A 57,031-nucleotide genomic window follows, 5' to 3' on the forward strand; every position below is an offset into this window, starting at 1 on the left:
TGGCCTTCGTAGGCAACGAGGCTGCGGTTAATTACCCGCTGATCCTCGGTGGTATTTCCATCATCGCCTCAATCATCGGCACCTTCTTCGTCAAACTGGGCGCCAATCAGAAGATCATGCCCGCACTCTACAAGGGGCTGATCGCCTCCGGCGTCCTGGCATGCATCGCTTTCTACTTCGTTACAGTACAGATGTTCCCCCAGGGACTGACCAATGCCGCCGGTGAAACCTTCACCTCGACCAACCTCTTCATCTCCGCTATCGTCGGCCTCGTCGTCACCGGCGCAATATTCTGGATTACCGAATACTACACCGCCACCGAGTACGCCCCGGTCAAGCATATCGCCCAGGCTTCCACCACCGGCCATGCCACCAACATCATTGCCGGTCTCGGCGTCTCCATGAAAGCCACCGCCATGCCGGTCATCGTCATCGCCGCCGGCATCATCGTCGCCTATAAATGCGCCGGCGTCTACGGCATCGCCATTGCCGCCGTTTCCATGCTCTCCCTGACCGGCATCGTCGTTGCCATGGATGCCTATGGCCCCATCACCGACAACGCCGGCGGCATCGCCGAAATGGCTGAACTCGACGATTCGGTCCGTGCCGTCACCGATCCCCTTGACGCAGTGGGCAACACCACCAAGGCCGTTACCAAGGGCTACGCCATCGGCTCCGCCGGTCTGGCTGCCGTCATTCTCTTCACCTCCTACGTGGACGAACTGAAGCTTGCCGGCCAGAACATCGAGTTCTCCCTCTCCGACCCCTACATCATCGTCGGCCTCTTCCTGGGGGGTATGCTCCCCTACTACTTCGCCGCACTCTGCATGGAGGCAGTCGGCAAGGCGGGCGGCTCCGTCGTTGAGGAAGTTCGTCGCCAGTTCAGGGAAATCAAGGGGATTATGGAAGGCACCGGTAAGCCTGACTACGCTTCCTGCGTCGATATCGTCACTAGGACTGCGTTGAAAGAGATGGTCATCCCCGGCATCATTCCCATCGCCGCACCGATCGTCATCGGTTTCGCCCTCGGGCCGAAAGCCCTTGGCGGGGTCATCGTCGGCACCATCGTCACCGGCATCTTCGTCGCCATCTCCATGACCACCGGCGGCGGCGCCTGGGACAACGCCAAGAAATACATCGAGGACGGCTACCATGGCGGCAAGGGTGGCGACGCCCACAAGGCTGCCGTTACCGGTGATACCGTCGGCGACCCGTACAAGGACACTGCCGGCCCGGCAGTCAACCCTATGATCAAGATCATCAATATCGTTTCCCTCCTGATCGTACCGCTGTTGACCAGGATATAATTCGAAAAGCGCACAGTTGGAAGAAAGAAAAAGCGGCTCCGGAAATTTCCGGGCCGCTTTTTTTTATGGTTCTACAGACACTCCGGGGGAGGCAGTCGGGGCGTCGGGAGTAAGCGACGAGCCACAGCGGCGAGCGGACACCCGCCGCATGTGGACGGAGGAGGGGTCGCTCTTTTTAAGCGTCGTGCGGCATTACATGGGCGGCACCGCAAGGTCCGCAGCTGTGGCGACAGAGCGAACGGACGACGTCGCGACTGCCTTTCTTTTCCCAGGAATTCCCGGGTGATAGCCTTTTTTATGGTCTTCAGACTTCTGGATAGTTGGCGTTATTTCGGCAGTGATCGCAAAGCCGAAGCGATCCGAGGAACAGCAGTGTTGTTAAAGGAGCATGACCCCCAGAATCAGGGAGATATTGACGATCCCCAGGGTGATGTATTCCCAGAGGCTGATATTGCCCCGTCTCTGGCTGCCCTGATATGGCTGGGGAGTTACGGGCGGGGCTTGGTATTCCCCAATGTAAGCCGATTCGGGAAGGACCTTTCCGATCGGTGCATTTACCATGGGTCCAGATTCCTTCATCCCCACGGGCACAGCCGACGCGGGAAACGGCGCAAGGGCAGGCATCTGTCCGGGGACCGCAGCCTCTTTGCCATCGAATCTGAACTGGCGCGCCCCTGCTCCCAATGCACCGTCCTTCCGGGCATCGGCAGGTGCGCCTTCCACCCAAACCAGCATGGTTTTAAGAGGCTCCCTGTTGCCGGACCTGTCCACCGCCTGATAATCGATCCGGTACCTGCCGGGCGTAGCGATGGTGAACGGCACCGTATCCCGGGTATCGTCCCTGCCGTCTATGGAATACTCGACCTTTTCCAGTCCGGAAAGGCCATCGGTACCTTTCGGCTGGAAGACGGTGGCAGGAGTTACCCGGACCAGGCCGTCAATCTCCGTTTGCGGATGGCCGACCGTCAGCTCGCCGGTTGGCGGGGTAGCATCGATGACGGCGGTCACAATGCCCGTCGGTTCCACATTGCCGACCGCATCGGAACTTCTGTACTCGATCAGGTATTTTCCCTCTGCAACAAGGGCAAGCGGCACTGACGTCTGCCACTGGCCACCGTTTACCCGATATTCGGTGGTCGTGACCGGGGACACACCATCCTCTGCAGCAAAGGTAAACTCAAGCTTATGATTGACTGGCAGCACCTCTCCCCTGGCCATCTTACGGGTTCCTGCAAAAATAGATGTTTCCGGCGGCGCGTTATCGACCACAACAGTCAAGGTGCGTACCGGCTCTTTCTTTCCTCCATCGTCCGTACTTCTGAAGGCTATCTCGTGGCGACCTGCTCCGGTCACCGTAAATGGTGCATAAGCCCTCCATTCTCCGGCGTCGATGCGGTACTCGGTGGAGGTCACCCCCGACATGCTTTCCGCCGTCAGGGTCACGGGCGTTTTCTCGCTGACGATCAGATCCTTCCCTGCATATTTGGGCTCGCCTACCATTGCATCAGTCCTTACGGGAATTCTCTCGCTGGTGATGGTGATGGTCTTTTCCCCTTCCCGGTTGCCCACATTATCTACGCTCCGGTAGCTGACCGTATGGACACCTTTCGACGGAGCCGTAAAGGGAGCATAGGGCTGCCACGCACCCTCGTCCAGCCGGTATTCCACTGAAGCGGTGCCTGATCCTTCGTCTCTGGTCTCCAGGAGTATCATGCTCTTCTTGCCGAGCAGCCCCGGCCGGCCGGGCACAACCTCTCGGCCGTCGAGAAACGCCTCAGTCCGCGGAGGCGTACCATCCACCATAACGGAAAAGCTGCGCGGCGACTCTTCGTTACCCGCATTGTCAATACTGCGGTAGTCGATCTGGTGTGCCCCTTCAGCAGAAATTCTGAACGGTTCATAGGGCTGCCACGGGCCGTCATCCAGCCGATACTCCGTTCTGGTGGTGCCGGAAGCCCCCGTCACCTTTATGGACAGATCGGTGTAAGGACTGACGAAAAAGAGCCCGGCCGGGGAGATATATTGCGGCTCCCCTACATGAATACCGCTTACCGGCTTTTTCTTCACGGCAACGTCTGGAGTCGGAGCCGGTGAACCGGGCAAAACGGCTGCATTCTCTCCTGCCCGGGAGCCTGTTTCCGCAAGATGCATGAGGATAAGAACGAAAATACAAATAATCATTTTTTGCATGGAAGCACCCTTTTCCGCCCCGGCCGATGAAATGGCTGAATAATACATCACCTTATAAAGAGGGTGCAATCTTTTTGCAGATTTTTACTTGACATCGCCGAGTTTTAAATTAAATTATCATAATTAAATTCAGCCACACAAATGGCGCTTACACAACAAACTGAGATAACTCTGTAATGGTGCTCTGCCCATGGAAGAATTCCATCGGCAATAGAGTTAATAAATATTGACAGGAGCCCCATGGACAGTGTATTAGATGTGCGATTATTCGCTTCAGATGAAAAAAAGGAGGAGGCAATGAAAGTAGTAAAAAGTAGATGTCTAACCGCAGCATTCGCAGCACTTGCAATTTTTTCCTTTGCAGGTTTGGCGGGCGCTGCCCAGGAAGAGGCAAAGGCGACCCTCACCAGTGCGGACTGCGTTAAATGCCATAGCAAACCCCCGGCCGATATCGCATCGAACGGCATGGCACACAAAACCAACGTTACCTGCCAGGACTGTCACGTGGGCCATCCGCCGACCGTGAAGAAGATCATTCCGGCCTGCAGCCAGTGCCATGAAGGAAAACCCCATTTCTCGCTCAACGGGTGCCTTTCCTGCCACTCCAACCCCCACACCCCAAAGGTGATCAAGTTCGGTAACAATGTAACCGATCCGTGTCTCACCTGCCACACTCCGCAGATCGAGAAACTGCGCAAGAACAAGAGCAAGCATACCGCCTTGGCCTGTTCGTTCTGCCACAACGTTCACGGCAAGATTCCCGAGTGCACCCAGTGCCATAAGCCCCACTCCAAGGAGATGGTCCAGGCTGACTGCAAAAAGTGCCATCAGGCACATATGCCGCTGGTTGTGACCTATGGTGCAGAAACGCAATCCAAGCTCTGTGCTTCCTGCCACAAAAAAGCATACGATCTGCTCATGGCAAGCACTGCCAAGCACAAATCGGTGCTGTGCGTCACCTGTCACCAGTCCAAGCACAAGACCGTACCCAAGTGCCAGGATTGCCACGGCATGCCGCACCCTGCAGGCATGATGGCCAAGTTCCCCAAATGCAGCCAGTGCCACAATATCGCCCACGACCTGAACCACTGGTCTGCCGATACGACTCCGGAAGGTGCTGCACAGGGGGCGAAGAAAGCCGCTCCCAAGAAGAAATAACTGAGCAGGCAGTAACATCCTGTTGTTACAAAAAAGGCCGGCTGAAAAGCCGGCCTTTTTTCTACTCAAGTATTCTAACTCTGTTGAAATTACTGATTTCTGCACTATACTTGAGACATTTTTACCGGAAAGGGAGCTCGTATGATAGTCATTGGCATTTCCGTGACTGTAATGGCAATCACCTTGGTAGTACTTGCCTGTTTCATGATTCCTGCCTTCGTTGAAATCAGAAAAACGGCCGTTGCCTCACGTGAATTTATCGCCTGCGTGGAAAAAGATATGAAGCCGGTTCTGCAAAATCTCCAAGGGGCGCTGACCGACCTGAAGGTGATAACCGAAGAGGCATCGAGCAAAATCGAAGATGTGGGACTGTTCATGGAAGAACTGGGCAATGCCGGCCGCACCATCCGTACCATCAATTCGGTGGTCGGCAGTGTTACCGGTCTCATGTCCAAGACATCCTTGTGGATGACCGGTGCAAAGGTTGCCGGGAAAATACTAGTCGACAGGATCACAAACAAAAGGGGGTAAGGCTATGTCGGATGAAGAAAAAGGATTGAGTGCAGGAACAGTTATTCTTTCATTTCTGGCAGGAGCAGCAGTCGGCGCAGGAGTGGCTTTGCTGGTGGCCCCGAAGACCGGCGAAGAGTTGCGGGCAACCATCAGGGATCTGGCGGACGATGCGGTGGACAAGATCAAGGAATATGCCTCGGAAGCCCAGGACAAGATCAGGACCTCCTATGAAGAAGGCAAGGATATGATCATGGAGAAGAAATCCATTCTTTCTTCCGCCATAGAAGCCGGTAAAGAGGCGATGGAACGGGAAAAGGAAAAGTACAAGGAAGTCTGATAAACATGCGACAAGACCCACTGGCAGCAGTGGGTTTTTTGTTGCCGATCGCACCCAAGGATACCGAAACAGGATGAGACGCGCTGCCGATATCATAACCTTTTTCAGTAAGGACCTCTGGAATCTTGATCCGGATGTCTATGGCGGCGTCAAGCGATACGGGGTCAAGTATCTGCAGATAATGGCACTGGTCGCCAAGAACTTCCTGGACGACAACTGCCTTTTGCGCGCCTCTGCCCTCTCCTTCACGACCATACTGTCCATCGTACCTTTTTTTGCCCTTACCTTCGCCGTACTCAAAGGCTTCAACGTCCAGAACATAGTTGAGCCCTACATCCTGGAACAGGTGACGGCAGGCTCGGAAGAGCTGGTTGAGAAAATCATCACCTACATCAACAACACCAACATGACCTCCATGGGGACCATCGGCCTCGCGACCCTCATCGTGACGGCAATCACCCTGCTCGGCAACATCGAGGAGGCGTTCAACGTCATCTGGGGGGTAAGAGGGACCAGGAGCCTGCACCGCAAGTTCAGCGACTATCTGAGCGTGCTCCTCAGCGGACCGATCCTGATGCTGGCGGCAATCAGCATAAGCACAACTCTGCAGAGCCAGGCCGTCGTGCGTTGGCTACTGGAGACCAGCTACCTGGGGGACGTGCTCCTCTTCCTATTCCGCCTCGTCCCCTATTTCAGCGTTTGGCTGGCACTGTTCTTCCTCTATATATTTCTCCCCAATACCAAGGTCAGGGCCAGATCGGCCCTTGTCGGCGGGATTCTTGCCGGCACCGTCTGGCAGATCGCCCAATGGGGATACCTCCACTTTCAGGTCGGCGTCGGCAAGTACAATGCCATCTACGGTACGATGGCGCTGCTCCCCATTTTCATGGTCTGGATTTACACCAGCTGGCTGATTGTCCTCTTCGGTGTCGAGGTGGTGGCAGCCCATCAGAACATCAGGACCTACCGTCACGAGCTGCACATCTTGCAGGTCAGCCCTGCCATGATGGAACTGCTCTCCCTGTCCATCCTCCAGGAAATCGCCACCGCCTTCCATTGGGGTACGACGCCGTTTACCAAGGAGCGACTGGCCGAAATTCTGAATATACCGGTCAGGCTGGTGAGAGAACTCCTGATCCGGCTGACGGAAGCAGGATATCTGGTCAGATCAACCGGCGAACAGCCCTCGTATTACCCAGCCAGAAAGCTTGAACAGATCACCATTCAAGATGTGCTCACCTCTCTCAAAGGCTATGAAAACCATGCCTGGATGGAAAAGGTGGCGGCCCAGGAAGAGCTGTCCCACGACATACTGAAACGTGCCAATGATGCTGCTGCGGCGGCACTTGCGGGACTGACCCTCAATGATCTCGTTGTCGCCCGAAAAGACACTCCCGGCGCTTGACCTGTTTTTAACGAAAGCAGCACCGGCAGCGCCGTTGACAAAAAAGGGATGATTGAATATAGTGGCTGGATTGTCGACTTCCTTTTCTAACCAGAACAGTAACCACACACGGCCATGCACGATCTCAAACACCTTTCGAAGAAGAAACGAATACACCGCCTCAACATCCTTAAGAAACAGGATGTCGCTGCACCCGATTTCAGCGCGCCACTCAAGGAGTCACGACCGGAAAGAAAGAAGCTGCGACTGGCGCTGCCGGTACTGGCGCTGCTTTTAGCCGCCTATCCCATCTTCAACCTGCTCATATCCGCCAAGACTGCCCTTTCCAGCGTCAGCAAAGGCAGCACAGCCGCGGTCAAAACGGATATCTACAAGGAGCTGGACAACTGGCGCGCCTTCCAGCTCGCAGCGGACATGCTTCCTTCCTCCAGCTTCGCCCAAGACCGCCTTTCCGCCCGTTTACCCGATGGGGGCACGGTTGTCTACGCCATCGACGAGCCGCTGCAAAGACGCGTCACCAGACTGATGGAGGACTTCCAGGTTCCCTATGGCGCCTTCGTCGCCATCGAACCTAAAACCGGCCGGATACTGGCCCTGGCCAGCCATTCCAGCACCGATCCCTCGTGGGAAAAGAGTTCCTGTTTCAACCTCTACCCCATGGCCTCCCTCTTCAAAATCATCACGGCCACCGCCGCCCTTGAGCAAAAAAAGGTCTCCCCCGATACCGTCTTCCCCTTCAACGGCAGGCTTACCTCGGAAAATCCCAAGTACTGGCGTGTTAACCCCCGTGGCAAAAATCAGGAGCTTCCCCTGGCCGTAGCCATGGGTAAATCGGTCAACCCGGTCTTCGGCAGACTTGCCAGCGATGTGGTCGGGAAGGATTCCCTTGTCTCCTGCGCCGAGCGCTTCGGTTTCAATCAGCTCCTTTTCCCCACCCCGCTGATAACCCCGAGCAAAGCGGCCATTCCCCAGACCGACAACGAATTGAAACTGATGGGAGCAGGACTGGGGCGGGAAGTGAAGATATCCCCCCTGCATGCGGCAGCCGTCATGGCCGCCATTGCCAACGGCGGCGTCATGATGTCCCCCTCGCTTGTAGCGGAGGTGAGTAACCCCCAGGGAAAGGCGGTCTACACCCACAAGCCCCAGCAGATCAAGCGTCTGGTGGCGCCCGAAGTAACCGGCCAGCTGGCCCGCATGCTCTCGACCACCGTCAACAGCGGCACCTCCCGCCGGGCCTTCCACGACAGGCGGGGCAGACCCATGCTCGCGTCGGTGAAAATCGCCGCCAAGACCGGCTCTATAAACGGAACCGACCCTGCCGGCCATTACAGCTGGTTTGCGGCCTACGCCCCAATGGAAGACCCGCAGATAGCCCTGGTGGCCCTGGTCATCAACCAGAACAAGTGGCGCATCAAGGCATCCAATGTGGGGGAGAAGGCGCTGGAAGTTTTCTTCAAGGACCCGTCGTAAACAGGACTGAGCAATGGAATGCTCGAGATGCGGCACCTGCTGCGTAGCTCCCGACATCAGCACACTGGCAAAGCCGCTGGGAGTGCCGTGCATCAACCTGTGTGTCGACTGCTCCTGCAGCCGCTATGGTACCCGCCCCGCTGTCTGCCGCAGCTATCGCCCCGATGAACTCTGCCGGTTGATAGACGCTCCGGATATGAATGAGCGGGTAGAAAAGTATCTGCAGCTGTTCGGACTTTTTGAGGAAGTTAAGAGAACGTCTTCAGGGTGAGCCGGCCGTCGAGCCACTCGCCATAGGAATACTGGCTTATCCAGTCCCCAAGGCAAAGAAGGGTTTGTCCATCGCCGGAACCCGATTTCTCCAGAAAGGGTAGGTGAAAGTGACCGCAGATGACCGTATCACAACCCAGCTCGAACTGGTCGTGGGCGAACTGTCTGATGAGGGCGGGGTAGTCCCAGGTCAACCTGCGGCGGTCGTGCTTGCTGCTGCTTTGCCGTGACATACGGTCGGCAATGGAGGAAGCGAGTCCGACGGGAACAAGGGGTACTATCATCCTGGTGAGACGGCAGTGCAGCACCCCTCTAAGCAGCCGGTAGCGGTAGTCCCGGCGGTTGATCTGGTCGCCGTGGCAGAGAAAGACCCGCTTTCCGTCCATGTCGATCACGGCCGGTCCGGGATGGACCGAGGCCCGGAGCGTCTCGGTGAAATAGGGGCCCATGTGGAAATCGTGGTTTCCCTCGAAATAGACGATCCGCGTTCCCGACCGAGCCAGTTTGAGCAGTTGCTCCAGCACAGGCTGATAATGGGGAAAGGCGGGACGCCGGTAGCCGATCCAGAATTCGAAGAGATCGCCAAGGATATAGAGGGTTCCGGTATTCCCCTCAAGGGTGGCAAGAAAGCGGAGCAGCATACGATAGTTGGCATCCGCCGCGTTTCTCAGGTGGGCGTCGGCAATGAAAATTCTGCGCATGGCGGCACTATATATGAAGAAAGACCCGCGGTAAAGGGCAAGGTTTTATTGATGGGTGTGATGAGAGACATGGAAATCGTCTGGGATGATCTGCTCGAGGCCTTCGAAAACCCTGATCCCGAGATGGTCTACTTCCTGGACCGCCAGACGGGAGAGGTCTTCTATGTCCCCGCCGATTACGAGGACGAGGGGTTCTGGAGCGAAATCGAGGCAGACCAGGAGCGCTATCTGTCAATTCCCTGCTTCGATTACGATCAGGAAAGGCAGCTGCTGCACGAATTCATCCAGGGTATAGGCAACGAAAAGCTAAAGGCGGTTCTCAACCGGGCATTTACCGGCAAAAGCCCCTACGGCCGCCTGGACGAGATCCTTTCCTTCTACCCTGAAGAGCTGGAGCGGCTGGCATCCATCAAAGAACAACTTCTGGCCACAAGGGTCGGGCAGTGGCTCGAAGAGCACGACATCTACCCTGCCGGCGACACTTTGTGAGAACCGGCCAACGTCCATTATAAGGAAGCCATGTCGCCACAACAGTCCGTTTCCATCAAAGCCATAACAGCAATCCTCGTCATCACTGCCGTAGTTGCCGCAGGCTATGCCCTGCGCCACACCGTCTCCTGCTTTCTCCTCTCCTTCATCTTCGCCTATCTGCTGGACCCGGCGGTAGTCGCCCTGGAGCGGAGGAAGGTTCGCCGCACCTATGCCATCATCCTGATTTATCTGATCCTCGCCCTCATTGCAGTCTTCTCCATCATTTACGTGCTGCCGTTTCTGACCGTTGCCTGGGAGTCACTGCTTAGGGACCTGCCCAGCTACGTACAGAAGGGAAAAGACCTGATCCTCGGCGGCAAGGGACAGTTGCAACCGGCATTCGGCACTGAAGAGTGGCTCTGGTTGATGGACACCATCTGGACCAACATGGACAAGCTCTATGAGAAAATCAGTGCTGGAGTCTACGCCGCCGCTGCCAACATGGTCTTCAACCTCTTCAACCTGATTCTCTCGCCGATCCTGGTCTTTTTCATGCTCTTTTACAAGGACGGCATCATCGCCGAGCTGGTCAGCTGGCTCCCTGCCAGGCGCAGGGAAACCATCTGCTCCCTTGGCCGGGAAATCAACGCCAGCGTCGGCGGCTACATCAGGGGACAGCTGATCGTTTCACTGATCGTCGCCGTTCTTTCAACCATCGCCCTTTTCCTGCTCGGCATCGACTACCCCATCCTCAACGGCATCTTTGCCGGGCTTTCCTCGATCCTGCCATTCATCGGCGTCATACTGGCAACCCTTCCCCCGCTCTTTTTCGCCTATGTTCAGTTCCAGAGCGGCATGGTCCTCCTGAAGGTCACGGCAGCCTTTGCCGTTATCTATTTCCTGGAAGGGTACGTGGTAAAACCGCTGGTGTTCCAGGAATCAATGGATCTGAACCCCCTTCTGACCATTATCGTCGTCATGGCCTTCGGTGAACTCTTGGGTTTCTGGGGCATCCTCCTCGCCATTCCCATTGCTGCCGCCTTCAAGATCGTTTCCGCACAGTTGCGCCGGGACGGTTTCGCCAAGGAATCGTAATGCCATGAGGGTAACGCAGGAAAGAAAAACCTTTCTCTCCCACATTCTCATCTTCTCCCTTGCGCTGCTGCTGCTTTCCGCCTATTTCATCCACCACACCCTCTCGGCGCTGCTCACCTCCCTGGTGCTCGCCTATCTGCTCAACCCGCTTCTGAAACACCTGGAGCGCCGGGGACTCAACAGGCTTCCGGCGCTTGCCGTTCTATATGTGGGGGCGATCGTGGTCCTGGCCGGACTATCCTCTCTTCTCGTACCCTACCTGGGGCACCAGCTGCAATCGCTCAAGAGCACCGTTCCCTCCTATATGCTGAATCTGAAAAGCGAGCTGTCCCAGTGGCAGGTCCGGCTTGCCCCATATTACAGTGGAGAAGAAGGGGTCTGGTTGCTGGAACGAGGCAAGGAGTCATTCGACAGGATCGCCCAGGCGCTCTCCGGCCTGGGATACAACCGTCTCACCGCAATTTTGTACGGCATTTTCAACCTGATCCTGGCGCCGATCCTGATCTTCTTCATGCTGCTCTACAAGCAACTGTGCAAGGACATGGTCAAGCGCTTGATTCCACTGGGACACCGCCGGCAGATGATCGAACTTGGCAGAAGGATCAATCGCTCTCTGGAAAGGTTCATCGTCGGCATGGCCATCGACTGTGCACTGGTGTCGCTCCTCACTGCCCTGGCCCTCTGGATGCTGGATGTCCAGTTCGCCGTGCTCAACGGGATACTCGCCGGCTTTGCCTCCATCATACCCATTATCGGCGTCACCTTCGCCGTCATCCCCCCTGTGCTCATCGGTTATGCCCAGACCGGCGACATGGCCATCATCGGCAAAATTTGCATCCTTTATTTCATCATCAACGTCATCATCGAAGGAAACCTGATCAAACCGCTGGTCATGCGACACACCCTCCGTCTTAATCCTCTGGCGGTAATCTTTGCCGTCATGGCCCTGGGAGAGTTAATGGGATTGTGGGGGGTGGTACTGGCCATTCCCCTGGCTGCGGTGGTGAAGATCTGCGCCGCTGAATTCAGAAATAAGGAGATCGCATGACAAGAAGCAGATTCAGGATTTCCGGCATGTCCTGCGTCAACTGCGCCGCCAGGATCGAAAAGGGACTCAAGGAAACCGCCGGGGTGACGAGCGCCGCCGTCAACTTCCCCCTGGAAGAGCTGACCGCGGAGCATGACCCCCAACTGCTTTCTTCTGATGCCATAGTCGCCAAGATCGCCGATTTGGGCTACACCGCCCGACCGCTCGACGCTGCCGGAGAATTGCGCTTCGGCGTCAGGGGTCTCCACTGCGCATCTTGCGTCGCCACCCTGGAAAAGAAGCTCCTTTCCCTGCCCGGCATCACCAATGCCACAGTCAACCTGGCCGGAGAATCTGCCTGGGTCAAGTACGATCCGGGGATGCTGGTCCGGGCCGACATCTACGACCAGGTGCGGGAGGCGGGTTACGAGCCGGTCGAAGAAGAGGATACTTCGGCAGAGGACCGGAAAGACCTGGCCCGGCAGTGGAAGATGTTCCTCTTCAGCCTGCTCGCGTCCCTGCCGATCATGTTCACCATGACCTGGCACCACAACCCGCTCATCGGCTGGATGAACCTGATTCTCGCCAGCGCGGTCCAGTTCACCGCCGGGCTCGCCTTTTACACCGGCTCCTGGCACGCCCTGAAAAACAAGAGCGCCAACATGGATGTGCTGGTGGCACTGGGCACCTCTGCCGCCTATTTTTATTCCGTCTTTGCCTTTTTCGGCGCCTTCGGCCCCCACGGCGAGGTCTTTTTCGAAACCTCCGCCATGCTCATCACCTTTATCCGCCTGGGCAAGTACCTGGAGGCACGTGCCCGCGGCAAGGCGGGAGAGGCATTGAAAAAACTGCTCCGCCTCCAGGCCGACAAGGCGCGGCTCTTGGTGAATGGCGAGGAACGGGAGGTGGCCGCCTCAGCGGTCCGGGTCGGAGACACAGTGCTGGTGCGGCCGGGCGAGACGATTGCCGTCGATGGTGTGGTTCTCAGCGGCCAGTCCAGCGTGGACGAATCCATGGTCAGCGGCGAATCACTGCCTGTGGAAAAGGAACCGGGACAGCCGGTCACCGGCGCCACCGTCAACGGCCGCGGCGTTCTGACCATCAGGGCGACGCGGGTCGGCAATGACACGCTCCTCGCCCAGATCGTCAGAATGGTCCAGGAGGCCCAGGCGGACAAGGCACCGATCCAGCGCTTTGCAGATCGCATCTCCGCCGTTTTCGTGCCGATAGTGCTGGCCCTGGCAATCCTTACCTTCTGCGGCTGGTACCTGATCACCGCCGAAGGATTCCTCTTTGCCTTCAAACTGGCCATTGCCGTGGTGGTCATCGCCTGCCCCTGTGCCATGGGACTTGCCACCCCCACCGCCATTATGGTGGGAAGCGGCGTGGGCCTCAACCGGGGCATTCTCATCAAACGCGGCTCGGTCCTGGAAAATGTCTCCCGGCTCCAGGCGCTCCTCCTGGACAAGACCGGCACCCTGACCCGCGGCAAGCCGGAATTGACCGATCTGGTCCCCGCCCCTGCCGTCAACGAAGACCGGCTGCTGGAACATCTGCTCGCCGCCGAGTCCCTCTCCACCCACCCTCTCGCTCAGGCGGCGATTGAGTACGGCAAGGCCAAGGGAATTGCCCCACAGGCAGTGACCGATTACCAGGAGCGGGGTGGCTTCGGCATTACCTGCACCTACAACGGCTCAAGGCTCCTGGCAGGAAACGAACGCCTTCTTGCCGAAGGAGCCATCCCAACAGGTTCCCTCGACGAGGCGGCGACACGGCTCGCCGCCGAAGGAAAATCCCTGATCTTCGTCGCTCTGGGAGAACGACTCATCGGCATCGCAGCCTTTGCCGATCGCCTCAAGGAGACCTCCACCGCTGCCGTCAGGGCACTGAAAGGGCTTGGCATCGCCACCTTCATGATTACCGGCGATCACCGCGACGTTGCCGCCGCCATTGCCCGCGACGCGGGGGTGGACGGCTTCGAAGCGGAAGTCCTCCCCGACCGGAAACAGCAGGTGGTCAAGGAATACCAGGGGAAAGGGCTCTATGTGGGGATGGTGGGGGATGGCATCAATGATGCACCGGCACTGGCCCAGGCCGATATCGGCATCGCCATCGGCGGGGGCACGGACGTGGCCAAGGAAACAGGCGACATCATTCTCGTCCGGGATGACCTCCTGGACGTGGTCCGTGCCATCAGGCTCGGCAAGGCAACGCTTGCCAAGGTGAAGCAGAACCTTTTCTGGGCGCTTTTTTACAACGTGCTCGGCATCCCCGTTGCTGCCGGACTCCTCTACTACCCGCTGCACATTACCCTGAAACCGGAATTTGCCGGCCTGGCCATGGCCTTCTCCTCGGTCTCCGTTGTCACCAACTCCATCCTGCTGAAGAGAATCGGCCGCACGCTGTGACCGGAAAAAGGTGCTCCATGACCCATATCTATCTCTTTCTCGCTGCATCCGTGCTCCTGACCTTAGCCCCCGGTCCCGACAATATCTACATCATCACCCGGGGTATCGCCCAAGGTAGGAATGCGGCACTGGCCGCGGCTCTCGGCTTCACCACCGGCCTCATCGGCCATACGCTGATCGTCGCCTTCGGCCTGGCAGCGGTGATTCGCTCTTCAGCTCTCCTTTTCGGGCTGATCAAATTCGCCGGAGCCGGCTACCTGCTCTACCTGGGATACCGCACCCTGCGCAACCGGGAGCCGCTCATCACCGACGGGGGGAGCGGTCAATACCTGGGCCTGCGCCGGGTATACTGCCAGAGCGTCCTGGCCAACCTGCTCAACCCCAAGGTCTCCCTGTTCTTCCTGTCATTCCTCCCCCAGTTCATCCAGCCGAATCTGGGGCATGGCGAACTCCAGGCACTGGCCCTGGGGGGCATCTTCATGCTGGAAACGCTGGTCATCTTCTGCCTGATCGCCCTCTGTTCCGGCAGGCTCGGCAGCTGGCTCAGAAGCCGCCCTGCCGTAAGCCGACATATGAACAGTGCCGCAGGAGCAACCTTTATCGGCATCGGCCTCAACCTTGCCTTTTCGGAGCGCACCCTATGAACCATAGCAACGGCAAAATCCCTCTTGTGGCGGAAATGGCCCTCATCGTAATGCTGGCCGCCGCCGTCGGCATCGGCTGGAATCACAAGCTGCTCCGCGACGTACTTGCAGGAAAGCCCGTGCAAAGCGCAGTGAAAAAGGAAACATCGCCACAGCCGGCAACCACAGCCGCTCCGCTCCCCCTGGGCCTGGAGCAGGCAAAGGAGCTGTTCGACCGCCGCGAGGCGACTTTTGTCGACGCCCGGGACAGGACCGCCTATGCCGCCGGCCATATTCAGGGGGCACGGTCACTCCCACTGGGGGAGTTCGAGGCAGCACTGCCCCGTTTTAAAGGTGAAGTAAAACCCGAGACAACCCTGGTGATATATTGCAACGGTTTCGACTGCCACGACAGTCTGGACCTGGGTGGAAAGCTGATCAAAGCAGGCTATGGCATCGTCTATGTCTACCTGGGGGGATTTCCAGAATGGAAGGATGCGGGCTACGCAGTCGAGGGGGGGAAACCATGAATCTCATGGGCAGACACATGATCAGCATCATCAGGGTGGCACTGGGTACTGTCTTCGTCTATGCCGGTGCACTCAAGGTAAACGACATCGTTGCCTTTGCCGGCAACATCGCCGCCTATCAATTGCTCCCCTATGGAGCCAGCTACATGGTTGCAGCAGTTTTCCCCTGGCTGGAGATCGCCTGCGGACTGCTCCTGATCATCGGCTGGCGAACCAGGGCCGCCTCGGCATTGGTCATCCTCCTCAACGTCATCTTTATCGTCGCCCTGGCGACAGCCATCGCCCGGGGGCTGGACATCGACTGTGGCTGTTTCAAGCAGGGGGGCGGCGACAAAACATCCGCTTGGCAGGCACTGCTGCGGGACCTGGTCCTTTTTGCCGCGGCAATCGCCGTTTATCTGAAAGGAACACCGGAAAAACAGCGATCGGCATAGCTCCAGGCCCCTTGCACCGAAAGCTTAAATAGGCTAAGATGGCCCCATTGTCTCATTAACATCGTGGAGTTGAGCGTGACGATTGCAATAGCGCTGATCATCGGCGCATACTTTTTAGGTTCAATCCCCACCGGGCTGCTGCTCGCCAAGGCCGCCGGCGTCGACATCAGGACGACCGGCAGTGGCAACATCGGCGCAACCAACGTTTACCGTACCCTGGGCCGCAGGGTCGGCATCATGACCCTCATCGGCGACTGTCTGAAAGGGTTGGTCCCAGTGCTGATCGCCCGCCAGCTGCACCTTCCCGAAATATGGATTGCCGCAACCGGCCTTGCCGCGTTCATTGGTCACGTCTACACCGTCTTCCTCGGCTTCAAGGGGGGAAAAGGGGTCGCAACTGCCCTCGGGGTCTTCATCGGCATCTCCCCCCTTTCCGTAGCGGCCGCCCTGCTCATCTTCGTCGCTACCCTTGTCAAATGGCGCTATGTTTCCCTCGCCTCCATTACAGCGGCCGCCGCCATTCCGTTTCTTGTCGCTTTCATCGAAAAAAAAGAGCTGCTGATCACCACCTCTGTGATCATAGCAGCCCTGGTCATCTGGAAACACCGGGAGAACATCCGGCGGCTGAAGAACGGCTCGGAAAGCCTCTTTAAAAAATAACCCCACAGTCTTTCTTAATATTCCTTCCGATACTTCTTCAGGGACTTCTCGTAGATCACCTTGATCTCGTTGGTATCACCCCGTTGACGGTATTCCATGAGCTTTCTGCCGATCCAGAGGCAGATGGCAATCACCACCAGCACATAGAGGATACGCAGCAAAACCCTTTCCCAGTCCATATCCTTCTGCTCATTTTCTTTTTCGTACGGAGACTGAAAGGGGCGGTTCTCACTGATCTCCCGCAAGCGAAGCAGCTGCATCTGTGAAATGTAGTGGAAGATATCGTCCCGGTCTCGCCCCTCCAGGTGAACGAATTTGAAGCCGGTACGGTAATGAACTGCACTCGTTTCCAGCGTCTCGACCGGGTCCAGCACATAGGCGACTTCCGCCACCGTGCGAATAGTGCGAGGCGGCGACAAGGGCAGGTACAGCTCCATGTGCAGTAGGCTTTCCGGCTTGAGCCTGGTATCCAGCTTGAATCCCATCCCACCTCCGCCTAGAACGACAGGAAAGTTGCGGCTCTCGTGCCAGATGTGACCAGGCTGGGCTGCCATCTGTTCCGCCTGCCGGGCAGCCACGCAGTATTCGTCGCAACCTTGCAGCCGCATCAGTTCCAGCTCCCGCCAAGTCTGCCATTCCGCCGCCACCTCTTCCCGCAGGCGCTGGTCCGGATCCGTATAGCGGAAATTGAAAGTGCACTCCAGGCGAAAAAACTGCCGCCGCTCCTTCAGGGTCAGCAGGCCGAACAGCCTGATGCGCAGGTTCCGTTCCCCTTGGCGTTCGGTAACGATGCAGGTACAGGTATAGATCTGTTGGTCTATCCGGATGCTGGCATCAAGGATAGAATTGATCTCGACCTTGACATCGGCAGGAAGATAATCCCGGGAAAGCTGCACCAGAATGGTATCTTCATGGAATTCCCGGATAATCGCCCAGTCGCGAAATATATCGCCGCTCGGCTGGGGAATGCCGATCTCGATGCGCAACCCCTTGCTAAAAAAGGGCAGGTATTCGGGAAAATTTTTGCTCATGCCGGGCTTATCGGCAGTCTAGGAGGAAAGATTGAGGAAATGGATGACTTTTTCGAGCTTTCTGGGAAAAATTCTTAGAGCCAGGTCAATGTACCTATGAAAAAAGACCGTCCGCAGGCAATATTTTTCAGCTCCTATCGCCCATGCGCTCCTCCTCCCCATAATGACAAAGAGGCCGCATCCTGAGTGGATGCGGCCTCTCTTCTTTCACGGTTGAAAAACGCGATCAGAGGAATGATGCCCTCACAGCCCTCCCCCCTCCACCTGTGGGGAAAACGCAACGGCACCCTGCTGATCCCGGTAGAGGATCACGTTGACCCGGTCATGGTTCCGGCCGAACTCGAAGTTGAGGCTGTGCTCATAGGCCATGCGGGCCACCGGTTCCAATTGCCCCACATCCCGAAGCCTGAAAAGGATCCGGTTTCCCTTGCCGAGATAATCGAGAAAACTCTCCGATACCTGGAATTCGATCGGACTCCTTTCCGCGGTAAAATCAGCCACACCCGGTTCCGCACCATTCATGGAAAATTCGGTCAGGATGAAGCGTCGGGGGAGAAGGTCGGCCATATCTGAGGAGCCGGTACCTGGTTCGGCCGGCAGTGTCTGCGACTCCAGTGGAGCAACCGAGATCACCATGCCTGCCGCCACGGTGGCGTTGCTGAACCGGTCGATAAGAATGAAGCTGCCGGTTTCCCGGTTCTGCCGGTAGGGGTCGAAAGCAACGGGGCGGTCAAGTTCCAGGCGGACCACGCCGATGCCGTTCAGCCCCAGTGTCTGCACCTGCTTCTGTTCCAGGGAATTGACATCCACTGCAAACTGCACGCGGGTGACGCGGCCGGGGGTCACGGCACTGGAGGTCTTCACCAGGTAGACCTTTCCCGGTTGCAGGGGTTCGTCGTGCATCCAGACCAGGTGCGCCTCCGGGTGCCGGGAAAGGCGGGGCGGGGCATCGGTCGCAGCCAGCATATCGCCCCGGCTGATGTCGATTTCGGAGGTCAAGGTCACCGTTACTGCCTGGCCGGCAACGGCTTGCGGCAGGTCACCGTTCATGGTGACGATCCGGGCCACGCGGCTCGTGCGGCCGTTTGACGCGACCCGGATCTCATCCCCCAGACGGATGGTCCCCGCGGCGATGGTGCCGCAGAAGCCGCGGAAATCCAGATGAGGGCGGTTGACCCATTGGACCGGCAGACGGAACGGCTGTTCACGGGTATCATCCTCAACCTGCACGGTCTCCAGATAATTCATCAAGGTCGGGCCATCGTACCAGGGAGTGTTGGCGCTTTTTTCAATGATATTGTCGCCGTTCAGGGCCGAGATGGGGATGGCGGTAATGGAGGCAAAGCCGAGGGTCGCGGCGAACTCACGGTAGTCGCGGATGATCGATTCGTACCGCTCCCGGTCGAAATCGATGAGGTCCATCTTGTTGATGGCCAGCATCACGTGACGGATGCCCACCAGGGAAACCAGGTAGCTGTGGCGCCGGGTCTGGGTCAGGAGCCCCTTGCGGGCGTCCACAAGAATCACCGCTACCTGGGCCGTAGAAGCACCGGTGACCATGTTGCGGGTGTACTGCTCGTGGCCCGGGGTGTCGGCGACTATGAACTTGCGCCGATCTGTGGAAAAGAAGCGATAGGCCACGTCAATGGTGATTCCCTGTTCCCGTTCCGCCTGCAGGCCGTCCAGAAGCAGGGCGTAATCGATGGCGCCCCCCTGGGTGCCGACTTTCCTGCTATCCACCTCCAGCGCCGCCAGCTGGTCCTCGAAGACCATCTTGGAGTCCCACAAGAGCCGCCCAATAAGGGTGCTCTTGCCGTCATCAACGCTACCGCAGGTGATGAAGCGCAGCAGCGACTTCTCTTCCTGGCTCTTCAGATAAGCCAGTATATCTTTTTCGATGAGTTCCGACTGATGTGCCATGTCAAAAAATCCTTTTATAGGTCTTATGGGTCCTATAGGACCTATGGGACCTATTAAAAATACCCCTCTTGTTTTTTCTTCTCCATCGAACCGGCCTGATCATGGTCGATCAGCCTTCCCTGGCGCTCGGAGGTGCGGGTGAGGAGCATCTCCTGGATAATCTGCGGCAGGGTGTCGGCGGTTGACTCCACCGCGCCGGTGAGGGGGTAGCACCCCAGGGTGCGAAACCGCACCGATTTGTGCTGCACCTGTTCCCCCGGCTTCAGCTCCAGGCGCTCGTCGTCCACCATGATGAGCATGCCGTCCCGTTCCACCACCGGCCGGACTGCGGCATAGTAGAGGGGCACGATGGGAATGTTCTCCAGGTGGATGTACTGCCAGACGTCCAGCTCAGTCCAGTTGGAGAGGGGGAAGACGCGGATGCTCTCCCCCGGCTTGATGCGGGTGTTGTAGAGGTTCCACAACTCCGGACGCTGGTTCTTCGGGTCCCAGCGGTGGTTGGCACTACGGAAGGAGAAGATCCGCTCCTTGGCCCGGGATTTTTCCTCGTCCCGGCGGGCTCCGCCAAAGGCGGCGTCGAACTTGTACTTGTCCAGGGCCTGCTTCAACCCCTCGGTCTTCATCACGTCGGTATAGAGGGCCGAACCGTGGGTAAAGGGGGAGATGCCGTTTTTAACACCCTCCTCGTTCACATGGACGATCAGCTCAAGACCGCATTCGCGGACCATCCGGTCACGGAAGGCGATCATGTCGCGGAATTTCCAGGTGGTGTCCACGTGCAGGAGCGGAAAAGGCGGTGGCGCCGGATAAAAGGCCTTGCGTGCCAGATGCAGCATGACGGCCGAATCCTTGCCGATGGAATAGAGCATCACCGGATTGGCGAATTCGGCCACCACTTCGCGTATGATGTGGATACTCTCGGCTTCGAGTTGCTGCAAGTGGGTAAGATTTTGACTCATATCATTCTCCAACGCATCAAGATTCTAACCTAACGGATGCGGATTTTTCGTCAGAGCAAGGCTGTCGAGGGACCGCGCGGAGGCGTAGCAGCGCTACGCCGCACAAGGGGTGCCGAAGACTTACGCAGCTCTGGCGGAAAAGCCACATCCGTCCTCATCTTCGATGCAGGCCACACTCTTTATGTTCAGGGTTTTCCCACCACCATCTCCCTGCTCGTGGGTGTTCACCAGGTGCCACAGGCCTGGTACATGGCGCACAGCCGATGGACGGGTAGCCCTGGCTGTGGAGCCGGTTGGTTGGGATGCGCCGGAACTTGGCGTACGACCAGACCTGTTCCTCCGTCCATTCCAGGAGCGGGTTGACCTTGATGATGCCGCCGTTGGTGGTGTCGGTCTCAATGGGGGCAAGGCCGGTGCGTGTCATGCTCTGTTCCCGACGAAGGCCGGTGATCCAACCGTCAAGCCCCTTCAGCGCCCGGCCGAGTGGCTCCACCTTGCGGATATGGCAGCATTCGTGGCGGTTTTCCAGGGACTCCCGGAAGGAAAAGGTTCCTTTTTCCCGCAACAGCTGCTCAACCGCTTCATGGCGGGGATAATACCAGTCGATCTTGGTCCGGTAGCGCTCGGTGAGGGCATCGGCAACCTCGTAGGTCTCCTCGTGGAGCCGTCCCGTATCCAGGGCAAAAACGCGCAGGGGCAGTTCCAGTGCTTTGGCCATGTCGATGATGACCACATCCTCAACGGAAAAGGAGCAGGCCAGGGCAATATTGCCGCCGGCGGCAGCAAAGCCCGCCTTGAGAATCTCCTCAGGGGGCGCATATGCGGGTATTTCAGGCAGTACGGACATCTAAATGGTTCCTTCCTTCGTAATCAAATCTTCAAACCTAACAGCGGCCAAACGAAAACGACAGAGCCCATGAATAACAGCCAGGAAATGGCCATAATCACCAAGCCGGATAAAATGATGTTGCGGCTACTCAAGAATCCCGATGCATAAGCAATGGCCGTGGCAGGAGTTCCCATGGGGAGGCAGTAGGCGAGCCCCGCCGGCAGGGCGATGCACAAGGTCATTACCTTCGGGTCCATGCCCATGTTTTTAGCCAGCCCCATGCCAATGGGCATCAGTATGGCCACCACTGCAGCATGACTGATGCATTCTGTCACGACAATGGCCACCAGAGAAATGATGACAATAACAGTCAGGGGCGAATGGGAAAGGGCTCCAAGTCCCTTCTGTACCACCCAGAGCGCGGCGCCGGTCTTCTCCAGGGCCGAGGCCAGGGCGATGGTGCCCCCGTACATGAGGATGATGCCCCAGTTGACGTATTCCTCGATCTTCTGCCAGGCAACCACACGAAAGGTGAAGAGCACCGCCGTCCCAAGGATGGCGATTGCTGCCAGTCCCGATTTCTCGCCGAATCCGATCCAGCAGCCAATGGTAGCGATAACCACCACCGCCGTTATCAATTCATCATAGCTCAGTCTGCCGACCTCAAGGCGTTTGCCGTTGAGAAACTTCAGCCCTTCGTCGACGCTTTCCAGGTCGGGGGGAAAAAAGCGGAGCAGAATGAGAAAGCCTATCACCAGAAGCGGCAAGACAATCATGCAGGCAGCAAAGGTCCACTCCATGAAGCCGAAGGTAAGGCCGGTGTTTTCCTTGAGCAGCCCCGCTGCCAGTGGCGCCCTGGCTCCGCCGAGAAAGGTGGCGATACCGCCGATGATGCATCCCCAGGCGATGGACATGAAGATCAGTCGGCCAAAGTTGCTGTTGCCCTTTTCCAGCTTCAGTGCCGTAGCAATCTCGGCCACCACCGGAAACATCATGGCGGCAACGGCGTGCTCGCTCATGACGAAGGAAAGGAAGGCCGAGAGCAAAAAAATCGTCAGGGCAAGCCGGGTTGGAGTCTTGCCGAATTTGGCCATCATCGCCCTGGCCAGCCGGGCAGAGAGGCCGGTACCGGTCATGGCCGCCGCCAGGATAAAGGCACCCAGGATGAAAAATACCGCCTCGTTGCCGAAGAAGGAATAGGTCTTCTTCGCATCCATGATGCCTAAAAGTGGCAGCATCACCATGGAAAGAAGGGCCGTGACGGCAATGGGCAGAAGTCCCGAAATCCAAAGGAAGACGGTGGCGCCGAAGAGGACCAGCGTATGATATCCGGCAGCGGTCAGCCCCGCTGGTGGCGTCAGCCTGAAAAGAATGAAACAAACCGCCAGAAAGCCGAGAATCACCTGGTAGCGCGCACTGCGGTCCAGCACGATCAACCACAGAGGCCGGTTGTCTATCTTCAGCGGTTTGTCGAATAATTCCTGCGCCATTTTTCTCTCATTATTCAGCTGTCACAAAGCAGCCAGTCACAGCCCTGCAGAATCGAAAGAGGCATCGATCTGTCTGACTTTGAGGCTGCGGCGCAGATCGGAGGTAGCCAGAAGCTGGCGGTCGTAAATCTTGTCCATCAATCCCTTAAGCATTCCCCTCGGGCGGATGTCCAGGGGGGTCGTCATACTCACCAGCGGCAGCAGCGGCTTGATAATCATCTTGCGCTTCTTCCACACCGTGGTCAGATGGGAGAAAATGGCAGCGATCTCCTCCTGGGGATAGCGGGCGGCCCTCGGCGACAGATCGACGAGTGGTATGATTCCGGCACCAGCCAGGGTATCGATGGCGCTGATGGTCGAGCAGGAAGGTTCCTCTCCAGCCATAAGTGTCGAAGCTACACCCCACCTAGGCAAAACGCCCTGTGCAAAGCGGAGTGCCTGCAGCCGTTCTTCCTTTGCCAAGCCACGCTCCCCTGCCAGCGCCTGATCGAAGAGATGCAGGGGAATATCCAGGATGTCGGCTCCCGCTGCATAGGCCCTTTCAATGGCAAAGGCAGGGGCAGGAAAATTGAGCCGTACCAGTAGATGGGTGTTGAAGTTCTTCTTCAGCTGCCGGGCCAGTTCCTCGCCCTGGTGAAAGGTGTTCAGCGAGCTGATGGTCAGACAGAAAAGCTCGGCCGGCACCTGACAATGGCTGTCGAAAATCGTTTCCAGGGTCTCCCTGACGGGGAGATCACCTCCGACAAAAAAAACATTCCCGTCGCGACGCAGCATGGCGGTATCGAAGGTGTTGACCGGCTTCCCGATCATCTGCCGCAATTTTTGCTGGTCGAGTCTCATAGCCGCTTCCCCGTCAGAGCCTATTCCCCAACCTTTTCCAGGGTCAGGACGTAATGGTCATCCACCTGCTTCAGCCCCAAGAGCTTGTGCCCCTCCCCTTTCAGGCTGCGGGGGACGTTTTTCACCGGTTCACCGTCATCCAGGAGAAACTCCACCGTATCTCCCTCGTCCAGCATCTCCAGCGCCAGCTTTGCTTTGACAAAATTGGTCGGGCAGGCAACGCCGCGTAAATCAACTGTCTGCATATATCCTCCGAAAACTTCGAACCTCGAACTTCGAACTTTATTTGCCCACCTGGGTTGCTATGGCTTGTGGAGGAATGGTTTCAGCAACGACAAAGTCGGGGAATCCGGCCCGCAGGCGGTCGAGCAGCGATTCAGTCCCTTCCTTGATGATGATGTCACCGATCCGGATGCGCCCGGCGCCGTCCGCCTTCTCCTTGTACCAGGCCAGCACTTCGGTTATAAAATCCACCACCCGATCTTCCGGCAGGAAGGTGGCGAAAAGGGTGCCGACGAGCGGATGACGTCCCCATTTGCCCCCTATCCGGACCGTATAACCTTTCTTGGCGGCCTTCCAAGCTTCGGTGGGGCAGACCTTGACGCAGTCGCCACAGTAGATGCAGGCATCGGGATGGAATTCCGGCTTGCCGTCCGCTCCCAGGGTAATGGCTCCTTCGGCGCAGGACTTGGCGCAGAGACCGCAGCTGATGCATTCGTCTTTATTCAGCTCGGGCCAGATAGCGCCCTGGAAACCCACATCGTTGGTGGCCGACTTCGGGCAGTCGAAGGGGCAGCCGGCAAAGCCGACCTTGAACTTATGGTGACCGGTGGGGGTGCCGAAGAGCTTTTCATCCACCTCAAGGGCAGAACGCTGGGTATCCACGAGACCGTTGGGATTATATTCGCAGCCGCCGCAGGCGGTCGGGACCCTGACCCGTGCGCCGCACGAGGCAACCTTCTGCTCCCCCTCACCTAACTCAGCAACAACGGCATCGAAATCCTTGAAGTTGATGTTGATCAGCTCGATGGATTGCCGCACGGAGAGGTGGACAAATTCACCGCCGAATTTTTCGGCCACGTCGGCGATTTTCTTCAGCCGGGGAACGGTCATCCGTCCGCCGGGAACCCGCAACCTGACGGTAAAAAGGTCTTTGCCCCGCTCCTTGATGAAACCGCCCGCCTTGAGGTTGCCCAGATCAATGGTGGTTTTGCCTGTATCGTTTGCCATAATTATCAACTCCATTACTAGGGTTCAGGTGACATTACTTTACACAATTGTCACCAAATTAGTCAAGAAAAAAATCAACATAAAACTACGGCATTAAGATAAAGAATAATCAAACGAGCTCGATTGGCTCTGGTTGAACCTTGTCGCCGCTGATGCGGAAGGAATTGACCACCGGCCGTTCCGGCTCGGCCAGAGAGGCAATGACATAGGAAACGTTCGGAGTAAGGGCCAGACGGATATCCTCTTCGGAGGGACGGGCGGGGGTCTCGGGATGGGAATGGTAGATGGCCAGCATCTCCAAACCCTTGCCGCGCAACTCCTTGATCACGGCGAACTGCTCCTTGGGGTCCATCATGAAGTGCTCATTGCTCCGGTCGGTATTGGTCATGCGGTAAATGACGGAAATCTCGCCGGCAGTGCCGCCTAGTATGCCGCATACCTCAAGGGGAAAACCCGATTTCGCATGGGCAACAATATCATCATGGATAATCTTAGGGATTTTCAGCATGTCAAAGCCTCTTATTTCTCCAGATCGCAAACGTTCAGCGCGTCCAGTTCATCCACTACCTGGGTGATGGTCGGGTGGTCGCCGCAGATGGGGCATTTGCCGCTCTTCTTGATGGGTACCTCGCGAAACCTCATGCGTAGCGCGCTGTAGGTGAGCAGTCGTCCAGTCAGAAGCTCTCCCTTGCCAAGCAGGTACTTGATCGCCTCGGTCGCCTGAATGGTGCCGATCACCCCCGGCAGAACACCGATCACCCCGGCAGTGGAGCAGGTGGGAATGGCGTCCTTCGGTGGCGGCGTCGGGAAGATGCAGCGGTAGCAGGGTGATTTGCCCGGGTCGATGGTGATGGTCTGGCCGTCGAACTGGAGGATGCCGCCATGGGAGTAGGGCTTCCCTGCCAGGACGCAGGCATCATTGATAAGAAACTTGGCGGCAAAGTTGTCGGTGCCGTCGATGACGAAATCGTAGTCCTTGATGATCTCGCTGATGTTGGCGGCGCTGATCCACTCCTCGTAGGTGTTGACTCGAAGTTCGGGATTGATGGCCAGCATCTTCTCCTTGGCGGACAGCACCTTGGCGATCCCAACGTCCTTGGTCTGGTGAATGACCTGGCGCTGCAGGTTGGAAAGATCCACCACATCCGCATCGGCGATGCCTATAGTACCTACTCCGGCCGCCGCCAGATAGAGGGCAATGGGGGAACCGAGACCGCCGGCGCCGATGATCATTACCTTGCCGTCAAACAGCTTCTTCTGTCCCTTGCCGCCAACCTCCTTGAGGATGATGTGGCGAGAGTAACGGGCAATCTGGTCTTCCGTAAGCATCAGCGGCTCCCTCCACCCATGAAATAGAGGAATTCCACCGTGTCCCCATCCTTGACCAGCGTCTGTGCAAAATTTTCCCGCTCAAGGATGTCGCCGTTAAGTTCCACCGTCACGTAGTCGGGCTGCTCGACCTTCAACTCCACCAGCAGCGCGTTCACGTCCAGGCTGTCCTTGCCCTCTACGATTGCCCCTTTACCGTTAACCGTCAGATTCATTCTTTTATCTCCTTCTTACAATTGTTCCAAGGATAGCCGAAAATCCTCGATGATGTCATTGATGTTTTCTATACCGGTCGAAACCCTTATCAGTTCTTCGCCGACCCCCATGAGCCTCTTCTCCTCCGGGCCAAAATCTGCACAAATTGTACTTGCCGGGTGGATGACCAGGGTTTTGGCGTCGCCGATGTTGGCCAGGTTGCGGGCCAGTTTTACGCCGTTGATGAAGCGGAAGGCAGCGGTTTTGTCTGCCAGGCCGAAGGTGAGGACGCCGCCGAATTTATCACCATACAACCGTTTCGCCACCTGATGGTAGGCATTGTCTGTCAGCCCGGGGTAGTTCACCCAGGCAACCTGCGGCTGCCCCTGGAGGAACCGGGCCAGTTGCAGGGCGTTGCTGCAGTGGCGTTCCATGCGCAAGGCGAGGGTCTCGATCCCTTCCGACAGGAGGAACGAGTTCATCGGCGCAGGACAAGCGCCAAAGTCCTTGTGAATCAGTTTTCTTACCCGTGCTGTGAAGGCAAAGCCCCGGTATTTCTTGAAAAACTGCTCGAAGTGTGGGAACTTCGGGCTCTGCCAGTTGAACCGTCCCATATCGACAATGGCACCACCGATGGCGCTGCCGGTGCCGTTGATGAATTTGCTCGTGGAGTGGACGACGATATCCGCGCCCAAAGCCTTCCCCGTCGCCAGATATGGAGTCGTCACGGTCGCATCGACCATCAGCGGCACCCCCCCTTCCCGTGCCAGCTGAGCTACGGCGGGAATATCGGGCACGTCCATCTTGGGATTACCGATGGTTTCCAGGAAGATGAGGCGGGTTTTGTCGTTGATCCCCTCCTTTACCGCCGCAAGATCGGTGGGATCCACGAACCTGGCAGTAATGCCGTACGAGGAGAGGGTGTCGCGAAAGAGGGAAAAGGTGCCGCCAAAGAGAGACGATGAAGAAAGAATCTCGTCCCCCGTCCGGACGATGGCCATAACCGCCGTAGTAATGGCTGCCATCCCCGAAGCGGTGGCAATTGCCGATTGCCCCCCCTCCAGAATGGCCAGTCTCTTCTCAAGGCTTTCCGTGGTGGGATTGCCAACCCTGGTGTAGACCTGGCCGATCTTGCGCCCGCGAAAGATGTCTTCCAGCTCCTCGGCGGTGGCATGGGCGAAGGATGATGATTGTACTATGGGCACGGTTGTCGCCCCGGCCGGTCCCGGCTCCAGCCCGCCATGAATCAGCAGCGTTTCAAAACTGTATGTTCTGGATATATCTACCATAATTGTTCCCCTTACAAAAAAAGCCCCTCTTTTTCAGCAGGGGCTCCGAACGAATTCGTCAAGCACCCACCTCATCTTTGCCTGTTATCACAGGCAGGAATTAGCACCCATTGCGGAACAAATCTGCACAGGTTGCTGTGGTTTCTCAGGGCCTTTCCCTCCACCACTCTTGATAAAGAAGGTCATTTTGTTTAGCAGGAATCTACTTTACTTTAATAATCTTGTAAAGTTAATTTTACACAATACTGTACTTTTTTACTAACAAATGAGGCCCGCCGCTTTGATTATTCACCAGCCACACAGTCAACTTTATCGAGATAAAAAAAGGCGACCCTTAGAACAAGAGATCGCCTGAATTGGTTGAAAACTTTAAAGTAATTATACGGATTGGGTCACCAGGGGAAGCAGGGCCTGCTTCATTTTTTTCAAGGCACCTTCCTCGATCTGCCGAACCCGTTCCCGGGAAATGGAGAAATGGTCGGCAATCTCCTGCAGGGTCAGGGGCGTTTCGGCGGCAACTCGTTGTTCGATGACGTAACGCTCTTTCTCGTTGAGGCGGGTAAGGGCTGAAGCGACGTTTTTTTCCAGCATGGCCGTCTCCTGGGCTTCGGCAAGCAGTTCCTCCTGGTTGCGGCGATCGTCCGGGAGGCTCTCCAGCAGGGTCAGCCCTTCCCCGGAAACCACCTCCGCGTCCAGAAAGCAGTCACCCCGCATCCGCTGGTTCATTTCCGCCACTTCCGATTCCTTCACATCCAGCACTTCCGCCGTGGCCTGAAAATCTTCGCTGCCGCCGGTCATGTTCCTGATGGCGTTCTTGGCCTGGTTCAGTTTAAAGAAGAGCTTCCTTTGGGCCTGGGTCGTCCCTATTTTCAGCAGGCTCCAGGCGGAAATGATGTGGTTCTGGATGTAGGCCCTGATCCACCAGACCGCATAGGAAATGAGGCGGAATCCCTTGTATGGATTGAATTTCCGCACCGCCATCATCAGGCCCACGTTCCCTTCCTGGATAAGATCAAGCATTTTCATGCCGTAAGAGCGATATTCACCGGCAATTTTCACGACGAAGCGGAGATTCGACGTTATCAGCTTGTGGGCAGCCTCCAGATCCTTATCTTCATAGAACCTGACTGCGCACTCGTGCTCCTCTTCGGGGGATAGAATGGGAAACCGCTTTATTTCCGCCAGGTAAAGGCTCAAGTTATCTACGACAACAGGCATTGAATAGTTCACGTTCGATCCTCCTCAATCCAGCGACCTGCTTTTAGCACTCTAACAAACCGAGTGCTAATAATTTAGCAACAGCCAGTACAAAAATCAATAGGCAAAGTTTATAAAAACCAGCCGGAAAACCGAAGTGATGACCATAGGGGAAAGGCGCTAAAAACCTTGCCCGCCAATGGCATATGTGATACATGATTAAAAACATGAATAACGACGCATGGCGCCGGAAAACCGGAGGTTCAAGCAGATGGAAATCAAGAAAGTTGCTCTTCCCGAAGAGAAAAGAAAAGCGAAAGTAGAAGACGAGTCGAAGCTTGGTTTCGGCAAGATTTTCACCGACCGCATGCTCATGGTAGAATGGAAAAGCGGCAAAGGATGGGTCGATGCCCGCATCGAGCCTTACGCCCCCTTTGTCCTCGACCCGTCATGCGTGGTCTTTCATTATGCACAGGAAATCTTTGAGGGACTGAAGGCCTATCGCTGGTCCGACGGCAGCATCGCTCTCTTTCGCCCGGAAATGAACGCCCGGCGTTTCAATGTCTCAGCGGATCGGCTCTGCATGCCCCAGGTCCCGGAGGAGCTGTTCCTGCAAGGGATCAAAGAACTGGTCCAGCTGGAAAAGGACTGGGTGCCTTCCGCCGAAGGAACTTCCCTCTACATCAGGCCGGCCATGATCGCCGTAGAACCGATGCTGGGCGTCCATCCCTCCGATCACTATTATTTCTTCGTCATTCTCTCGCCGGTGGGCGCCTATTATGCCTCCGGCTTCAATCCCATAAAACTGCTGGTGGAGGACCGCTATGTCCGGGCAACGCCGGGGGGCACGGGTGAAGCAAAAACCGGCGGCAACTATGCCAGTTCCCTTAAAGCGGGACTGGAAGCAAAGAAAAAGGGTTACGACCAGGTACTGTGGCTGGACGGCGTTCACAAGCGCTATATCGAGGAAGTGGGCGCCATGAACATGCTCTTCGCCTATGAAGACCGTATCGTCACCGCCCCGCTGGACGGCTCGATCCTCCACGGCATCACCCGCGACTCGGTGCTTACCCTGGCAAAATCCATGGGGATCAAGGTTGAAGAGCGCAAGATAGACGTGGTGGAGTTGATGAACGATATCCGCTCCGGCAAGGTGAAGGAAGCGTTCGGCAGCGGCACCGCCGCAGTCGTCACCCCGGTCGGCACCATCAGCTACAAGAACGAACAACTGACCGTCGATGACGGTAAGGTGGGTAAACTGACCCAGAAACTTTACGATACCCTGTCTGGCATTCAAATGGGTAAGATTACCGACAGCTTCGGCTGGATTCAGAAGATAGTGTAGGTGCACCAATCCCGTGGCCCGTAAGGGCCGCGGGACTTCCCCCAGGTGGGACCATGAAAGAACGCCCCGCAGCAAATACGCTCTGCCTCTCCTGCCGCCGCACGTGCAAACAGCCGGCCGCAGTGCTCATTGCCGCCTGCCCCCGCTATTATGCCGGCCCGAAGATCAAGCGCTGCACTTGGAAACAGCTGGAACTGACGCTGGAACCGAAGTGATTCCGTCTCCCCCCATCATAGACACAAAAAAATGCACCGGCTGCGGTCGCTGCGTTGCTGCCTGTCCCCACCACCTCATCACGTTGGAGGTGGCAGGATACAGGAAACACGCAGTGCGACACGATCCAAGCCGGTGCCGGGACTGCCGTGCCTGTGCCGTCTGTCCGGTACAGGCCATGTGGTTCGGGAAACACTAGCCACTGTCTGAATCAGAGATGTTCCCAAGCCCCTTTTCTGTAATTTTTCGCCCTTGCCACAGGGGTTACCACCGCCCTGGCCACCACCACCGGCTTCACCTCCGGGGTGGGCTCTTCAGCCATCGGGTCAGGCTGTTTATATGCAGCCATTTCGGCATTGATCCCCTCGCTGCGCAGTTCATTCATTGCCGCCGCGCCAATGATGCGTAATTCGCTGCAACCAGTCAGGCAAACCACAGTCAATAACAGAAGAAAAATATGTCTCATGGTGCACCTCCTGGACTTTTACCATCTTTCTACCAGATGCATGCCAATGGGATATTTTCCTAACCTTGCTTAATTACTGAAGATTTATACCCCGCCCCTTTCCGGCCGCTGTCCGCTCCCTGAACAGAAAATCCCTCACTACTCAACATCCCTTGCCAGTTGCGGCATTGCAAAATTTGAACAGCTAGGCAAAAGATGAACAGTGTGCTCACCTTGACAGGGGATAGGGGGCTCCTTATCATTTCATTATGATTGTTTGAGAAGGAGAAAAGCATGATCAGACCGGAAAAAATGACCATTAAGACCCAGGAAGCCCTCGCCCAGGCCCAGGAAACGGCCACGCAGCGCGGCAACAGCGCCATTGAACCAGAACACCTGCTCTCGGCCATGCTGGAGCAGGAAGGGGGATTGACCGTCAGCCTTCTGCAGAAGATGGGCGTCACCGCCAATGCCATCAAGGAGAAGCTCGCCGAAGCCATGCGCAAGCTCCCCCAGGCGAGCGGCGCCACCATGCAGGTATTTCTTTCCCCGGCACTGAACCATGTGCTGGATGCGGCCCAGAAGGAAGCAGACGCCATGAAGGACGCCTTCGTCTCCACTGAACACCTGCTTCTCGCTCTGGCAGGGGAGAAGGGTTCTGCAGTAGCGCGCATATTTTCAGACAACGGCGTCACCCGCGACGGCATCCTGGCTGCATTGAAAGATATCAGAGGGGATGAGAAGATCGTCGATCAGGACCCGGAAGGCAAATACCAGGCCTTGACCAAGTACGCCAGGGATCTGACCGACCTGGCCCGGCGCGGCAAGCTGGACCCGGTGATCGGCAGGGATGATGAGATTCGCCGGGTAATCCAGGTGCTGTCGCGGCGGACCAAGAACAACCCGGTCTTGATCGGTGAGCCCGGTGTCGGGAAAACAGCCATCGTTGAAGGGTTGGCCCAGCGGATCATCTCCGGGGACGTACCGGAAACCCTCCGTGACAAGAAGCTGGTTGCTCTCGATATGGGTGCGCTCATCGCCGGAGCCAAATACCGGGGGGAGTTCGAGGACCGCCTCAAGGCCGTAATCAAGGAGGTGGAAAAGTCCGAGGGAAAGATCATCCTCTTCATCGACGAGCTTCACACTCTGGTCGGCGCAGGTGCAGCGGAAGGGGCCATGGATGCCTCGAACATGCTGAAACCTGCCCTGGCCCGCGGAGAGCTGCACTGTATCGGTGCAACCACCCTGAATGAATACCGGAAACATATAGAGAAAGATGCAGCCCTCGAGCGGCGGTTCCAACAGGTCTATGCCGGAGAACCGAGCGTCGAGGACACCATCGCCATCCTGCGCGGCCTCAAGGAGCGGTACGAGAACTATCACAGCGTCCGCATCAAGGACAGCGCCATCATCGCCGCCGCGACCCTCTCCGACCGCTACATCACCGATCGTTTCCTGCCGGACAAAGCCATCGATCTCATCGATGAGGCGGCTTCGCGCCTGCGCATCGAGATTGACTCCATGCCCACGGAAATCGACGAGGTGGAACGGAAGATCATTCAGCTGGAGATCGAAAAACAGGCCCTGCTCCGGGAACAGGACCCCCATGCCCAGGAGCGGCTGAGAAAGCTGTCCGACGAGCTTGAAGAACTGCGCAGCACCTCGGCCACCCTCAAGAGCCAATGGCAGCAGGAGAAATCCCTTCTTTCAAGCATCAGCGACCTGAAACGGCAGTTGGAGGAAAAAAAGGAAGAGGCGAAGAAAAGCGAGCGTGAAGGGGATCTGGCAAAAACCGCCCAGCTGCGCTATGGGGAAATACCCGCCATCGAGAAAGAGATTGCCGAAAAGAGCTCTGAGTTGCTGCAGAAGCAACAGGAAGGGAAGATGCTCCCCGAAGAGGTTGATGGCGATATGGTGGCGGAAATCGTCGCCAAGTGGACCGGCATTCCGGTGAATCGCATGCTGGAAACGGAATCGGAGAAGCTGGTGAAGATGGAAGACCGCCTGAAAGGGCGTGTCGTCGGCCAGGATGAGGCGCTGGAACTGGTGGCGAATGCAGTGCGCCGGTCCAGGTCGGGGCTTTCCGACCCCAATCGTCCCATCGGATCCTTTATCTTCCTGGGCCCCACCGGGGTAGGCAAGACCGAAACAGCCCGGGCGCTGGCCGAGTTTCTCTTCGACGACGATCAGGCCATTGTCCGCATTGACATGAGCGAATACCAGGAACGGCACACGGTCGCTCGTCTGATCGGCGCCCCTCCAGGCTATGTGGGTTATGAAGAAGGAGGGCAGCTGACCGAGGCGATCCGCCGCCGCCCTTACAGCATCGTCCTTTTCGATGAGATCGAAAAGGCCCACTCGGATGTCTTCAATATTCTGCTTCAGGTGCTGGACGATGGCCGGCTGACCGATGGCCAGGGGCGCACCGTAGATTTCCGCAATACGGTGATCATCATGACCAGCAATTTGGGCTCCCAGTATATCCAGCAGTACGGTAGCGGCGACTATGCAAAGATGCGCGCCATGGTCATGGAAACCCTCAAGGAAAATTTCAAGCCGGAGTTTCTCAATCGCATCGATGAAATAATCATTTACCATTCCCTACCCCTGGAACAGATCAGGCACATCGTCTCGCTCCAGATCAAGGGGCTGCAGAACCGCCTTGCCGAGCGGAACCTGGCGCTGGAAATAACGCCCAAGGCTAGCGACTACCTGGCCCGGGAAGGTTATGACCCGGCCTATGGAGCCCGGCCGCTGAAACGCACCCTGCAGAAAAAGGTGCAGGATCCATTGGCACTCCTGCTGCTGCAGGGCAAGTTCCAGGAAGGTTATACCATCGTCGTTGACGTGGCAATGGACGGAGATCATCTGGTGTTAAAGAAGAAGGAACTGTGATTCCGCATGCAAAAAGATATTGCCAAAGGAACAAACTTCGATAAAATAACGTTCTATTGAATGGGAATAAACTGTGGAGGGATTGGGGCATGAAAAAGAAAATCGGAGTGGTTCTTTCAGGGTGCGGGGTGAGAGACGGCAGCGAGATTCATGAGGCGGTGCTGGCCCTCCTGGCCATAGACAGGAATAATGGGGAAGCCATCTGCATGGCGCCAAACGAGGACTTTCCAGAAACCAACCACCTGACCATGCAGGAAACCGGCGGCAAGCGCAATGCCCTGGTGGAGGCGGCCCGCATCGCCCGCGGCAACATCTGGGATATAAAAGAAGTAAAAGCTTCCGAACTGGATGCCATCGTCTTTCCCGGCGGTTATGGTGCCGCCAAGAACCTCTGTAACTTCGCCGAAAAAGGGGCCGGCGCCACAATCCAGCCCGATGTATCGCGGTTGCTCAAGGAAATGGCGGCGGCAAAGAAACCTATCTGCGCCATCTGCATAGCCCCGGCTCTTATCGCCGCCACCCTCGGCAAAGAGTACTCCCCCCAAGTCACCGTCGGCAATGATGCCGGCACCGCTGAGGCCATCAACCAGACCGGTAGCCGTCACTTAAATTGCCCAGTCACCGAAGTTGTCGTGGACGGCAAGAACAGGATCGTCTCCACCCCCGCCTACATGCTGGCCGGCAGCATTTCCGAAACGGCCGTCGGCATAGAAAAGGCAGTAAAAGCCACCTTCGACCTCCTTTAATCAAAGCCAATTCCGCCAGAAGCACCAGGGGGGCCGCTGTGCCCCCCTTTTTCATGCCCGCCGCAGTACTTTCCCCTTGATGACCTGCTCAATTTCCATTACCATGCCGCTACCTATTCTTTACAGGAGGGAAAAACAATGAGAAAGCGTTTGTTTGTGACGGCCATCGCCCTGGTGGCCATGCTGGCAGGAAGTAATGCCATGGCGGAAAATCTGCGGGGCAAGGTGGGTCTGACCGGAAGGTTGGGGGCAATTTTCCCGGCAGACAGCGAGAGGAACCATCCGGATGGAAAGCTGGTGGTCGAGACGGATCCGGGCTTCATCGGCGGTGGTGGCCTGTTTTACGGGGTGGACGACCATGTGGCACTGGAACTGAATGTGGATCATTCCCTGTTTCACACCAAGGGCTGGTCGGACAAAAGCCGCCGGGCCAGCATGAATGACGTTTCCATCGGGGCTCAGTACCGTTTCAACGATCGTAACGACGTTGTTCCCTACCTGGGAGGGGGCATCGATATCCTAATCCCCGAACTTGACGACCTGCAGGTGGACACTGTGCTGGGGCTGCACATTGCTGCCGGCATCGATTTCTTCGTCAGCAGAAACGTTGCCTTTACAGCCGAGCTGAAGGGTTTGGGGGCCTTTGACGCTGACGTCAACCGGCTGGGTGCAAAGATAGGGAATTACGACCCTTCAAACATTTCCACCACCGTCGGTCTGCGCCTCTTCTTCAACTGATCCTCAAAAAAAGGCCACGGCAGCCCTGCTGCCGTGGCCGTCACTTCTCGAACGCCTTCCGGTATTCACTCACCAGTTTTTCACGATCACCGCTGTCGATAAAATCCCACGGCAATTCTTCCTCAAGGGGGATCTCCCGCCTCACCCAAGCATCCGTATCCACCTTCTGCTCCCGAACCGCCTTTTTCCAGCCTATCTCCGCCCCCCGCAAGATCAAGGGCGCCAGACGACGATCCCCCCGCGAGAGCAGTGCCTGTAGATAGGCCTCCTTCAATCCCTCCATCTGCATCCGCACGTTGGATAATGGAGCAATTCCCTTCTGGAGATACCGTTCCTTCTTCTCCAGGCTTTTCAAGTCTTCCATGGCGCACCACTGAAAAGGGGTGAACGGTTTCGGAATAAAGGGATTTACCGAAAGCAGCACATCTCCCAGGCGCTTGTTCTTTTTGGCGGCGGCAATGACCCGTTCACGCACCTTTCCCACAAGTGCGATCAGTTCATCCAGGTCCTCGCTCGTCTCCGTGGGCAGACCGATTATGAAATAGAGCTTGAGATTGAGGATGTCCCTGCCGATCAGCTCGTCGCAAGCGGCGAGGATCTGCTCTTCATTGATGTTTTTTTTGATCAGGTCCCGCAGCCGCTGGGAACCACCCTCCGGAGCCAGCGCCACTGTCTTGTGGCCGCTATCCTTCAAAGCATCGACCAGTTGTGGTTCGAGACAGTCGATGCGCAGGGAAGCCACGGATACCTTTCCCCCGTTATCGACGATAAAGCGAGCGAGCTCACCTACGCCCCTGTAATCGGAAACGGCCGCCCCGACCAGGCCGATCTTCTTTCTCTTTTCCAGCCCTTTCAGCACCTCTTCCTTTACCGCAGCCATGTTCCGCTGTCGATAGGGGAGATAAATGAAGCCTGCGGCGCAGAACCTGCAGCCACGCGGGCATCCCCGAGCCACCTCCACCAGGTACATGTCGCCGAACTCGGTGTTTTCCGTAAGGATGGTGGAGGCGGTGGGTGGCGAGACGTGGTCTCTGTCCCAGAGCCGCCGAACGGTTGGAGGCGCCGAGCCCTGCGCCTTTCGCAAGGCAACGGCGGCACCATCGTAAGCAACGGTGTAAAGGGAAGGGACGTAGACGCCATCTACCGCGGCACACCGCTCCAGCAGCTGACTGCGGGCGATCTGTTCCTCCCGGGTCAGAACCTCCAGCAAGGCTGGGAGCATCGGCTCCGCTTCACCCAGGCAGACCAGGTCCAAGAAATCGGCAACGGGTTCGGGATTGAGAAAGAGGGCCGCGCCGCCCGCCATGACCAACGGCATGGCGTCACCACGATCGGCAGCAAAGGCCGGTATGCCCGCAAGCTTGAAAATAACCGGGATATTCAGGTAATCGCTTTCAAAGGAGATGGAAAAGGCAACAATGTCGAATTCGTTCACCGGCCGCTGAGATTCAAGGGAGAGAAGCCTGCTCCCCGATTTCGCATATTCGTCAAGCTCCTCCCGGTCGGGAAGAAACGCCCGTTCGCAGAGTACATCCGGGTAAGAGTTGAGGAGCCCATGGACCGCCTGGAATCCCAGGTTGCTCATGGCGGCATGGTAGCGGTTGGGATAAACCAGACAGACCCTGAGGCCGGCAACGGACTTTTTCACGGTAATACTGTCTTCGCAGGCAAGGATGTGACGGTATTTTTCGATGATCTTCCAGGACATGAAAAAAACGTTAGCACTAGTGGATATGGATGGAAAGTGGAAAAAAAGACCCGGCCCCCATGGAGGGGGAAGTAACGGGGCCGGGGAATAAAACTCCCTGCCGGTGGCGGGGGGGCCACCACCGGCGGTTGACATGAATCATCGCACTGAACTTGCAGACTTTGCAGTCAGTACCATCTACCGCAATTTCTGAAGCGTCAATTTTTCGTTCCGGCAAGGCTGTCGAGTGGCAGCGCGGAGGCGTAGCAGCGCTACGCCGCACAAGCAGACACGAAGACTTACGCAGCCGGGGCGAAAAAGTGGCGCTTCCTAGTCAACCGATTTGCGGAGGAAGGTCGGGATGTCATACTGCTCCTCATCCTCGATCATAAAGCTCCTCTGCCGAGTGAAAGTCTCCCGCTGCTGCTGTTTTTCCCTGATGAAAGTGGGAATCTCGCGATTGATCTCGTTTCTTACCAGGGGTGCAACGCTTTTCAGCTCCTGGCGGGTCTTCTCCATATCGAAACGGTCGCCGAAACCGGTGGCAATCGCGGTGACCTTGATCACATCCGCAAGATTCTCGTCGATAACGAGGCCGACAATGATATTGGCATCCTCATGCACCTTTTCGTGAATGATACGGCTGGCAGCGTCGAACTCATCCATGGTCATGGCACTGGAGCCGGAAATATTGACCAGCACCCCTTTGGCGCCGGAGATGTCGATATCCTCCAGGAGCGGACTGGAAATCGCCCTGGTGGCCGCATCCACGGCGCGATTTTCGCCGGAGCCGATGCCGATACCCATCATGGCCATGCCCCGCTCGCTCATGATCGCCTTGACGTCGGCAAAGTCAACGTTGATGAGGCCCGAGGTGGTGATAAGATCGGAAATACCCTGCACCGCCTGGCGGAGCACATCGTCGGAAGGCTTGAAGGCATCGAGGATGGACATGGATTTGCCTGCCAGACCCAGCAAGCGGTCGTTGGGGATGACGATCAGGGAGTCCACATGCTTCTTCAGCTCCTTGATCCCCTCTTCGCCTTTGCTCAACCGCTGGCGACCTTCGCGACTGAACGGTTTGGTGACGACGCCGACGGTGAGGGCACCCACTTCCCTGGCCACTTCGGCAATGACCGGTGCAGCACCGGTTCCGGTGCCGCCCCCCATGCCGGCAGCAATGAAAATCATGTCGGCACCCTTAAGTGACTCCACCAGCTTTTCCCGGTCCTCCAGGGCAGCTTCCCGGCCTACGGTGGGATTGGCTCCAGCCCCGAGCCCCTTGGTCAGCTGGCCGCCGATTTGAATCTTCATGGGCGCCTTGGAGTTGCGCAATGCCTGCGCGTCGGTGTTGGCAACGATGAAATCTACCCCCCCCACGTTGCTGCTGATCATGGTATTGACGGCGTTACCGCCGCTCCCCCCTACCCCGATCACCTTGATTTTCGCCGTCTGATCAATACTCTCGTCGAATTCGAACATCTTCCCCCCCTTTTGCTGTGTTGTATGGATTGTATGTTAATTTAGAAAAACTCGCTGAACCAGTCCTTCATCCTGCCGCTAACCTTGCGGAAGATGCTCTCCTCGCTCTGGGCCGTTGGAAACTCGTGAACGCCTACGTTCTTGCTGCCGTAGACCACCAGCCCCACTCCTGTGGCATAGGCTGGCGAATTGACCACATCGATGAGACCGCCGATCCGCTGGGGCAGCCCCCTTCTCACCGGCAGGTTGAAGACCTGCTCGGCCAATTCCGGCATCCCTTCCAGAATGGTGCTCCCACCGGTCAGAACGACTCCCGAGGCGATGACGTCTTCGAAGCCGGATTTGACGATCTCCCGGTTGACCAGGGTAAAGATCTCCTCCACGCGCGGCTCCAAGATCTCCGCCAGCAGCTGGCGGGAAAGGACCCGTGGCTTCCTGCCGCCGACGCTGGGAACCTCGATGGTCTCGTCCTTGCCCACCAGGGAGGCTAGGCAACAGCCATATTTCTGCTTGATCTTTTCCGCCTCGGCCATGGGGGTCCTGAGCCCCACGGCTATATCATTGGTCAGGTGATTGCCCCCCAGGGAAAGCACCGAGGTATGCTTGATGGCACCGTCCACGAAGATGGCGATGTCAGTGGTCCCGCCCCCCACGTCGATGAGGGCGACCCCAAGCTCCTTCTCATCGGCCGAAAGCACCGCTTCGGAGGAGGCGAGCTGCTCAAGGACGATGTCCGCCACATCAAGGCCGGCACGGTTGCAGGATTTGATGATGTTCTGGGCGCTGGCGACCGCACCGGTAACGATATGCACCTTGGCCTCCAGCCTGACGCCGCTCATGCCAAGCGGCTCGCGGATGCCGTCCTGGTCGTCGATGATGAATTCCTGGGGAAGGATGTGGATGACCTCCCGGTCCATGGGAATGGCAATTGCTTTGGCCGCATCGATGACCCTTTTCACGTCTTCGGCGCAGACCTCGCGATTCTTGATGGCAATGACCCCCTGGGAGTTGAAACCCTTGATATGTCCCCCGGCAATCCCCGCATAGACCGACTTGATCTCGCACCCCGCCATCAGCTCGGCTTCTTCCACCGCTTTCCTGATGGAAGCAACGGTGCTCTCGATGTTGATGACGACCCCCTTGCGCAACCCCCGTGAGGGACTCGTACCGATGCCGACGATATCTATGCCCTCTTCGGTAAGATTACCGACAATGGCGCATATCTTGGTGGTGCCGATATCCAGCCCTACAATGAGATTATCCCTTCTAGCCGACATACCCCCCCCTTTTTACACCTTTTTCACGATAATCTTGTCGCTGTAATCCAGATCGATATATTCCAGAGCCGAAATCTGGGTCTGCAAATCCTTGTAAATTCTGGCGAGACGGTCCAGCTTCCGGCTATAATCGCCGCTGCCCAGCTTCACCGGCACCCCACCCGCTGCAGTAAAGAGCGTCATGCCGTATCCCTTGCCGTAGTGGATCTCGGAAACCTCATCCAACCTGAAGTCGCTGCGGGACTTGAGATGGGCGATCAGATCCAGGACCTCCCTGAGCGCATCCTTGGAACCTGCCGGGTCCCGGGCGAAATCTTCTTCACCGATGCCGGTCACCACCGGAAAATTCAGGCTGTCCCCCTCGGTCAGGGGCTTGAAAACATTGCCATCACCGTCCAGATAATAGAGATACCCCATGTTTATCACCGCCACCGGCCTGCGTTCGGCTATGCGGATGGAGAGGGTGTTGGGCAGGTAGCGTCTCACCTCCACCTTCGACACCCAGGGGTTTTTCCCGATCTGCTCGCCGATGCTCCGCAGCCTCAAACCGAACATCCCGTCCCCTTCCCGCACCCCGGCAAGATCGATTACCTCCTGGCGTTTGAGGGTCTTCAGCTCGTTGACCTCGATCCGCTCCAGCTTGAAAAAGGTCGTGCCGGCAATGAAGCGGTAGATGCCGTATCCCGTGCAGCCAACGGCAGAAAGCAGCGCCACGCCCCCCACCACCTTGGCGGCCTTTGTCAGGATGCCTCGATAGTTGATCGGTTTGCGCGTCTTGGGCGTTTTTTTCAACCGGTTCTGCATGACCGGGCGTTGTTTTTTTTTGTGAAGATCGCGCATTGTCCTGCCGGTTACCTAAGTGCTTATTGTGCTATTTTCAAGGAGGCGGCGGAAATGATCCGCTCCACCAGTTCACCAAATTCGATCCCGGCACCCCGGGCGATTTCCGGCAGAAGACTCAGATCGGTCATCCCCGGCAGGGTGTTCACCTCAAGGATGTAGCAGAGCCCCTCTCCGGTTACCAGAAAATCGACCCTGCTGTAGCCGCTGCAACCCAAGGCCCGGTGGGCGTCCTCTCCCAGCCGCAGCACCTTTTCGTAAAGCTCGGCCGGAAGCCGTGCCGGCAGGATATGCTCGGCCATGCCGTCGGTATACTTTGCCTCGAAGTCGTAGAATTCCTTTTTCGGCACGATCTCAATGGCTCCCATGGCCTTGTCGTCCAGAATGCCTACCTGCACCTCGCTCCCCTTGATAAACTGCTCGATAAGGATTTCCCGGTCGTAGCGGAAAGCCTCCGCCATGGCTGCAGCAAGGCCGGATTCTGTCTTGACGATGCTGACTCCCACTGAGGAGCCTTCCTGGGAGGGTTTTACCACCACCGGAAAAGGAAAACCGAAGGTTCGCGGGTCCAATGACTCCCCGCGGCAGACCACCCGATAGGGGGCAACGGTCAGGCCAGCCGCCTGAAAGGTCTGTTTGGCAAAGATCTTATTCATGGCCAGGGCGCTGGCCAATACCCCTGAGCCGGTGTAGGGAATGCCCATCAGTTCCAGCAGGCCCTGAATGGCGCCATCCTCACCATAGCGGCCGTGTAGGGCGATGAATGCCGCCTCTATACCCTCCCCAGCTATCTTATCGGCCACTTTGCGGTCCACATCAACGCCGACCGCATCGTACCCCTTGCCAATAAGGGCTTTCAACACTGCGGCCCCGCTTTTCAGGGATACCTCACGCTCCGCCGACAGTCCCCCCATCAGCACGCCAATCTTTTTCGTCTTTTTATCTTCACCGGTCATTGCCATATCTCCGATTATCTCTGCTCGAACTCTCCCAGAATCCGCACCTCCTCCTGGAGAAGAATGCCGCTCTGCTCAAAGACCGCCTGTTTGATCATCCCCGCCAGGGTGATGAAATCAGTCGCTGTCGCCCCACCCCGGTTGACGAGAAAGTTGGTATGCACCTCCGAAACCTGCGCTCCCCCCACCTGCCTGCCCCTGAACCCCGCCTCGTCAATGAGCCGCCAGGCCTGCCCCCCTTCAGGATTTTTAAAGAAGGAACCAGCGTTGGGAAAGCCGATCCTCTGGCTTTCCTGGCGATGGCGACTGCAGGCTTCCAGCTTTTCCCGAATGGCCTCCGCTTTCCCCTCGCCAAGGGCGAAAGTGGCGGCTACGACAATTTCTCCCGGGTCCAGTTCCAGATAGCGGTAGCCAAAATGCCGGCTCCGTCCTTCACTTTCAGAGATCCCCCCGTCCTTCAGGGTCTCCAGGATGGCCACCTGCTCCATCACCGATTGGCCATGGGCTCCGGCATTAACACTGAGCGCCCCGCCGACAGTCCCCGGGATGCAGCTGAGAAATTCCAGGCCGGTAAGCGAGCGCTCGGTGGCAAAGGTTACCAGCTGCTGGTTGAGTACCCCTGCCTCGACCCTGATTCTGCCATGGGAGTCGATCTCCAGGCCAGTCAACCTCTGTAGTGAAATGACGGCCCCCCTGAAGCCCCCATCCCCCATGAGGACATTGAACCCGCCCCCGAGGACCAGGTAGGGCAGCGACTGATCCCGCACCACCCGGAGGAGTTCTTCCAGATCCGCCCCATCGGCCGGTATGGCAAAGTAGTCGGCCGGTCCCCCCACCTTCAGGGATGTATGCCCAGTCAGGGGCTCGTTCACCAGCACCTGGCCCCGGATAGCCGCACTGAGGCGCACGAGAATATCGGTTGTCAAGGAGCTTCCTTAAGCTTTTCCACCAGTTGCTCGCCGGCCTGGAGGATGTTGCCCGCACCGAGGGTGAGAACGATGTCCCCTTCCCTGACGATGCCGAGCAGGTGGTCGCAGACCTGGTTACGGTCGGCGATGAAGGTGACTTCCCGCTGGCCGTGGCGCTTGATCCTTGCCGCCAGTGCCTCGGCCGTTACCCCTTCGATGGGCTGCTCCCCGGCAGGGTAGATGTCGGTCAGGATCAGCACATCCGCATCGTAGAAGGCCTTGACGAATTCCTCGAAGAGTTCCTTGGTGCGGGTGTAGCGGTGGGGCTGGAATACCACCACCAGCCGCCGGTCCCAGCCCCCCTTAGCTGCAGCGAGCGTGGCCTTGATTTCCGTGGGATGATGGCCGTAGTCGTCGACAACCATGATCCCCTTGACGTCCCCCTTGACCTGAAAGCGGCGTCCGACGCCGCCGAAGCTCTTGAAACCGGCCTGGATATCCTCGAATTTCATGTCCAGCTCGGTGGCAACGGCAATGGTCGCCAGGGCATTAAGGACATTGTGGGCACCGGGCATGGCGAAACTGATTTCTCCCAGCCGCTTTCCTTTGTAGTGGGCAACGAAGGAGGTGGTGAAACCCTGGTGACGGACGTCGGTGGCGCGAAAATCGGCCTGGGCTGTCAAGCCGTAGGTGGTAAAGCGCTTTTTCACCTTGGGGATGATGTCGGCAACATTGCCGTTGTCCAGGCAGAGCACGGCCAGCCCGTAAAAGGGGACCTTGTTGATGAACTCGACGAAGGTATCCTTGATCTCCTCGATGCCGGTGTAGAAATCCAGATGATCCGCATCGATGTTGGTGACCACGGCAATGGTCGGGGAAAGCTTCAGGAACGAGCCGTCCGATTCGTCCGCCTCGGCCACGAGGAATTTCCCTTGCCCCAGGCGGGCATTGGTGCCGATGGAATTGAGCCTGCCGCCGATGACGATGGTGGGGTCGATTCCCCCCGTTGCCAGAATAGTCGCCACCATGGAGGTGGTGGTCGTCTTGCCGTGGGTGCCGGCAATGGCAATGCCGTACTTCATCCGCATGAGTTCGGCGAGCATCTCCGCCCGGGGAATGACCGGAATCAGCCGCTCCCGTGCCTCGATCACCTCGGGATTATCATCGTGGACAGCGCTGGAAATGACGACAACGTCCGCCCGTTCAACATTGCTGCCGGTGTGGCCGATGTGGATCTCCCCCCCCAATTGCTCAAGGCGCTCGGTGATTTCGGATTTGCGCAGGTCGGAGCCGGAGACCTTGTACCCCAGGTTGAGCAGCACCTCGGCAATACCGCTCATGCCGATGCCGCCGATGCCGACAAAATGGATTCTTTCTATTTTTCCGTACACACGCGCTCCTGTTTTCCGGTCATTTCGTCCACTATCACCCGGGCGGCATCGAGCTGCCCGAATTGGCGAATGTTCTCCGCCGTCTCCGCCACCAGATCCGGCTTCTCCATCAGCTCCAGAATCTGCTTCGCCAGGGTTTCCCCGGTCAGCTCCCGCTCAAGGATCATGAAGCCCGCATCCTTCTTCAGCAGGGCCTCCGCATTGCGCCGCTGGTGATCGTCGGCAGCATGGGGATAGGGGATGAAGATGCAGGCCTTGCCGCTCACCGCCACCTCGGCGAGGGTTGTCGCCCCGGCCCGGCAGACGATGAAGTCGGCAGCACCGTAGGCTGCGGCCATGTTGTCGATGAACGGGCTGACCGTTGCCGTGAAGCCGGCGGTCTGGTAGGCGGCTTTCACTTCATCGCAATCCTTTTCCCCCGTCTGGTGGGTAACAACCAGGCTTCCCTTGACCTTTGCCAGATGGGGCAGGGCTTCCATCATGGCGGTGTTGATGCGATGGGCGCCGGCACTGCCGCCGAAAACCAACAGCCTCAGCGTGTCACCCGTCTGCTGCGCCTTTTCCTGCTGCACATTCCAGAGGATCTCCTTGCGCAGGGGATTCCCAGCCAGAATCGTCTTCTCCTCGGGAAAGAATTTCCGCGATTCCTCGATGGAGATGAAGACCTTGCCGGCAATCCGCGCCAGCACCTTGTTGGTCAGTCCCGGAATGGCATTCTGCTCGTGAATGAAGCGCCGGATCTGCAGCCCACGGGCCGAAAGAACCACCGGCGCCGATGCGTAGCCGCCCACACCAAGCACTAGGTCCGGACGGAACTCCTTGAGGATCTTGCGCGACTGGGAGTAGCCGTACAGAAGGAGTGCAGCGCTCTTGAGTTTGGCCAGATTGCTCTGCCCCTTGAGGCCGCTTGCCGAAATGCATTCCAGCCGGTACCCCAGCTTCGGCAGGAGCCGCGCTTCGATGCCCCGTTCCGTACCGATGAAGAGCACCTCGTTGGTCTTGTCCCTCGCGAGAAATTCCTCGGCGACGGCAATGCCGGGAAAGAGATGCCCCCCTGTGCCCCCGCCTGCAATCACCAGCCTCATGACAGCCCCCTTGCCCGGGATGAGACGTTGAGCAACAGTCCGACGGCAAAAAGACTGATGATCAGCGAGCTGCCTCCGTAACTGATGAAAGGCAGGGCCAGCCCCTTGGTGGGCAACAGGCCGGTCACCACTCCCATGTTGATGAAAGCCTCCAGGCCGAGCAGCACGGCGATGCCGAAGGCCAGGAAGCGTCCGAAACTGTCCTCCGCACAGACGGCCACCCGGATGCTCCGCTGCAGAAGCACGAGAAACATGGCGGCAATGACCATGACGCCGATGAAGCCCAGTTCTTCGCCGACCACCGAGAGAATGAAGTCGGTGTGAGCCTCGGGGAGATAGAAAAGCTTCTGCTTCCCTTCCCCCAGCCCCTGGCCAAGGATACCGCCGGTGCCGAAAGCGATCCAGGACTGGATGATCTGGAAGCCCGAATTGGTCGGGTCCTGCCACGGGTCGAGAAATGCTGTGATACGACGCATGCGGTAGGCCTCGGTCACGACCAGGTAACAGGCAAAGGGGGCCGCGAGCACCCCCATGCCGAGAATGTAGCGGGGCCGCGTCCCCGCGGCAAAGAGCATTGCCAAGGCCACGGCACCCATGGTCAGGGCCGCCCCCATGTCGTGCTGCTTCAGGAGGATTGCCAGCAGGATGGAGAGAATGACCATGTAGGGCAGAAAACCGGCCATGAATTCCTTCAGTTTCTCCTGCTTTTTGTCCAGGGAGTAGGCCATGTAAACAATCAGGGCGACCTTGGCCAGCTCCGAAGGCTGAAAATTGAAGCCCGGCAGACGAATCCAGCGGGATGCCCCCTTTGCCGTCCCGCCGATGCCGGGGATGAATACCAGAATCAGCAAGCCCAGGCAGATCAGCAGCAGGGGCACAGCAAAACGCCGCCACTGGTGGTAATCAACCTGCATGGCAAAGGCCATGGCGCCGAAGCCGAGCATGGCATAGAGCCCCTGGCGCTTCAGGAAATAAAAGCCATCGCTGTATCTTTTTGCCGCCATAACCGACGAAGCGGAATAGACCATGACGATACCGAAGCAGGTAAGCATTACCACCAGCAGCAGAATAATCATGTCGTATCCCTCAAGTCGTTTCATCGACCGGCTCCGTTCAATCCGTGCACCAGCGCCTTGAAGCGTTCGCCCCGCTCCGCATAATTTTTGAACATATCGAAGCTGGAACAGGCGGGCGAAAAGAGCACCACCTCCCCGGCTTTGGCCAGATCATGGGCAAGCGCCACCGCATCCTCCAGGGTGGCAGCCAGGTGGGTGTCGGTCAGGCTTCCCAGCTCGGCCCGGATGCGCTCTTGCGCCTCGCCGATAAGAATCAGGTGCGCAACCCTTTCCCGTACCAGGTCTGTCAGTGGGGCATAGGAGCCCCCCTTGTCCTTGCCCCCGGCAATGAGCGTGATCCCCTTCTCGAAGCTTTCAAGGGACTTGACGACGCTCCCCACGTTGGTCCCCTTGCTGTCTTCGTAGTAAGAGACCCCCCCTACCTCCCGGACGAACTCCATGCGGTGGGGGAGACCCGCAAAGGACTCGACTGCGGCACGTGCCCTGGCAGGGTCGGCACCGGCCAAGAGCGCACTGGCCAAGGCGGCCATGATGTTGTCGATGTTATGGACCCCCTTCAGTCTGAAGGTGGCCGTGTCGAAGCGTGTCTCGCGCCCCTGGCGGCAATAGATAATGATGCCATTCCTGCAGAAGATTCCCTCTGACAGCTCCTTGCGCTGGCTGAAAGGGAATATCTGCGCCCTGATGCTTGCAGCGCTGGCAGCCACCAGCGGGTCGTCCACGTTAAGAACGGCAAAATCCCCTGCAGTCTGGTTCTCGAAGATACGCAGCTTGGCGTCGATGTATTCCTGGTAGCTGGTATACCGGTCAAGATGGTCCTCAGTGATGTTCAGCAGCACCGCGACCTTCGGCCGGAAGCGCTGTATTCCCTCCAACTGAAACGAGCTCAGTTCCACCACCACCTGGACCACATCCCTGCCCGAAGTGACCAGCTCGATGAGGGGATTGCCGATGTTGCCCCCGACAAAGGTTTCCAGACCGCAAGCCTTGAATATCTCACCGGTCAGGGTCGTGGTCGTCGTCTTGCCGTTGGTGCCCGTAATGGCAACCATGGGTGCCTTGATGTACGCGGCTGCCAGCTCGATTTCGCTGATGACCGTCCGCCGCTGAGCCTTGGCCAGGAGCAGAGGGGCAATGTCCATGGGAACACCGGGACTGACGACGATCAGATCAGCCATGAGAAAGGTGTGCTTGTCGTGGCGTCCCAGCTCGAAATCCAGGTCGAGATCGGCCAGTTGCGCCAGATACTCGCCGAGCTCCGACTCGTCTTTCATGTCGGTCACGGTCACCTTCGCCCCGCGGGCGACGAGGAACCGTGCCACGGCCACGCCGGTGCGGGCCAGACCGACAACCAGTACTTTTTTGCCCTCGATATCCATAGATTATTCCTCAGCCGCCACCGGCGGCGTAGACAATGTTAGCGCATCTTCAGGGTCGATATTGCCACCAGTGCCAGGATGAAGGTGATGATCCAGAAGCGGACGATGATCTTCGGTTCCGCGACCCCCTTCAGTTCGAAATGGTGGTGAATAGGCGCCATGCGAAAGATCCTCTTGCCCCGATACTTGTAGGAACCCACCTGGAATATGACCGACAACGCCTCGGTGACAAAGACGCCGCCGACAATGACCAGCAGGATCTCCTGCTTGGTGATGACCGCCAGAGTGCCCAGCCCCCCACCAAGGGAGAGTGACCCAACATCCCCCATGAAAACCTCGGCCGGATAGGAGTTGTACCAGAGAAATCCGAGGCCGGCCCCGACCATGGCGCCGCACAGGACGGCAAGTTCGCCCGATCCCGGCACGTAGGGGATCTGCAGATATCCGGACAATCGTGCATTCCCGGCGATATAGGTAAAGAGCAGATAGGTGGCGGCATTGATGGACACGGGGCCGATGGCCAGGCCGTCCAGGCCGTCGGTCAGGTTGACGGCGTTGCTGGCACCAACAATGACCAGGGTAATGAATGGGATGAACAGGATACCCAGGTCCGGGTGCAGCCTTTTGAAAAAGGGAAAATACAGCTCCTTGGAAAAGCCCGGCAGGGTGTAAAGGAATATCCCCACCCCGGCCGCGAGGAGCATCTGCCAGAACATCTTCTGCCGTGGAGAGAGCCCTTTCGGATTCTTCTCCACCACCTTCTTGTAATCGTCGGCAAAGCCGATCAGGCCGTAACCGCCGATGATGAACAGAGTCAGCCAGACATAGACGTTGGTCAGGTCCGCCCAGAGCAGCGTCGGCACGATGATGGCCGCCAGTATCAGCACTCCGCCCATGGTCGGTGTCCCCTGTTTCTTCAGATGTGACTCGGGACCGTCGGTGCGGATAACCTGACGGGCCTGCAGCTTCTCCAGCTTCCGTATCAGCCACGGCCCCAGTATGAAGGAAACCACCAGCGCCGTAATCATGGCATAGATGGTTCTGAACGTCAGGTACTTGAAGACGTTGAAGAGCTTGTAGTCGGAAGCCAGCGGAAAGAGCAGATGATAGAGCATCAGGCGACCCCTTTATTGTCGGCGGGAAGCGAGAACCCGTTGCGGATTGCCTCGGCGATTTTTTCCATGTGCATTCCCCGGGACCCCTTGATCAGGATGTTGTCCCCTTTTGCCACCTTCCGGCGCAGATCCTCGACGATCTCCCCATGGCTTTCCGCAATGTGGATTGAATCGGCTCCCATGCCGCCGTCAACGGCCCCTGCCGCCACTGTCTCGGCATACTCGCCCATGAGGTAAAGCCGCTCGACGCAAGTCGCCGCAAGCAGCCCCACCTCCCGGTGGGCGGCAGCGGCCCCGCTTCCCAGCTCCAACATATCGCCGAGGACGGCTATGCCCCGGTTCTGGCGGCGGATGTCCTTCAGCGTCACCAGGGCAGCCGCCATTGACGCGGGGTTGGCATTGTAGCTGTCATCAATAAGCACGAGCCCCTCCACCTGCTCCACATGGAAGCGCTTGTCGTACGGCGTGAATTCCTCCAGACCGGTACAGATGGTTTGTCGGTCGAGCCCCATGGCATGGGCTGCGGCTGCGGCAGCCAAGGCATTGTAAACATTATGCAGCCCGAAGGCCTTCATCTTCACCGGAACTTCGCCGTCTGGCAGGCGCAGGGTGAAGTGCATCCCTTCAATGCCCCGTGTCTCGATCCCTTCGGAACTGACTTCAGCACCCCGCAGACCGAAGGAAAGCCTGGTAACGCCAGGTGCAGTAGACAGGCGGGAGATCAGTGGATCGTCCGCGTTGTAGATGGCGGTACCCCCCTGCTTCAATCTGAGAAACAGCTCCCCCTTTGCCCGTGCCACCGCCTCCACGCTCCCCATGCTCGCCAGATGCGCGGTAAAAGCGTTGGTGATAATACCGATCTGGGGAGCGGCGATCTCAGCCAGGCGGTCGATTTCGCCCGGCTCGCTCATGCCCATTTCCATCACTGCCCAGCGTTCCCGCCCCGACAAGCGCAGCAACATGAGTGGCAGGCCGATGAGGTTGTTAAGATTGCCGGCGGTTTTCAGCCCGGGACCGGTCTGGCTAAGGATGGTGGCGAGCATCTCCTTGGTGGTGGTCTTGCCGTTGCTCCCGGTGATCCCTACCACGGTAATGGCGAATTTCTGCCGGTAGAAGGCGGCAATGTCCCCCAATGCCTTGATGGTATCCGACACCACTATGAATTGGGCATTTGGGGCTGCAGTCTTTTCAGGAGCCTGATCATCTGCCACAACAAAAGTGGTCACCCCATTGGCCAGGGCAGTGTCGATAAAGTCGTGGCCATCGAAGCGTTCACCCTTGAGGGCGACGAATAACTGCCCGGCTGAGACACTGCGCGAGTCCGTGGATACACCGGACACCACACCGTTGCCGTTGCCGGTGAGCCTTCCTCCGGTTGCCCGGATGATTTCCTCAATGGAGAGCATGTGCGCCTTTCGTGCTACCGGTCTTTGGCTGTGCGTTCCCTGCAAGCCTGGGCAGCCACTTCCCGGTCGTCAAAGTGGAACTTTTCCTTGCCGATGATCTGATAGTCCTCATGCCCCTTGCCTGCCAACAATATGATGTCTCCCGGCCGCGATGCGGCGATGGCAAGGATGATGGCATCCTGCCGCTGTTCCAGAGCGACAAATCCTTTTTCATCGAAAAGAAGGGCATTCTGAGCCGTATATTCGCGAATGCCGAGGCCGACGATACCTTCGCGAACCTGGGCGATGATTGCCGCCGGATCTTCCGTGCGCGGATTGTCGGAGGTAATGATGCTCAGATCGCTGTACCGGCCGGCAATCTCTCCCATGATCGGTCGTTTGCCCTTGTCCCGGTCGCCGCCGCAACCGAAGACGGTAATAATCCGTCCCTGCTTCAGTTCAATCATGGTCCGCAGTACGTTTTCAAGAGCATCGCCGGTATGGGCGTAATCCACGAGCACTGTCACCCCAAGGTCGTTTTCCACACGCTCCAGCCGGCCCGGCACCTGCCCGTGCCGCTCCAGTCCGTTCCTGATGACCGCAAGCGGCAGTCCCAAGGCAACGGCAGCTCCCGCCGCGGCCATGATATTGTAAAGATTGAAGCGGCCCACGAGCCGCGACTGCACATCAATGCTGCCGTTAGGCGTCTTCAGGGTGCAGCTGATGCCGGTGACGGAGAAAACCACGTTCTCAGCGGAGATATCCGCCTTTCCTGCAACGCCGTAGGTGAGCACCGGACAGGCAGCCCGTTGGGCAATGCGCTGGCCGTAATCGTCATCGGTATTAATCACCGCGTGTCGCCTTGTTTTTTGTCCATCGGGCACCAGCAGCTCCGAGAATAGCCGCGTCTTGCTCTCCAGGTACGACTCCATGTCCAGATGGTAGTCCAGATGATCCCGGGTCAGGTTGCTGAAGACCCCCACATCGAATGAACAGCCGTCCACCCGGCGCTGTTGCAGGGCGTGTGACGATACCTCCATGACGATACCCTTGGCACCGGCATCCACCATTGTTCGCAGGGTCTGCTGGAGATCCACCGATTCTGGGGTCGTATTGGGGGCCGGAATGGAAATCTCGCCGAAACGGTAATTGACAGTACCAAGCACCGCTGCAGGCATTCCCGCCGCTCCCATAATCGATTCCAGCAAATAGGTAGTGGTCGTTTTGCCGTTGGTACCGGTAATACCCACCAATGGCACCCTCGACGAGGGATCGCCATAGAAGGCGGCCGCCATGCGAGACATGGCCAGCCTACCGTCGGCTACCCGCACCCAGGCGATATCTAAAGGGGTCCGTTCATCCTCGATGACCACCGCTGCCGCACCGGCATTTTTTGCCGCTTCGATGAAGGCAAAGCCGTCGCTGGCAACACCTTTGAGGGCGAAAAACAGCCCCCCCGGCTGCACTTTGCGTGAGTCATAGTAGAGCCCCGTGATTTCGGGATCGTCATGTGCCCCGACCTCACGAACGGTAACTGATTTTATGAGTTGAGATAGTCGCATGGGACCCCTCTTTTGTTTTCAGGCCGACGGGACGAATCGGACCCAGACTTGATCATTACCGCTGATGATACTGCCCGGCTTGGGGTTTTGCTCGACGGCGCGGCCGCTCCCCTGAAGTTTTACGTTGAGACCGCGCTGCTCCATGATCTTCAATGCCTGACGCATGCTCATACCGCGAAAATTTGGCATTACCGCCCCTGTCGCCCCTGCAACAACGCCCCCGTCCGCAACGGCATCAACCGTTTCAGCCGGAGGAGCTGATTTTACCACCATTTGCTCCGGTTTTTTCTTCAGCGGATGATCGGGCGGCACCTTCAAATAGCACAGGGCCTGCTGGGCAATGGCACTGAATGCCGGGGCCGCGACAACTCCACCATAAGGGCTGGTCTTCGGCTCATCGACCACCACCAGGATGGTCAGGCGCGGTTTTTCCAGCGGTACGAACCCCACGTAGGAAGCAGTTCTCTTGTCGGCAGAATACCCGCGGGTCAGGGGATCGACCTTCTGGGCCGTGCCTGTTTTGCCGGCGGAACGATAGCCGTCAACGGCAGCATTGACTCCCGTCCCCCCCTCGACAACCACGCCTTCCAGCATGTGGGCAACGGTCTTGGCCGTTTCTTCCGAGATGACCCGGCGTCGCACCTCCGGTGCAGAGGTGCGTAGCATATTGCCGTTATCATCGCTGATCTTTTCCACCAGGTACGGTTTCATGAGCAGCCCGCCATTGGCCACCGCCGAGACGGCGGTGGCAATCTGCAGCGCAGTTGCCGTCACCCCCTGGCCGAAGGAGATGGTGGCCAGATCCACGCCGAACCACTGGTTCTTGTTGCGCAAGGTGCCGCCTGATTCGCCGGGAAGGTCGATACCCGTTTTCTCGCCGAAGCCGAAGCCGGTCAGGCCCGCATAGAGTTTGTCGCTGCCCAGACGGGCGCCGATCTTCGCTGCGCCGATGTTGCTTGAGTACTTGAGTATCTGGGCGATGCTCAGGTACCCGTACTTGTGGGTGTCGTGGATCGTCCTGCCGCCGATGCTGTAGCTGCCGTTTTCGCAGTCGAACCCGTCACCGCGCCGTATTGCTCTCTGCTCCAGGGCTGTGGCAGCCAGGAAGATCTTGAAGGTGGAGCCCGGTTCGAAGCTGTCGGCTATGGACCGGTTGCGCAGTGCCTGGGGCGTGTATTTGAAATAGGTGTTGGGATTGAAGGTGGGGTAACTTGCCATTGCCAGAACGCGCCCGGTTGCGGGCTCCATGACCAGTGCAATCCCCGCCTTTGCCCCATTGGTTTCGACCGCTTTGGCCAACTCCTTTTCCGCTATGTACTGGATGTTCTTGTCAAGGGTCAGGGTGATGTTCTGCCCCTTGGCGGAATTTTTGACCACGATCCCCTTGTTGTAGACCTCCCGGCCGAGGGCGTCCCTTTCGGTAACGAGATAGCCGGTGCCGCCGAGAATCGTGGAGTCGTATTTCAACTCGATTCCTTCCAGTCCTTCCGGATCCATACCGGTAAAACCCACCACGTGCGCGGCAATCTCCGAGTTGGGATAAAAACGTTTGCTCTCCTTGACGAAAGCGATCCCTTCCAGTTGCAACGCCTTGATGGCGGCAACCTTGTCGGGTGGCATGCGCCGCTGGAGCCAGACGAAATTTTTGCTGCCCCGCAGCTTTTTCTCCACCTGGTCGGCAGGCATGGACAACAGGGGAGCCAGTTTTGCCGCTGCATCAGGGATATCCTCCACATTGCGCGGTTCGGCAAAACAGGAATCCATCTCGATGGAAACCGCCAGGGGTGCATTATTGCTGTCAAAGATCGCTCCCCGCACGGGGGTCAGCGGCACAATGCGCTGATGCTGCTTGTCTGCCAGCTTTACCAGCGACTCTTTTTTCACCACCTGAAGATAAAATGCACGTGCGGCAATCAGGACAAAAATGGAGACGAAAACGCCACCCATGAAGCGAATGCGGATTCTCGTCCATTTTTCCTTCCTGTCATTCATTTTATCACAATCACCTGCTGGTCAGTCGGCATTGCCATGCCGAGTTCACCCTTGGCCAGAGCCTCGATGCGCGCGGGTGTCTTGAGTGAGGCGATTTCAACCTTCAGCCGCTTGTTCTCCTGCTGCATCTCCTGAAAGGTGCGTCTGGTGGCGGCTATATCCAGATTGAGGTCGATGACCTTGACCCGGGACCAGACGTGAAAAACGGAGACGACAGTAACCATGACCATAACCGCCACCATATAGGGAAAGGAAAGCCAGCGCGAATCCGCCGCTGCGACCGTATTTACCGGCGCCGCCACCTTGCTGAATGCTGTCTTGGTTTGTGCCATTTGCCGTATCCTCCCGGGTCTAGATCTTTTCAACCGCTCTGAGCCTGGCACTGCGAGAGCGGGGATTGGTAGCTATTTCCGTATCCGTTGCAACCACCGGTTTGCCCGTCAGGACCTTCACCTTCGGCACATTGCCGCATACACAACGGGGAAGCTCCCGTGGACACCGGCATCCTTGGGCAAGGGAGCGGAAGGTCGTCTTGGCGATGCGGTCCTCCAATGAATGGAAGGAGATGACCACTCCTCGCCCCCCCTTTTTCAGAAGCTTCACCCCATCAGCCAGCCCTTTTTCCAGGCTGCCCAGTTCATCGTTGACCGCAATGCGCAGCGCCTGGAAGGTACGGGTAGCCGGGTGCAGGCGCTCTTCCCAAGCCCCTTTGGGTATGGCGCCCTTGATGACATCCACCAGCTGCAAAGTAGTTTCGATGGGGGCTTCTTCACGCCGTCTGGCGATGAAAGCCGCTATTCTCTTTGCCCATCGCTCTTCCCCGTATTCGCGGATCACCTTGGCCAACTCTTCTTCCGCAAGGGTATTGACCAAATCAGCAGCGGTAGTTTCCGCAGCCAGATTCATCCGCATGTCCAGCGGGGCATCATGCTGGAAACTGAATCCCCGTTTCGCGGTGTCCAGCTGGTGGGAAGAGACCCCAACATCCAGCAGAAAACCGTCGATTTCTTCGATGCCCATCTCGGCCAGGGTATCTGCCATGCGGGCGAAGTTCCTTCCCACAAGCGTCACCCTGGTCCCGTATGGCGCCAGCCGTTCGCCAGCGGCCGCCAGCGCCTCTGCATCCTGATCGAACCCGATGAGACGCCCATCCGGCGCGGAAGCGTTCAGGATCAAGCTGGCATGCCCTGCCCCACCGAGGGTGCCATCCACATATATGCCGCCGGGTCGTGGGGCCAGATAGGCAATAACCTCCGCAGGAAGAACGGAAACATGCCGAAAATCAGCCACCTAGAGCCCCAGCTCCGCCAGCACAGGGGAATCGATGGGGAAATTCTCGATATCCTGCCGGAAGACCTTCTCCCATTCAGCCTGACTCCAGATCTCCGCCTTGTTCAACATGCCGACGAAGAGTATTTCCCGTTCCAGACAGGCACTCTTGCGCAAATGGGGAGGAACCAGTATCCGCCCCAGCTTATCGGCCACACACTCCACGGCCGGCGCGACGATCCGTCGTTTTACCGAGGCCAGTTCGGCGGAAGAAAGCCCGAGACCGGTGCCGACCTTGAGTTTTTCTTCCAGAGCAAGCCATTCGTTATAGGGGTAGATAACGAGACCGGAGCTGTAACTGCCGTCGCCAAGCCGGACCGGGTTCGAATTGGTAATGAAAAAGCGCTCGTCGCCGAATGACTCCACGAGCACCTCCCGGAATTTGGCAGGAAGGCTGGTCCGCCCTTTACCATCGATATTTGTCTCGAAATTCCCTCTGAACATGATCACCCGGTACTTTTTACCACTGCTTACCACTTTTTACCACTTTACGGACAAACTATACTAGCGGTCAAGATGGTTGTCAAGGCAAAATTAGGATGATTTTTATCTATTTTTGCCCGTTTTTTTAAGCAGTTAAGATGGAAGCAAAGACATGCGATAAGAAATTTCTCACGTTCAGAGCTCTTCTGACTGGGATGCGACCTTCGATTGATCGGGGGCGTGTGGAGTAATGGAGCAGGAGGACTGGCGGGTTCTGAAGAGACGAGCTATTTGCAACCGGCATCGGGGAAAGGGACTGGGTGCGGCGATTTCTCCGCCTCGGCATTTACTGCAGCCGTACTAGGTGCTGCAGTAACAGGATCAGCTACTTGTCTTTTTTTCTGTCCATCAGCGACACAACCTTGGCTCCCTTTTTCTCGGTGCCGCTTTTTTCATTTTCCTGACCCTCGCGCTGGATAACCGGTTCCGGCGAGACCACCTTTTCCAGCTGCACCGGCGTCCCCCCCATGGTAAAAGGAGCGCCGTCAATCTGGTTTTCATCGAGGATCCAGGTATAAATCTGCACCGGTATGGTCAGAACGAGCAGCTTGACCTTCCACCATCCCGGCTTGATATCTGGGGAAATATCCTCAAGACGTGCGTAAAAGCCGGGCTTATTATCTATGTGAACCAGAACGAGGTCGTTTACCGCTGCCATGATCGAACCCTCCAAAGATTAGTCGTCATCATTATCCGTAAAGCTCAGTACCGACAATCCCATCCGCCGGTATGGGAAATGGTGCTGCAGTTTCCGGTATGAAAGCCGCAGTTCACGCTCCAGGAAATAAAACCGGTCCTTTTCTTCGCCGGTAAAACGGTCCTCGATGTCTTCGCAGGCAAAGGTAATACAGTTGAAAGGGCGGTACTCCGGCGGCATGAGGCAACGGTCCCCGTCGAGAAAGAGGCATCCCTCTCCGGCAAAATCGGGTGCGAAGAGCTCCTTTCCGGTAACCAGGTAGGCGACAAGATCGATTGCGGTAAAGTGATACCTGCCGCACCTGCAGCACTTGCCGCCACATTCCCCACAGGTTGACGACCCGGCAACCCTTTCCACAATTGCCTGCATCGCCAATTTGAGGGACATCAGCTCATTGATCCCAGCCCTGACCTGGGCAACAGCGGCCGGCGGCAGATTCTCCACTTTCAGGATAATCTGCGCTATCCCCTGGTGCCACAGCTCCTTGTCCGGTGTAATTCGAGGCTTCAGAGGCAATGCACCCTCTCCACAAAGGAAATGGCCATGTGTGCAACCATGACCATGATAGTTTTACCTTGTAGTAAATTGGCCGAAGCAGCCCGTAAGCCGGGTTCTGTTCCTGCAGCAGGTTGCCCTGGAGCAGGCGGTGGTCATTCATCTAGGACCGTCGTTACCGGCGGCCTCAAGCAACCAACCCGGAAGCACGGACGGGCCGTCCTTGACGCTTCCCTATTTGGTCTTGCTCCTGACGGGGTTTACCTGGCATCCGGCGTCACCGCCGGACCCGGTGAGCTCTTACCTCACCCTTTCACCCTTACCTGTCTTCGCAATGCTCCAACAGGCGGACTGCTCTCTGTGGCACTTTCCCTGGGGTTGCCCCCGCTGGACGTTATCCAGCGTCATGCCCTGCGGAGCCCGGACTTTCCTCCCCCCTTGCGGGCGGCGACCACCTGGTCTGCTTCGGCCAAAGCGAGATGCATCCGTTATTTGTTGTTCTGTTCCTGATGAAGAAGCAGCACGCGCTGGCAGTGTGGACAGGTAATGAGTTCATCGCCGCGGAACAACAGGTTATATACCTGGGGAGGCAGATTCAT

General features: G+C 57.5%; 57 protein-coding genes, 1 other RNA gene and 1 riboswitch (2 of these 59 only partly in view). Of the genes, 21 read left to right on the forward strand and 37 right to left on the reverse strand.

What is annotated here, in order from left to right; translation table 11 throughout:
• Positions 1-1,307, forward strand: the 3' portion of a protein-coding gene (locus tag ML541_RS01400; protein WP_243369987.1) for a sodium-translocating pyrophosphatase. Its footprint begins 745 nt before the window's first position; only the last 1,307 of its 2,052 coding nucleotides appear in the window; the start codon falls outside the window, past its left edge; it ends in the stop codon at positions 1,305-1,307.
• 378 nt (positions 1,308-1,685) lie between these two features.
• Here the strand turns inward: ML541_RS01400 and ML541_RS01405 are convergent, their stop codons facing one another.
• The gene (locus tag ML541_RS01405; protein ID WP_243369988.1) at positions 1,686-3,497 is read right to left on the reverse strand and encodes a hypothetical protein; all 1,812 of its coding nucleotides are present in this window, start codon (positions 3,495-3,497) and stop codon (positions 1,686-1,688) included.
• A gap of 297 nt (positions 3,498-3,794) precedes the next feature.
• Between ML541_RS01405 and ML541_RS01410 the strand changes: the two genes are divergently transcribed.
• From ML541_RS01410 to ML541_RS01435, 6 genes are all read left to right on the forward strand, one after another.
• Complete coding sequence (locus tag ML541_RS01410) at positions 3,795-4,655, forward strand: cytochrome C (RefSeq protein WP_243369989.1); 861 nt, start codon at positions 3,795-3,797, stop codon at positions 4,653-4,655.
• 141 nt (positions 4,656-4,796) lie between these two features.
• Positions 4,797-5,186 (forward strand): DUF948 domain-containing protein, encoded by a 390-nt coding sequence (locus ML541_RS01415; RefSeq protein WP_243369990.1) that lies wholly within the window; start codon positions 4,797-4,799, stop codon positions 5,184-5,186.
• 4 nt (positions 5,187-5,190) lie between these two features.
• Positions 5,191-5,505 carry a YtxH domain-containing protein gene (locus tag ML541_RS01420; RefSeq protein WP_243369991.1) on the forward strand — a complete coding sequence of 105 codons (315 nt, stop codon included), beginning with the start codon at positions 5,191-5,193 and terminating at the stop codon, positions 5,503-5,505.
• A gap of 73 nt (positions 5,506-5,578) precedes the next feature.
• Positions 5,579-6,910, forward strand: coding sequence for a YhjD/YihY/BrkB family envelope integrity protein (locus tag ML541_RS01425; protein ID WP_243369992.1), 1,332 nt, complete (start codon positions 5,579-5,581; stop codon positions 6,908-6,910).
• Positions 6,911-7,024: 114 nt separating this feature from the next.
• Positions 7,025-8,383: a penicillin-binding transpeptidase domain-containing protein gene (locus ML541_RS01430; protein WP_243369993.1), complete on the forward strand. Its 1,359-nt coding sequence runs from the start codon at positions 7,025-7,027 to the stop codon at positions 8,381-8,383.
• A 13-nt stretch (positions 8,384-8,396) separates the two neighbouring features.
• Positions 8,397-8,654, forward strand: a complete 258-nt coding sequence (locus ML541_RS01435) for a YkgJ family cysteine cluster protein (protein WP_243369994.1) — start codon at positions 8,397-8,399, stop codon at positions 8,652-8,654.
• Here ML541_RS01435 and ML541_RS01440 read toward each other — a convergent pair.
• Positions 8,632-9,354, reverse strand: coding sequence for a UDP-2,3-diacylglucosamine diphosphatase (locus ML541_RS01440; protein ID WP_243369995.1), 723 nt, complete (start codon positions 9,352-9,354; stop codon positions 8,632-8,634). The genes ML541_RS01435 and ML541_RS01440 overlap by 23 nt on opposite strands.
• Positions 9,355-9,405: 51 nt before the next feature.
• Between ML541_RS01440 and ML541_RS01445 the strand changes: the two genes are divergently transcribed.
• The 8 genes from ML541_RS01445 (at position 9,406) to plsY (ending at position 16,602) form a co-directional block, all read left to right on the forward strand.
• Positions 9,406-9,843, forward strand: a complete 438-nt coding sequence (locus ML541_RS01445; RefSeq protein WP_243369997.1) for a UPF0158 family protein — start codon at positions 9,406-9,408, stop codon at positions 9,841-9,843.
• Positions 9,844-9,873: 30 nt separating this feature from the next.
• Positions 9,874-10,920 carry an AI-2E family transporter gene (locus tag ML541_RS01450; RefSeq protein WP_243369999.1) on the forward strand — a complete coding sequence of 349 codons (1,047 nt, stop codon included), beginning with the start codon at positions 9,874-9,876 and terminating at the stop codon, positions 10,918-10,920.
• A gap of 4 nt (positions 10,921-10,924) precedes the next feature.
• Entirely contained in the window at positions 10,925-11,968 is a 1,044-nt protein-coding gene (locus tag ML541_RS01455) for an AI-2E family transporter (protein ID WP_243370001.1), read from the forward strand.
• A complete protein-coding gene (locus ML541_RS01460) occupies positions 11,965-14,355 on the forward strand; it encodes a heavy metal translocating P-type ATPase (RefSeq protein ID WP_243370003.1) in 2,391 nt (796 codons plus the stop codon). The genes ML541_RS01455 and ML541_RS01460 overlap by 4 nt, the downstream gene beginning before the upstream one ends.
• 17 nt (positions 14,356-14,372) lie before the next feature.
• Positions 14,373-14,999 carry a LysE family translocator gene (locus ML541_RS01465; RefSeq protein WP_243370005.1) on the forward strand — a complete coding sequence of 209 codons (627 nt, stop codon included), beginning with the start codon at positions 14,373-14,375 and terminating at the stop codon, positions 14,997-14,999.
• Entirely contained in the window at positions 14,996-15,508 is a 513-nt protein-coding gene (locus ML541_RS01470) for a rhodanese-like domain-containing protein (protein ID WP_243370006.1), read from the forward strand. Before ML541_RS01465 ends, ML541_RS01470 begins: the two co-directional genes overlap by 4 nt.
• A complete protein-coding gene (locus tag ML541_RS01475) occupies positions 15,505-15,942 on the forward strand; it encodes a MauE/DoxX family redox-associated membrane protein (RefSeq protein ID WP_243370007.1) in 438 nt (145 codons plus the stop codon). The genes ML541_RS01470 and ML541_RS01475 overlap by 4 nt, the downstream gene beginning before the upstream one ends.
• Positions 15,943-16,017: 75 nt before the next feature.
• A complete protein-coding gene (gene plsY / locus ML541_RS01480; protein WP_243370008.1) occupies positions 16,018-16,602 on the forward strand; it encodes a glycerol-3-phosphate 1-O-acyltransferase PlsY in 585 nt (194 codons plus the stop codon).
• A 14-nt stretch (positions 16,603-16,616) separates the two neighbouring features.
• Here the strand turns inward: plsY and ML541_RS01485 are convergent, their stop codons facing one another.
• From ML541_RS01485 to rpoH, 13 genes are all read right to left on the reverse strand, one after another.
• Complete coding sequence (locus ML541_RS01485; protein WP_243370009.1) at positions 16,617-17,633, reverse strand: PilZ-like domain-containing protein; 1,017 nt, start codon at positions 17,631-17,633, stop codon at positions 16,617-16,619.
• Positions 17,634-17,876: 243 nt separating this feature from the next.
• Complete coding sequence (gene cysN / locus ML541_RS01490; protein ID WP_243370011.1) at positions 17,877-19,553, reverse strand: sulfate adenylyltransferase subunit CysN; 1,677 nt, start codon at positions 19,551-19,553, stop codon at positions 17,877-17,879.
• A 53-nt stretch (positions 19,554-19,606) separates the two neighbouring features.
• Positions 19,607-20,512, reverse strand: coding sequence for a sulfate adenylyltransferase subunit CysD (gene cysD / locus ML541_RS01495; RefSeq protein ID WP_243370012.1), 906 nt, complete (start codon positions 20,510-20,512; stop codon positions 19,607-19,609).
• A gap of 154 nt (positions 20,513-20,666) precedes the next feature.
• Positions 20,667-21,359, reverse strand: coding sequence for a phosphoadenylyl-sulfate reductase (locus ML541_RS01500; RefSeq protein ID WP_243370014.1), 693 nt, complete (start codon positions 21,357-21,359; stop codon positions 20,667-20,669).
• Between the two features lie 23 nt (positions 21,360-21,382).
• Complete coding sequence (locus ML541_RS01505; protein ID WP_243370015.1) at positions 21,383-22,831, reverse strand: DASS family sodium-coupled anion symporter; 1,449 nt, start codon at positions 22,829-22,831, stop codon at positions 21,383-21,385.
• Positions 22,832-22,867: 36 nt separating this feature from the next.
• Positions 22,868-23,671 (reverse strand): hypothetical protein, encoded by an 804-nt coding sequence (locus ML541_RS01510; protein ID WP_243370016.1) that lies wholly within the window; start codon positions 23,669-23,671, stop codon positions 22,868-22,870.
• Between the two features lie 20 nt (positions 23,672-23,691).
• Complete coding sequence (locus tag ML541_RS01515; protein WP_243370017.1) at positions 23,692-23,916, reverse strand: sulfurtransferase TusA family protein; 225 nt, start codon at positions 23,914-23,916, stop codon at positions 23,692-23,694.
• Between the two features lie 37 nt (positions 23,917-23,953).
• Positions 23,954-24,901, reverse strand: a complete 948-nt coding sequence (locus ML541_RS01520) for a 4Fe-4S dicluster domain-containing protein (protein WP_243370019.1) — start codon at positions 24,899-24,901, stop codon at positions 23,954-23,956.
• A gap of 109 nt (positions 24,902-25,010) precedes the next feature.
• A complete protein-coding gene (locus ML541_RS01525) occupies positions 25,011-25,409 on the reverse strand; it encodes a M67 family metallopeptidase (RefSeq protein WP_243370021.1) in 399 nt (132 codons plus the stop codon).
• An 11-nt stretch (positions 25,410-25,420) separates the two neighbouring features.
• Positions 25,421-26,230: a molybdopterin-synthase adenylyltransferase MoeB gene (gene moeB, locus ML541_RS01530; protein WP_243370022.1), complete on the reverse strand. Its 810-nt coding sequence runs from the start codon at positions 26,228-26,230 to the stop codon at positions 25,421-25,423.
• Positions 26,230-26,445 (reverse strand): sulfur carrier protein ThiS, encoded by a 216-nt coding sequence (thiS, locus tag ML541_RS01535; RefSeq protein ID WP_243370024.1) that lies wholly within the window; start codon positions 26,443-26,445, stop codon positions 26,230-26,232. The genes moeB and thiS overlap by 1 nt, the downstream gene beginning before the upstream one ends.
• 15 nt (positions 26,446-26,460) lie before the next feature.
• Positions 26,461-27,714, reverse strand: a complete 1,254-nt coding sequence (locus ML541_RS01540; RefSeq protein ID WP_243370026.1) for an O-acetylhomoserine aminocarboxypropyltransferase/cysteine synthase family protein — start codon at positions 27,712-27,714, stop codon at positions 26,461-26,463.
• A gap of 68 nt (positions 27,715-27,782) precedes the next feature.
• Positions 27,783-27,893: riboswitch (SAM riboswitch) on the reverse strand.
• Positions 27,894-28,092: 199 nt separating this feature from the next.
• Positions 28,093-28,944, reverse strand: coding sequence for an RNA polymerase sigma factor RpoH (rpoH, locus tag ML541_RS01545; protein WP_243370028.1), 852 nt, complete (start codon positions 28,942-28,944; stop codon positions 28,093-28,095).
• Between the two features lie 238 nt (positions 28,945-29,182).
• Between rpoH and ML541_RS01550 the strand changes: the two genes are divergently transcribed.
• From ML541_RS01550 to ML541_RS01560, 3 genes are read left to right on the forward strand one after another with little or no spacing between them, the layout of a single operon-like run.
• Positions 29,183-30,256: a branched-chain amino acid aminotransferase gene (locus tag ML541_RS01550; RefSeq protein ID WP_243370030.1), complete on the forward strand. Its 1,074-nt coding sequence runs from the start codon at positions 29,183-29,185 to the stop codon at positions 30,254-30,256.
• Positions 30,257-30,309: 53 nt separating this feature from the next.
• Positions 30,310-30,471, forward strand: a complete 162-nt coding sequence (locus ML541_RS01555) for a hypothetical protein (protein ID WP_243370032.1) — start codon at positions 30,310-30,312, stop codon at positions 30,469-30,471.
• Entirely contained in the window at positions 30,468-30,668 is a 201-nt protein-coding gene (locus ML541_RS01560; RefSeq protein WP_243370034.1) for a 4Fe-4S binding protein, read from the forward strand. The genes ML541_RS01555 and ML541_RS01560 overlap by 4 nt, the downstream gene beginning before the upstream one ends.
• Positions 30,669-30,680: 12 nt before the next feature.
• Here ML541_RS01560 and ML541_RS01565 read toward each other — a convergent pair whose 3' ends face one another.
• The gene (locus ML541_RS01565) at positions 30,681-30,935 is read right to left on the reverse strand and encodes a hypothetical protein (RefSeq protein ID WP_243370036.1); all 255 of its coding nucleotides are present in this window, start codon (positions 30,933-30,935) and stop codon (positions 30,681-30,683) included.
• 273 nt (positions 30,936-31,208) lie between these two features.
• Here ML541_RS01565 and clpB point away from each other — a divergent pair, with 273 nt between their 5' ends.
• The 3 genes from clpB (at position 31,209) to ML541_RS01580 (ending at position 35,293) form a co-directional block, all read left to right on the forward strand.
• Complete coding sequence (gene clpB / locus ML541_RS01570) at positions 31,209-33,809, forward strand: ATP-dependent chaperone ClpB (RefSeq protein WP_243370038.1); 2,601 nt, start codon at positions 31,209-31,211, stop codon at positions 33,807-33,809.
• Positions 33,810-33,898: 89 nt separating this feature from the next.
• Positions 33,899-34,555 carry an isoprenoid biosynthesis glyoxalase ElbB gene (elbB, locus tag ML541_RS01575; RefSeq protein WP_243370040.1) on the forward strand — a complete coding sequence of 219 codons (657 nt, stop codon included), beginning with the start codon at positions 33,899-33,901 and terminating at the stop codon, positions 34,553-34,555.
• Between the two features lie 138 nt (positions 34,556-34,693).
• Positions 34,694-35,293 (forward strand): porin family protein, encoded by a 600-nt coding sequence (locus tag ML541_RS01580; protein WP_243370042.1) that lies wholly within the window; start codon positions 34,694-34,696, stop codon positions 35,291-35,293.
• Between the two features lie 40 nt (positions 35,294-35,333).
• Here the strand turns inward: ML541_RS01580 and ML541_RS01585 are convergent, their stop codons facing one another.
• From ML541_RS01585 to ML541_RS01685, 21 genes are all read right to left on the reverse strand, one after another.
• Positions 35,334-37,001 (reverse strand): radical SAM protein, encoded by a 1,668-nt coding sequence (locus ML541_RS01585; protein WP_243370043.1) that lies wholly within the window; start codon positions 36,999-37,001, stop codon positions 35,334-35,336.
• Positions 37,002-37,310: 309 nt separating this feature from the next.
• On the reverse strand, positions 37,311-38,462 hold the full coding sequence (gene ftsZ, locus ML541_RS01590) for a cell division protein FtsZ (RefSeq protein ID WP_243370044.1): 1,152 nt from the start codon (positions 38,460-38,462) through the stop codon (positions 37,311-37,313).
• Positions 38,463-38,503: 41 nt separating this feature from the next.
• Positions 38,504-39,739: a cell division protein FtsA gene (gene ftsA / locus ML541_RS01595; protein ID WP_243370045.1), complete on the reverse strand. Its 1,236-nt coding sequence runs from the start codon at positions 39,737-39,739 to the stop codon at positions 38,504-38,506.
• A 12-nt stretch (positions 39,740-39,751) separates the two neighbouring features.
• Positions 39,752-40,579: an FtsQ-type POTRA domain-containing protein gene (locus ML541_RS01600; RefSeq protein WP_243370047.1), complete on the reverse strand. Its 828-nt coding sequence runs from the start codon at positions 40,577-40,579 to the stop codon at positions 39,752-39,754.
• Positions 40,580-40,602: 23 nt separating this feature from the next.
• Positions 40,603-41,535 carry a D-alanine--D-alanine ligase gene (locus tag ML541_RS01605; RefSeq protein WP_243370049.1) on the reverse strand — a complete coding sequence of 311 codons (933 nt, stop codon included), beginning with the start codon at positions 41,533-41,535 and terminating at the stop codon, positions 40,603-40,605.
• Between the two features lie 14 nt (positions 41,536-41,549).
• Positions 41,550-42,461: a UDP-N-acetylmuramate dehydrogenase gene (murB, locus tag ML541_RS01610; protein WP_243370051.1), complete on the reverse strand. Its 912-nt coding sequence runs from the start codon at positions 42,459-42,461 to the stop codon at positions 41,550-41,552.
• Positions 42,458-43,834: a UDP-N-acetylmuramate--L-alanine ligase gene (murC, locus tag ML541_RS01615; RefSeq protein ID WP_243370053.1), complete on the reverse strand. Its 1,377-nt coding sequence runs from the start codon at positions 43,832-43,834 to the stop codon at positions 42,458-42,460. The genes murB and murC overlap by 4 nt, the downstream gene beginning before the upstream one ends.
• Complete coding sequence (gene murG, locus ML541_RS01620; RefSeq protein ID WP_243370055.1) at positions 43,819-44,919, reverse strand: undecaprenyldiphospho-muramoylpentapeptide beta-N-acetylglucosaminyltransferase; 1,101 nt, start codon at positions 44,917-44,919, stop codon at positions 43,819-43,821. Before murG ends, murC begins: the two co-directional genes overlap by 16 nt.
• A complete protein-coding gene (ftsW, locus tag ML541_RS01625) occupies positions 44,916-46,019 on the reverse strand; it encodes a putative lipid II flippase FtsW (protein ID WP_243370057.1) in 1,104 nt (367 codons plus the stop codon). Before ftsW ends, murG begins: the two co-directional genes overlap by 4 nt.
• The gene (murD, locus tag ML541_RS01630; protein ID WP_243370059.1) at positions 46,016-47,374 is read right to left on the reverse strand and encodes a UDP-N-acetylmuramoyl-L-alanine--D-glutamate ligase; all 1,359 of its coding nucleotides are present in this window, start codon (positions 47,372-47,374) and stop codon (positions 46,016-46,018) included. The genes ftsW and murD overlap by 4 nt, the downstream gene beginning before the upstream one ends.
• Before the next feature lie 38 nt (positions 47,375-47,412).
• Positions 47,413-48,489, reverse strand: a complete 1,077-nt coding sequence (gene mraY / locus ML541_RS01635) for a phospho-N-acetylmuramoyl-pentapeptide-transferase (protein WP_243370061.1) — start codon at positions 48,487-48,489, stop codon at positions 47,413-47,415.
• The gene (murF, locus tag ML541_RS01640) at positions 48,489-49,895 is read right to left on the reverse strand and encodes a UDP-N-acetylmuramoyl-tripeptide--D-alanyl-D-alanine ligase (protein WP_243370063.1); all 1,407 of its coding nucleotides are present in this window, start codon (positions 49,893-49,895) and stop codon (positions 48,489-48,491) included. The genes mraY and murF overlap by 1 nt, the downstream gene beginning before the upstream one ends.
• Before the next feature lie 14 nt (positions 49,896-49,909).
• Positions 49,910-51,436, reverse strand: coding sequence for a UDP-N-acetylmuramoyl-L-alanyl-D-glutamate--2,6-diaminopimelate ligase (locus ML541_RS01645; protein WP_243370065.1), 1,527 nt, complete (start codon positions 51,434-51,436; stop codon positions 49,910-49,912).
• Positions 51,437-51,454: 18 nt separating this feature from the next.
• Entirely contained in the window at positions 51,455-53,428 is a 1,974-nt protein-coding gene (locus ML541_RS01650; protein WP_243370067.1) for a penicillin-binding protein, read from the reverse strand.
• Positions 53,425-53,760 carry a cell division protein FtsL gene (ftsL, locus tag ML541_RS01655; RefSeq protein ID WP_243370070.1) on the reverse strand — a complete coding sequence of 112 codons (336 nt, stop codon included), beginning with the start codon at positions 53,758-53,760 and terminating at the stop codon, positions 53,425-53,427. The genes ML541_RS01650 and ftsL overlap by 4 nt, the downstream gene beginning before the upstream one ends.
• Positions 53,761-53,779: 19 nt before the next feature.
• Positions 53,780-54,718: a 16S rRNA (cytosine(1402)-N(4))-methyltransferase RsmH gene (rsmH, locus tag ML541_RS01660; RefSeq protein WP_243370072.1), complete on the reverse strand. Its 939-nt coding sequence runs from the start codon at positions 54,716-54,718 to the stop codon at positions 53,780-53,782.
• Positions 54,719-55,201, reverse strand: coding sequence for a division/cell wall cluster transcriptional repressor MraZ (gene mraZ / locus ML541_RS01665; RefSeq protein WP_243370397.1), 483 nt, complete (start codon positions 55,199-55,201; stop codon positions 54,719-54,721).
• A gap of 364 nt (positions 55,202-55,565) precedes the next feature.
• Complete coding sequence (locus ML541_RS01670) at positions 55,566-55,898, reverse strand: hypothetical protein (protein ID WP_243370074.1); 333 nt, start codon at positions 55,896-55,898, stop codon at positions 55,566-55,568.
• Positions 55,899-55,916: 18 nt separating this feature from the next.
• Positions 55,917-56,453, reverse strand: a complete 537-nt coding sequence (locus ML541_RS01675) for a hypothetical protein (RefSeq protein WP_243370076.1) — start codon at positions 56,451-56,453, stop codon at positions 55,917-55,919.
• A 70-nt stretch (positions 56,454-56,523) separates the two neighbouring features.
• An RNA gene (gene rnpB, locus ML541_RS01680) (RNase P RNA component class A) lies at positions 56,524-56,900 on the reverse strand.
• Between the two features lie 20 nt (positions 56,901-56,920).
• On the reverse strand, positions 56,921-57,031 hold the end of the coding sequence (locus ML541_RS01685; RefSeq protein WP_243370078.1) for a C4-type zinc ribbon domain-containing protein. Its footprint extends 609 nt past the window's final position; the window shows 111 of its 720 coding nt (coding positions 610-720); its start codon lies off the right edge, out of view — the gene reads right to left on this strand; the stop codon is at positions 56,921-56,923.

This window comes from Geotalea sp. SG265, assembly GCF_022808985.1.
Lineage (GTDB): Bacteria > Desulfobacterota > Desulfuromonadia > Geobacterales > Geobacteraceae > Geotalea.

Coding starts and splice junctions, on each gene's coding strand:
- ML541_RS01405 (WP_243369988.1), bottom strand. CDS start 3,497: ATGCAAAAAATGATTATTTGTATTTTCGTTCTTATCCTCATGCATCTT.
- ML541_RS01410 (WP_243369989.1), top strand. CDS start 3,795: ATGAAAGTAGTAAAAAGTAGATGTCTAACCGCAGCATTCGCAGCACTT.
- ML541_RS01415 (WP_243369990.1), top strand. CDS start 4,797: ATGATAGTCATTGGCATTTCCGTGACTGTAATGGCAATCACCTTGGTA.
- ML541_RS01420 (WP_243369991.1), top strand. CDS start 5,191: ATGTCGGATGAAGAAAAAGGATTGAGTGCAGGAACAGTTATTCTTTCA.
- ML541_RS01425 (WP_243369992.1), top strand. CDS start 5,579: ATGAGACGCGCTGCCGATATCATAACCTTTTTCAGTAAGGACCTCTGG.
- ML541_RS01430 (WP_243369993.1), top strand. CDS start 7,025: ATGCACGATCTCAAACACCTTTCGAAGAAGAAACGAATACACCGCCTC.
- ML541_RS01435 (WP_243369994.1), top strand. CDS start 8,397: ATGGAATGCTCGAGATGCGGCACCTGCTGCGTAGCTCCCGACATCAGC.
- ML541_RS01440 (WP_243369995.1), bottom strand. CDS start 9,354: ATGCGCAGAATTTTCATTGCCGACGCCCACCTGAGAAACGCGGCGGAT.
- ML541_RS01445 (WP_243369997.1), top strand. CDS start 9,406: ATGGGTGTGATGAGAGACATGGAAATCGTCTGGGATGATCTGCTCGAG.
- ML541_RS01450 (WP_243369999.1), top strand. CDS start 9,874: ATGTCGCCACAACAGTCCGTTTCCATCAAAGCCATAACAGCAATCCTC.
- ML541_RS01455 (WP_243370001.1), top strand. CDS start 10,925: ATGAGGGTAACGCAGGAAAGAAAAACCTTTCTCTCCCACATTCTCATC.
- ML541_RS01460 (WP_243370003.1), top strand. CDS start 11,965: ATGACAAGAAGCAGATTCAGGATTTCCGGCATGTCCTGCGTCAACTGC.
- ML541_RS01465 (WP_243370005.1), top strand. CDS start 14,373: ATGACCCATATCTATCTCTTTCTCGCTGCATCCGTGCTCCTGACCTTA.
- ML541_RS01470 (WP_243370006.1), top strand. CDS start 14,996: ATGAACCATAGCAACGGCAAAATCCCTCTTGTGGCGGAAATGGCCCTC.
- ML541_RS01475 (WP_243370007.1), top strand. CDS start 15,505: ATGAATCTCATGGGCAGACACATGATCAGCATCATCAGGGTGGCACTG.
- ML541_RS01485 (WP_243370009.1), bottom strand. CDS start 17,633: ATGAGCAAAAATTTTCCCGAATACCTGCCCTTTTTTAGCAAGGGGTTG.
- cysN (WP_243370011.1), bottom strand. CDS start 19,553: ATGGCACATCAGTCGGAACTCATCGAAAAAGATATACTGGCTTATCTG.
- cysD (WP_243370012.1), bottom strand. CDS start 20,512: ATGAGTCAAAATCTTACCCACTTGCAGCAACTCGAAGCCGAGAGTATC.
- ML541_RS01500 (WP_243370014.1), bottom strand. CDS start 21,359: ATGTCCGTACTGCCTGAAATACCCGCATATGCGCCCCCTGAGGAGATT.
- ML541_RS01505 (WP_243370015.1), bottom strand. CDS start 22,831: ATGGCGCAGGAATTATTCGACAAACCGCTGAAGATAGACAACCGGCCT.
- ML541_RS01510 (WP_243370016.1), bottom strand. CDS start 23,671: ATGAGACTCGACCAGCAAAAATTGCGGCAGATGATCGGGAAGCCGGTC.
- ML541_RS01515 (WP_243370017.1), bottom strand. CDS start 23,916: ATGCAGACAGTTGATTTACGCGGCGTTGCCTGCCCGACCAATTTTGTC.
- ML541_RS01520 (WP_243370019.1), bottom strand. CDS start 24,901: ATGGCAAACGATACAGGCAAAACCACCATTGATCTGGGCAACCTCAAG.
- ML541_RS01525 (WP_243370021.1), bottom strand. CDS start 25,409: ATGCTGAAAATCCCTAAGATTATCCATGATGATATTGTTGCCCATGCG.
- moeB (WP_243370022.1), bottom strand. CDS start 26,230: ATGCTTACGGAAGACCAGATTGCCCGTTACTCTCGCCACATCATCCTC.
- thiS (WP_243370024.1), bottom strand. CDS start 26,445: ATGAATCTGACGGTTAACGGTAAAGGGGCAATCGTAGAGGGCAAGGAC.
- ML541_RS01540 (WP_243370026.1), bottom strand. CDS start 27,714: ATGGTAGATATATCCAGAACATACAGTTTTGAAACGCTGCTGATTCAT.
- ML541_RS01550 (WP_243370030.1), top strand. CDS start 29,183: ATGGAAATCAAGAAAGTTGCTCTTCCCGAAGAGAAAAGAAAAGCGAAA.
- ML541_RS01555 (WP_243370032.1), top strand. CDS start 30,310: ATGAAAGAACGCCCCGCAGCAAATACGCTCTGCCTCTCCTGCCGCCGC.
- ML541_RS01565 (WP_243370036.1), bottom strand. CDS start 30,935: ATGAGACATATTTTTCTTCTGTTATTGACTGTGGTTTGCCTGACTGGT.
- clpB (WP_243370038.1), top strand. CDS start 31,209: ATGATCAGACCGGAAAAAATGACCATTAAGACCCAGGAAGCCCTCGCC.
- elbB (WP_243370040.1), top strand. CDS start 33,899: ATGAAAAAGAAAATCGGAGTGGTTCTTTCAGGGTGCGGGGTGAGAGAC.
- ML541_RS01580 (WP_243370042.1), top strand. CDS start 34,694: ATGAGAAAGCGTTTGTTTGTGACGGCCATCGCCCTGGTGGCCATGCTG.
- ML541_RS01585 (WP_243370043.1), bottom strand. CDS start 37,001: ATGTCCTGGAAGATCATCGAAAAATACCGTCACATCCTTGCCTGCGAA.
- ftsZ (WP_243370044.1), bottom strand. CDS start 38,462: ATGTTCGAATTCGACGAGAGTATTGATCAGACGGCGAAAATCAAGGTG.
- ftsA (WP_243370045.1), bottom strand. CDS start 39,739: ATGTCGGCTAGAAGGGATAATCTCATTGTAGGGCTGGATATCGGCACC.
- ML541_RS01600 (WP_243370047.1), bottom strand. CDS start 40,579: ATGCGCGATCTTCACAAAAAAAAACAACGCCCGGTCATGCAGAACCGG.
- ML541_RS01605 (WP_243370049.1), bottom strand. CDS start 41,535: ATGACCGGTGAAGATAAAAAGACGAAAAAGATTGGCGTGCTGATGGGG.
- murG (WP_243370055.1), bottom strand. CDS start 44,919: ATGAGGCTGGTGATTGCAGGCGGGGGCACAGGGGGGCATCTCTTTCCC.
- ftsW (WP_243370057.1), bottom strand. CDS start 46,019: ATGAAACGACTTGAGGGATACGACATGATTATTCTGCTGCTGGTGGTA.
- murD (WP_243370059.1), bottom strand. CDS start 47,374: ATGGATATCGAGGGCAAAAAAGTACTGGTTGTCGGTCTGGCCCGCACC.
- mraY (WP_243370061.1), bottom strand. CDS start 48,489: ATGCTCTATCATCTGCTCTTTCCGCTGGCTTCCGACTACAAGCTCTTC.
- murF (WP_243370063.1), bottom strand. CDS start 49,895: ATGCTCTCCATTGAGGAAATCATCCGGGCAACCGGAGGAAGGCTCACC.
- ML541_RS01645 (WP_243370065.1), bottom strand. CDS start 51,436: ATGCGACTATCTCAACTCATAAAATCAGTTACCGTTCGTGAGGTCGGG.
- ML541_RS01650 (WP_243370067.1), bottom strand. CDS start 53,428: ATGAATGACAGGAAGGAAAAATGGACGAGAATCCGCATTCGCTTCATG.
- ftsL (WP_243370070.1), bottom strand. CDS start 53,760: ATGGCACAAACCAAGACAGCATTCAGCAAGGTGGCGGCGCCGGTAAAT.
- mraZ (WP_243370397.1), bottom strand. CDS start 55,201: ATGTTCAGAGGGAATTTCGAGACAAATATCGATGGTAAAGGGCGGACC.
- ML541_RS01670 (WP_243370074.1), bottom strand. CDS start 55,898: ATGGCAGCGGTAAACGACCTCGTTCTGGTTCACATAGATAATAAGCCC.